Source organism: Cetobacterium sp. 2A, from assembly GCF_014250685.1.
GTDB lineage: Bacteria > Fusobacteriota > Fusobacteriia > Fusobacteriales > Fusobacteriaceae > Cetobacterium.
Genome location: NZ_JACFAJ010000006.1, coordinates 988,528 through 1,046,198, shown reverse-complemented (window position 1 = coordinate 1,046,198; position 57,671 = coordinate 988,528). Strand labels below are relative to the sequence as shown.

Sequence of the window (57,671 nt, the reverse complement as noted above, 5' to 3'; positions counted from 1 at the left end):
CATGAGTATATGGATGTTTTGGACGCTCAAAGATATCATAGATGCTTCCTGACTCTACTATTTCTCCTGCATACATAATAGCAACCTTATCGCAAACTTGTGCAACTACTCCCAAATCATGAGTTATTAAAATCATAGAAGTTTTAAATTTATTTTTTAAATCATTCATTAAATCTAATACCTGAGCTTGGATAGTAACATCCAGTGCTGTAGTTGGTTCATCTGCTATAAGAAGTTGTGGATTACAAGCCAGCGCTATTGCTATTACAACTCTTTGTTTCATTCCACCAGAAAACTGGTGAGGGAAATCATTTACTCTTCCACCTGGTATTCCAACAAGCTCTAGCATATCCTTAGCTTTTTCCATAGCTTGATCTTTAGAGAGCTTTTCATGTATCTCTAATACTTCAGCAATTTGATATCCAACGGTCAACACTGGATTTAGGGATGTCATAGGATCTTGGAATATCATTGATATCTTACTTCCTCTTATAGTTCTCATTTTATCTTCTGTTACCTTTAGAAGATCCTCTCCTTCGAATTCTATACTTCCTGAGATTATCTTTCCAGGAGGATTTGGAACAAGTCTCATAATTCCAAGTGCAGTTGTTGTTTTCCCTGCTCCTGTTTCTCCAACAAGTCCTAATGTTTCTCCTTCACTTAATTCTATATCTACTCCATTTACAGCATTTACAACTTCCTCGTCTGTAGAATAATTTATTGCTAATTCTTTTATACTAAGTAATTTTTTTTTCATTTGTTCCCCCTACCTCAATTATTGTTTTAATCTTGGGTCTAATGCATCACGAAGTCCATCTCCTAAAAGATTAAGAGATAAAATAGTAATCATTATAACTACTCCTGGGAAAGTAGTAACCCACCAAGCATATCTAAGGTACTGTCTTCCACCTGAAAGCATTGATCCCCATTCTGGAGCTGGTGGCTGAATTCCTAATCCTATAAAGCTCAATCCTGCTGTTGAAAGTATTGCTCCTGCAACTCCTAAAGTTCCTTGAACTATTACTGGGGCTAAAGCATTTGGAATAATATGTCTAAATATTATTCTTCCATCACTAGCTCCTATAGCTCTAGCTGCCTCTACAAACTCTTGGTCTCTAATTGATAACACTGATGCTCTAACTATCCTTGCATACCCTGGAATGGAAGATACGCTAATTGCCACCATCAAATTTAAAAGGTTTGGACCTAATGCTGAAACGATTGCTATAGCAAGTAAAATACTTGGAACCGCTAAAAATATGTCCATAATTCTCATTATTACATTATCTAATTTTCCACCGTAATATCCAGCGATTGCCCCTAAAGTTCCACCTATAACTATCGCGATTCCAACAGCTACAACTCCAACCTTTAGAGATACTCTAGCTCCGTGAATTATCCTTGCAAAAATATCCCTTCCAAATTCATCGGTCCCTAACCAATGCTGAGCACTTGGTGGTTTCAATCTCATTCTTAGATTTTGTTTAATAACTACATTATCATAGTTTGCTATTTGATCTGCAAAAATTGCCAATAATATTAAAACCGTTAATATAAAAAGACCTGTTAGTGCCATTTTATTTTTTTTCAAACTTCTCCATACTTCTGCCCATTGACTTCTTTTTTTCGTTGTTACAACAGTCTGCTCTGCCACTTTATGTCCCCCTTTTACTTATATTGAGATTTTATTCTCGGATCTACATAAGCGTATAATATATCTACTAGTAAATTAACTATACTAAATGTTACTGCTAAGAAAACAACTGCCGCTAAAACTGTTGGAGTATCTTTTTGTCTGATAGCATCTACCATCATTCTTCCAACTCCCGGCCATGAATAAACAGATTCTGTAAGTACTGCTCCACCTAAAAGTCCTCCAAATTGAAGACCAATAACAGTTATTACTGGAATAAGTGCATTTTTCAAAGCATGTTTTGTTATAACTACTCTTTCTAAAACTCCTTTTGCTCTAGCTGTTCTTATGTAGTCTTGTCTTATTACTTCAAGCATCGACGAACGAGTCATACGAGTAATTATAGCTGCCGATCCTACCCCTAGTGTGACCGCTGGTAAAATTATACTTTTCCATCCATCAAACCCTCCAGATGGCAACCATCCAAGTTTTACAGAAAAAGTTAATATAAGCATAAGTCCTAGCCAAAAGTTTGGCATAGAAACTCCTAGTAGTGCTGCAATCATACTAACACTATCAAGTAATGAATACTGCTTTGTAGCTGATATAATTCCCAGCGGAATTCCAATTACAATAGCTATAATTACTCCTAAAACTGCTAAGATTAAAGTATTTGGAAATCTAGAAAAGATTTCTCCAAAAACTTCTCTTCCAGTTGTATACGATCTACCAAAATCACCAACAATTGCATTTTTAACAAATTTAAAATATTGAATTAAAAACGGATCGTCTAATCCCATTTCAGTTCTAAGTTTTAATATCGCTTCTCTTGGAGCATTTTCACCAAGTATTAACTGTGCTGGATCTCCAGGTGTGAACGACATTATTGTAAACACTAAAAATGAAACACCCAGTAAAACTGGGATTAATAAAAGTAATCTTCTAAGTATGTATTTGTGCATCAATTCGCCTCCCATTCAATGTTTTTATATCTAGAGAACCCGCTTAAAAAAAGCGGGTTCTCTTTTTTTAATTATTCTACTGTCGCTCCGTAAACTCTATGATGTCCTGCCGGATGCATTTTAAAGTTTTTAACATTTTTTTGTTTACCAACATTGTCTGATGGATAAGCAATTGTAAATACCGGAACTTCTTCTTGTACTATTTCTTGAACTTTTATATAAGCTTCTTTTCTCTCTTCTGGATTTACACTATTTTTTCCTTTATCTAAAAGCTCATCAACTTGTGCATTGCTGTAGAATGATCTATTTCCTGCTCCACCATGAGTTGAAGAGTGGAATAATGGATACATTCCGTAATCTGCATCTCCTGTTACCGAAACCCATCCAAGAATGAACATATCATGGTCTCCTCTTGCTGTTCCATCTAAATATGCTCCCCACTCTAAAGTTTCAATAGTCACATCTATTCCAACTTGCTTCAATTGATCTTGCACGATTGTAGCTATATCTCTTCTTATTGGATTATCATTAGTCCAAAGTTTAATTTTTAAACCATCTTTATATCCTGCAGCAGCTAATAACTCTTTTGCTTTCTCAGGATTATACTCATAATTTTTTGCATTTGGGTTATGTCCAAAAACTTTTGGCCCTATTGGTGAGTTTGCCTTAACAGCTCCACCTTGATAAACTGCCTCTACTATTGAATCAACATCTATTGCATAAGCTATAGCTTGTCTTACTTGAACTTTATCTAGTGGAGCCTTCTTAGTGTTAAATCCTAGATATGTCATAGAAAGAGATGGCTCTTCTACAAAATCTAGCTTTTTATGATTTCTAACCATATCTTTATCTACTGGCTCTAAATCATATGCTATATCAACTTCTCCTGTTTCTAATCCTATTGTTCTATTTGTTCCTTCTGGAATATTTCTAAAAATAACTGTTTTAGTTGGAGCAACACCTTTATAGTAGTCTTCATTAGCTACTAGTACAATTCTGTCTCCAGCTTGCCAATTACTAAATTTATATGGTCCTGTTCCTACAGGTTTTTGACCGTATGCATCTCCGCTTTCTTTCACAGCTTTCTCATTTAAAATAGAAGCTGCTGTATGAGCTAGGTGACTAGTTAACGCTCCGAATGGTTTAGCTGTTTTTATTTTTACTGTTTTATCATCTACTACTTCTACCGATTCAATAGCACCTATAATATGTGATACTTGAGGTGATTTTTTCATTCTATCTAGTGAGAATTTTACATCTGAAGCTTTTAGAGGTTCTCCGTTATGAAATTTCACTCCTTCTCTTAAATGGAATACAGTTGTCACATCATCTATTTGTTCCCATTTTTCTGCAAGCCCTGGTATAACATTCATATCAGTATCTTGCTCTACTAATCTATCATAGATTTGCGCTGATACTCTTGAAGATGGTTGGTCATTAGTTGAATGTGGATCTAAACTTTTAGCATCCGCTCCTTGAGCTATAACTATTGTTTCTTTTGCTGCTAACAATTTAGAAGTATAACCGAAAAATACAACTACAGACATTAAGACAAACATTAAATTTTTAAACTTTTGTTTCATAAAATCCCCCTCATTTGCATTTTTTTTATTTTTTCTAAAAAATTCAGTATATTTCTACTAATGTATCTCCTTTTATGTAACAAGTCAAATTTATAAAATGTATAGGTGGATTCACTATATATATAAAAAATATTTTCCATTTATTTTCTTTATGTAAAATAAAATTTCATTGTTCTTTATACGCTATAAAAGCAAAAAAAAAGAACGGTTTTATTCACCGTCCTTTTTAGTCTGAAATATTCCACTGAAATATGATGTAACTGGAACTGCAATTAAAATACCAATACTTCCACATAAAGCTCTTAAAATATCGACAATTACAGATTCAAAATTTAATATTCTAATTATAGGATACTGATCTCTTTGCAAATATATGAATATTGAAGAAAGTATTCCACTCCCAATATACGCTAAAATTAAAGTGTTAACCATAGTTCCTATCACATCACTACCTATTCTCATTCCTGAATAAAATAACTCTTTTTTGCTTATACTGTTGTCTCTTTCTTTTAACTCTTCCAAAGCTGAAGAAATTGACATTGCCACATCCATAACCGCTCCCATACTTCCTAAAATAACTCCTGCTGATATAATTTCTTTTACATCAATACCTTTAAGTAAAGGAGCATAATTTAATGCTTCAACTGAAGTATATCCTGTCAGTCCCATTAAATTAGTAAATACAAACGATAATATTCCCGCCGCTAAAACTCCTAAAACTGAACCGAAAATAGCTACTATTCCTTTTTCTGTGAATCCAGTCATCAAATAAATAGTTATAAAAGAAGCAAATAATGCTGTTATTGTTGATAGTATAATTGGAGAATATCCAGCTATAATTCCTGGAAGAAAACCTTTATATATGAAAAATATTACAAGAGAAAGAGCAATTATAGCCTTTAGACCTTTCTTTTTGGCAAATAAAACGGTCAATGCAATAAAAATTCCTGTGAGTATAAAAATATAATTTCTTTTATCTATGTCCGCTATGTAAAAACTTGAGGTTCCATCCTCTAAATATTCTTCATATAAAACTACAGACATTCCTTCCTCAATATCTAAATTATAAGATTCTTCACTATAAACAGGAAACTCTAAATATATCTCTTTTCCTTTACTTTCACCTTCCAATATTTTAACATTAAATATTTTTATCTCTTTAATATCCTCTACATCATCTCCAGGAGATTCAATTTTTTCTAACTTTAAAACCTTCCCCTTAATATACTCTTCTTGAGAGTATGATACAAACGATATTAATAAAATAAAAAAACTTAATAAAACTTTTTTCATGCCATTCTCCCTAAAAAACTTTTTTGAATATATTTAACTTATTCTGTAATAATTTTCATTTCTTTTTCTAAAATTACTTTTCTTTTCTGATCTAGAATTTTAATATTTACTCTATCTGCCTTCTTTTGAGGAAGATTTATTAATGTTTCAAACTTTTCTGCTTTACTTCTTCCAGTTCTTCCAATTATACCTTCTTCATTTGAAATTAATTTCCCGTTAACATTATAGAATTTCACTTCATAGAAAGCTTTTACTGAACTATTTCCTTTCGGGACAATTTCAGTCTCTAACTGAATTTTATTTCCATCTTTTTTCAGATTTACTTTTTTTACTTCAGCAATAATATTCTGGTTTCCTTTTTCACCATATATACTAATTGCTATTTCTGTTAACATATTTATATTTATTTTCATATTTTCTTTTTTATTAATTTCATCAACTGGTTTTTTTGGAATTTCTTTAAAAACTAAGTATGATTTATACTCACCATGTGGTAAATCAGATGGGGTTCTTAATGCAAATCTTACTATTTGTTTCCCAAAAGGTTTAACGCTGACTACTTTTGGATAAATTCTCATCCACTTTCCTAAATAATGTTCTTCATTATAATTTTCCGGTTTTTCAGGGCTAACTTCAACTCTCATTTCTTCTGCCGTGTTATTTAAAATTGTCACTTCTTTAGTTTCTGGCTTGTCTAAAGATATTTCAAAGCTCGTTGGAGCTATTCCTATATTAAAAGCGATACCTTGTGTAAAAGTTAATAAAAATAAAATTACTCCGCAAATTTTTTTCATATTATCTCCATTCTCTTAATTTTTAGGTAATAAAAAACGAGGAAAAATCCTCGTTTTGAATTACTTTCTTATTCCAAGTTTAGCTATTAATGCTCTGTATCCTTCGATATCTTTCTTAGTTAAGTAGTTAAGAAGTCTTTTTCTTTTTCCAACCATTTTTAGTAATCCTAATCTTGAGTGGAAATCTTTCTTGTGAGTTCTTAAGTGAGTTGTTAAGTGATTGATTTGAGCTGTTAATATAGCGATTTGAACCTCTGTAGATCCAGTATCTTTAGTGTCCTTACCGTATACGCTGATTATTTCTTCTTTGTTTATCATAGCCATTTTTGAAGCCTCCTGATTATATAAATATTATCTATGCCAAGAATTGCAAGGCTAATCGCAAATCCTAGCTTAAATATAAAAATATTATATCACAGTTCCTTCATCCTGTAAAGTCTTATCCAATTCTACAGCAGACTCTACTTTTGCGGCTTGAGGAAGTGGTTTTAAAGGTTCTAATTCCTCTCCTCTTAACATAATATCTAACTCTTCACCTGTAATAGTTTCTCTTTCCAGAAGTTCTTTAGCTATTTTTTCAAATACTTCTCTATTATCTCTTAAAATATTTTTAGCTGTTATATAAGCGTTACTAACTAGACTTCTAATTTCATCATCTACTTCTTTTGCAGTAGTTTCTCCATAATACTTCTGTTGGAACATGTCTCCTTCATGAGTATTATCTAAAAGTATCGGCCCAAATTTTTCACTCATACCAAATTTTGTTACCATAGCATGAGCTATAGCAGTGGCTCTTTCAATATCATTACTTGCACCTGTTGTTATATCTCCAAATACAACCTCTTCAGCCGCTCTTCCACCTAGAAGAGTTACTAATTCAGAAAGATATTCATTTTTAGATTTTAGGTATCTATCTTCAGTTGGTAAAGTCATCGTATATCCAAGCGCTGCCATTCCTCTAGGAATGATTGTAACTTTATGTACAGGCTCCGTATTTGGTGATAACTTTTGAGTAACAGCATGTCCAACTTCGTGATAAGCAACAATCACTCTTTCTTTTTGTACAGTTACTCTTGATTTTCTCTCTGGACCTATAGTTACTTTTTCAGAAGCTTCCTCTAAGTCAGACATATTGATTTCGTCTCTTCCTGCTCTTGCAGCAAGTATTGCAGCCTCGTTTAATAAGTTAGCTATATCTGCCCCTACAAATCCTGGAGTTTTTCTAGCAACAACGTGGAAATTAACATCTTCAGCGAATTTTTTCCCTCTTGAGTGAACCTTTAAAATTTCTTCTCTACCTTTTATATCTGGTCTATCTACAACAACCTGTCTATCAAATCTTCCAGGTCTCATAAGAGCTTTATCTAAAATTTCAGGTCTATTTGTAGCCGCTAAAACAATTATAGTTTCATCAGTACCAAATCCATCCATTTCAACTAGTAATTGATTAAGAGTTTGTTCTCTCTCATCATTTCCTCCACCTTGTCCACTTCCTCTTTTTCTACCTACAGCATCAATTTCATCTATAAATATTATACAAGGTGCATTTTTTCTAGCTTTATTGAATAAGTCTCTTACTCTTGAAGCTCCAACTCCAACGAACATTTCAACGAATTCAGATCCAGACATACTAAAGAATGGAACTCCAGCCTCTCCAGCAACAGCTTTAGCAAGAAGTGTTTTTCCTGTTCCTGGTGCTCCTAATAAAAGAACTCCTTTAGGAATCTTGGCTCCTATTTTTTTAAACTTTTCAGGCTCTTTTAAGAATTGAACTACTTCTTCCAACTCCACTTTTGCCTCATCTATTCCAGCTACATCTTTAAATGTAACTTTTGAAATTTCTTCTCCGTTTTCTTTAGCTCTAGATTTCCCCATATTAAATATTTGAGGTCCTCCGCCTCCACCCTTATTCATTTTATTTAGCATAAATATCCATACCCCTATCAATAGAAGCATTGGGAACCAAGATACTAAAATATTTAATAAGAATGGTAATTCTTGAGGTGGAACTGATTGAACTTTAACTCCATTTGATTCTAAAACATTTACTAAATTAGGATCTCCTCCTAATCTATCAGTTATCATTCTTGTTTTATAACCAGTTTTATCAGTTTCAGAAGTATATCCAAAAACATAACCTTCTTTTTCATCCACAGATTTTATTGTTTTGTCCTCTGCCAGTTTTAAAAACTCAGTGTAACTTATATCCTTTAAATTAGATTTACTACTATCACTAAATAACGATGGTAAAGACATAAATAAAGTTATTACAAATAATAACATTATGAAACCTTTAAAATTAAATTTCCCACCTTTTTCTCTTTTTGGTCCATTTCCATTTGAATCGTCGTCGTCATCTTCATCATCTTCATCATCCGATGAACCTCTTCCTTTTCTAAGTCCATGTTTCAGCTTAGCTTTTAACTCTTTTTTTCTTTCACCCAATTCATCATAACCATCTTTTGAATCTTCTTTTTTTGGCTCTTCTTCTTTTGGATTCTCTTCCTTTTTTTCCTCGTTGTTATCAACTAATTTAATTAGATCCTCATCTTTTCCATATAGACTTATCACTAACTCTGCCTCCTTGTACTTAACTTTAGTCTTATCCCATTTTTTGAAGCTTTGTAATTTTCGTTTCCTCTTACACCCGCAATCCAAATAACCTCATCATTAAAAACGACAATTGGAATATCATCTCTCATATCTTTTGGAATTTTTTCATTGATTAGAATATCTTTGACTTTTTTACTATTTTTCATGCCAGTTGGAATAATCTTATCTCCGTTTTCTCTTTTTCTAACTGTAAGTATATCTCCGACATTTAAATTAGTTAAGAACTCATTTTTTAATTTTGAATCTTTTTCAGCTTCAAAAGCTTCTAATAAATAATTTCCAAATTCAATCTTCCCAGGAACTTTTAACTCCTTAAATTCTTGACTAATTGAAACTTCTACACTATTGTCTTTTACAAATATTTTATCATATTCTTTTTTCAAGACAAGATTTTTACTCAATTTAAATTCTTTACTTCCACAACTACTTAAAAATTTTAATATTCCTAATATTTTATCTCTTGAAACTTTTATGGAATAATTATTTAAATAACTATTGATTATCTTACTTTGAATGTAATTACTTTCCTTTTCCATTTTTTTTACAGATAGGAATCCTTCATCAAAATAATCTTCATAATCTATTTTTAATAGGTTATTTACATCTCTTATTTCTTTTATTGTAGTAAAAATTTTATCCTTAAAATTTGGATTATATCTATTTTCAATAAAAGGAATTAAATCCAATCTGATACTATTTCTTGTAAATTCATTTTCAAAATTTGTAGAATCTATTCTGTACTCTAGTTCTCTATTATTTAAATACTCCATAATCTCACTTTTGTAAAGTTCATTTATTGGTCTTATATATTTTCCTTTACTATTTATCCCTTCTAATCCTTCTAGCGATGTTCCTCTCATTAATCTAAAAAGAAACGTTTCTATTTGATCATCAAGATTATGTGCTAAAGCCACTTTATTCCCATCTATTTCTTTAAGAACTTCATCAAAAAAGTTATATCTTGCTTCTCTTCCTGCTTCTTCTAAACCAAGACCTTTTTCTTTTCCTTCTTTTGTTATATCAACTCTTTTTATATAGACTTCAATTCCATATTTTTTTCCAATTCTTCTAACAAAATCCTCATCTCCATCAGAATCTTTCCCACGTAATAAATGATTTATATGAGCAAGTACTATTTCGAAGTTTAAAGTTTTCTTTAACTCTAGTAACATTTCAAGTAAAAATGCTGAATCAGGTCCTCCTGAAAAAGCAAGAACTATTTTATCTCCCTCTTGAAGAAGAAATTCTCTATTTATTTTTTCTAAAACTCTTTTAAATATTTTCATCAATTCCCTCTATTAAACAGTTTGATAGAATTATAACATATCCAGTTTTTTTTTAAAACCTTTTTTAACAAACAGTAGTTTTAGTCATTTTTTTTCTATATTCAAAGAATATATCTACATTTTCTTTAGTATTATCTAAAACATTATATTTAAAAGTTTCTATCTCTGTATTTTTATAAGCTTCTCTACTACTTTTAAAATCTAATTTTTCTAACATCAAGTTATGCTTATCTTTATCTTTACTAGATATAAACCATTCTGGATACATTCCTGGTTTTCCTAAACATAAGAAATCATATTTAAGGTATTCAATAAATATATCGTAATTATCAAATTTTTTAAACTTATAAAACTCTACTAGGATATTAAAAAGACTCGTTTCCTTATGACCAATTGATATATACCCTTTAACCTTATAAAAACTGGCTATATCTTCAAAAAAATCAAATGGCGCTCCATATAAATTTTTTATTATATAGTCAGCAGACTTTGAAAACTTTTCAGAGTTATAATAAAAGTCCAACATCTTTTCAAAATCTTTAAGTTTTACAATCTGTTCATAACTTATAAATTCATTGGATAAAATCTCATATGGTGGAAACTCTATATATTTATACTGATATTGTTCTATTTCTTTTGAGATTTTTGTTCCTTTTAAAATCTTTAAAAATCCTAACTGAACCATTTCTGGCTTCAAATCATAAACATAATTAAATGATGATTTGAAAGTTTCATACGTATCATGAGGTAATCCAGCTATCAAATCTAAATGAAGATGTATATTTTTTGTGATTGCTCTTACGTTATTAGATAATCTTTCTAATAAATTTCTTCTATTTATACTATCCATTGTATTTTTATTTATACTTTGAACTCCTATTTCAAATTGGAAATAATCTTTAGGAACTGTTTTTAAAAATTCAATTATCTCTTCATCAAAAATATTTGCATTTATTTCAAAATGGAAAGTTACTCCCTCTTTATAGTTCTCTAGTAAAAATTTCCAAATTCCTAAATATCTATCTTTTCTTAAATTAAAAGTTCTATCTACAAATTTAATTAAATTTATGTCAGTATCTAAAAACTTTTTTAAATCTTCCTTCGTTCTTTCTAAAGAAAAATATCTAACCCCTTTGTCTATAGACGATAAGCAATAAGAACAACTAAAAGGACAACCTCTCGAAGATTCATAATATACTATTTTTTTCTCATATTTCAACTCTTCTTCAGTATATGGAAAGGGAATTTCGTCCAAATTTTCAATTGGATTTTCATCTCCATTATATTCTATTTTTCCATTATTTCTATAATATACTCCCTTAACATCTGAGATTTCTTTTGTTAAAAAATTAAGAAAAACTCTCTCTCCCTCTCCAACTAATAAATAATCCAGTTCTGATCTTTCCTCCAGCAACTTTTCACAGTCGTAAGTTACTTCTGGACCTCCTAAAGATATCTCAACTTTTGGTAATATTTTTTTTATCTCTTTTATTATTTTGAATACATATTCCTTATTCCAAATATAAGTAGAAAATATTAACTTATCCGGTGACAACTCACATATTTCTCTTATTATAGTTAAAATTTGACTATTTATATTACTCTCATATAACTCAATCTTTAAATCACTATATTTTTCAACGTATGATTTTAAATATCTAATAGCTAAATTCGTATGGATATACTGACTATTTATTCCAACTAAAATTATTTTCTTCAATTTTATCTCCTTATTTTTTACTATTCTTTTTTTGTATTTCTAGATGCTCTCTATAAGTTTTACTAAAGTAGTGACTCCCATCTCCTATAGCCACAAAGAATAGATAATCTGTTGTAGCTGGATTATAGGCTGCCATTACAGATTCGTAGTCTGGATTGGCAATAGGAGCTGGTGGTAAACCTTTATATTTATAAGTATTATAAGGTGAATCTATTTCCAAATCCTTGTAATACATTCTTTTCTTCTTATAATTGTATAAAAAATTCACTGTTGCATCCGATGAAAGAGTCATTCCTCTTTTCATTCTATTATAAAATACAGATGCCATCACTATCTTCTCAGATTTAACCTGAGCTTCTCTTTCAAGTATTGAAGCCATAATGAGCTTTTGATAAAAATCTTCTTTATCTGGATATTTTTCAACTGGAAATTTTCTAAGAAATTCTTTTAACATTTTATTCACAATATCTTTTTCAGTTGAGTTCTCAGCTAAAAAATATGTTTCTGGATATAAATATCCTTCAAAATTTTTATTAGGAGTAGGATATGGAAAATCTTCAATTTGACTTAGTGCTAATTTAAAGTTTTCCTTACTTCCTCTTCCATCTCTTTCTAGTACTTCTATTATATTCTCTATTGAATATCCTTCTGGAACTGTAAATTTAAATACCTTTTGTTTGCCAGATTCTAAAATTTCTATTAGTTCAGCGTAAGAATATTCTCCTTTTATTTCATAATATCCAGCCTTTATATCTTTTCCGTTATTTCTACTCTTTATATAAATTTTTAAAGGAATATTATTTTCAATCTCCAAACACTCTAAAGACTTTTTTAAAGGTTCTCCTCTTTTTATCTCTAAGATTTTATTAAAACTTCTTTTCTTTCCCACTTCATTAGTATAATATAAGTATCCACTTAACAAAACTCCAATAGTTATCGAAATCATAAATAATATTCTTTTCATTTTTATCTCCTATTATGTCAGAAAAGGCTGCCCAGTAAATCAGGACAGCCTCTCTATTAATTTATTAATTTCTTTCTTTTGCTTTTTCTACTAAAGGCTTTCTACCTTTTCTTTCTTTTTTGAACGTCTCAACTATTGTTTCAGCTTCAACGAATGGTACTGACATGAATGAGAAGTTTTCATAAACTTCTACTCCTTTAATTTTAGCTGGATTTATTTGAGTTTTCTTAACTACTAAATCAACTATTTTCTTTGGAGTCATAGCATCTTTCTTACCTAAAGCAATGAATAATCTTGTTTTTCCAGCTTTATCTACATTTGAATTTACAGATTCTATTTCAGAGTAGTTTCCTTCTTCTAAAATATCCTCATAACAATCTTTTAATATAGCTGCTAGGATTTCAACTGGATTTGCATCATTTGCAAGAAGTTCTCTAGCCATTTCGCTAAATCCTTCATTATCTCCATCTGCCATTATTTTATTTACATTATCAAAGATTCTGTTCTTTCTAGCTAAGATTACATCTTTAACTCCAGGAACTTTCTCTTTTCTAATTTCTGTTTTAACTATTTTTTGAATTTGAAGAAGTTTTCTATACTCAGAAGGTGTTATAAATGTTATAGCAGTTCCTTCTTTTCCAGCTCTTCCAGTTCTTCCAATTCTATGTACATAACTTTCTGGCTCTTGAGGTATTGCATAGTTGATAACGTGTGTTAAATCGTTAACGTCAATTCCTCTTGCAGCAACGTCAGTAGCTATTAATATGTTTATGTTTTTCTTTTTGAATCTTCTTAAAGTTACTTCTCTATGATTTTGAGTGATATCTCCATGAAGACCATCAGCATCATAACCTCTATCATGTAACTTTCCTACTAATTCATTAACATCATTTTTAGTTCTACAGAAAACAATTCCATAGAAATCTGCTTCGATGTCAATTATTCTACAAAGAGCTTCAAACTTATCTCTTTCTTTAACTTCGAAATAAATTTGATCTGTTAAATCTGTTGTAAGTTCAGTAGATTTAACTGCTAAAATTTCATGAGCTTTCATGTGAGCTTTAGCTATTTTTAAAATTTCTTGTGGCATTGTTGCAGAGAAGAATAACATTCTTTTATCTGCGTTTGTAGATCTTAAAATCTGCTCAATATCTTCAACGAATCCCATATTTAACATTTCGTCTGCTTCATCTAATATGAAGTAGTCTATTTTGTCTAATATTAAGTTTTGTCTATTGATAAGATCAATTACTCTTCCAGGTGTTCCAACAACGATATCTACACCTTTAGCTAATTGTTTCTTTTGAAGCTCTAATGACTGTCCTCCATAAACTGGAATTATTTTTAATTTTCTTCCAGCAGAAAGAGAGTTCATCTCTTCAGCAACCTGTACAGCAAGTTCTCTAGTAGGTACTAGAATTATAGCTTGTACATTTCCTGTTATTTTTTCTATTTTCTCAAGTATTGGAAGAGAGAAAGCAGCTGTCTTTCCTGTTCCTGTTTGAGCTTGACCTATTATATCTTTATCTCCTGTAAGTAGAGCTGGTATTGTTAATGCCTGAATTGGACTTGGTTTTTCAAATCCCTTTTTTAGTAATGGTTTTAATGTTTTTTCAGTCAACCCAAGATCTCTAAATTCTTTTAATTTTTCCATAGTCACTTCCTTAATCTTTTTATATTCAATCATATCATTATACCACACTTTTTTAAAAAATGTGTATTTTTTTTAAATTCTTTAACATAAGTAAAAGTGGGAGTAGAACACCCCCACTTTATCAATGTATTATTCTCTTACCATTAGCTTTTTCGTGTCCGTGCTCTTTTGATATATGTACGATTCTATTAGTTGTTATTTCCGCAAACTTGTCAAAACATGATATTAAATCTGATTCCTCTATCATTTTTACAAACTCTGGTTCACCTAATAGCTTATCTGATATTTTATAATGTTTTGGATAGTTCTCGTCATTTTCTAATCTGTTTTTCACATCATCAGACTTGTCTGTCATTCCGTCTACAACTTCACTTGATACATAAACTATATCATTTTGATTAATGTTCAAATTCGGGTTTATTTCTAATAACATTTTTACAACTGTTTGTGTAAATATATCTTTTACATTCTGAATACTCTCAGCTTGAGAAGCTGATTGACTCTCTGAAACTTTTTGTCTATAAGTATCCCAATATTTATTAAAAACTCCAGAATATGATTTTTGGTATCCCATAGTAATTCCTCCCATTAATTTTATGACTTCATGAGATATTTACTACAGATTCTCTTCTAATCCTCTTTTTTTAACAAACCAATTCCATCACCAAAAGGAAGCAATACAAAGTTATGATTTTCGTACAGATATTCTATAAAACTATCTAATCTCTTTACTATAGTTTTAAATCTTTTTGGATATTCTTTATATAAATAACCTCTAAACATTATATTATCTATAAAAATTATCCCACCAGGTGCTAAAAGCTTATATGAATCTTTGAAAAACTCCATATATTGACCTTTTGAAGCATCTATAAATACGAAATCATATACATCATCCAATTTTTTTATTTCTTCTGTAGCATCTCCTAAAATAGATGTTATATTTTTTAAATTTGATTTTTCAAAATTTTCTTTAGCTTGGTTAAATCTTGTTTCGTCTATTTCTATTGTAAGAAGTTTTCCATCATATTTTTCAATCACTTGTGCCATTAATATTCCAGAATAACCAATAGCCGTTCCAATCTCTAAAACATTTTTACTCTTACACATATCTAGAGTAAACTTTAAATATTCAGCTACTTCTTTTGTTACTATCGGAACATTATTTTCTTTGGCAAACTGTTCCATTTCTAAAACTAATTTATCTTTTTCTTTTATCTTACTAACTACATACTCATTAGCTTGTACTAATTCATCCAACATTCTTATTTATCCTTTCTCATTTTCACGATATAAAAGTTATCTAAAATTTCTTCTTTATAATTTATAAAGAATCCTCCAAGTTCATCAAATTCTCCAGAAATATTTTCTGGAATTTCTATTTTCATAACAGAAAAATTCTGATTTTCTTCTAAGAATTTCTTTATATTATCAGTATTTTCTTCTCTAAATATAGTACATGTACTATATACCATCTCTCCTCCAACTTTCAATGCTGAAGCTGATGATTCAAGTATCTCATACTGAAGTTCTGATAATTCTTTCACATTTTCTAAACCTTTATTGTAAAGTGCTTCTGGTTTTTTTCTTAGTACTCCATATCCACTACAAGGTGCATCAACTAATATTTTGTCAAACTTCTTTCCTTGCTCTTTAAGATTACGAGCATCCATTTTTACTGTTCTTGCAATTGTTATTCCTAATTTTTTTAAATTTTCTTCTATCAATTTAATTTTATGAGCGTGAATATCAAGAGCTAATATTTCTCCCTTATTTTTCATAATTTCTGCTAAAACTGCAGTTTTACTTCCAGGAGCACTACAAACATCGATAACACTTTCTCCAGATTTTGGATTAAGTATTGCAGCGGCTAAATACGATGAAGCATCCTGAGCTATAATTTTTCCATCTTTAAACTCTTCTGTATATAAAACTATTCCAGAATCGATATAATAAACTGTATCAACTTTTTTTATAATTTTTATATCTAACTTTTTAGCTAATTCTTCAAACTCAGATTCAGTATATTTTAATTTATTTACCCTTACACTCATATACGGAACTTTTTTTAGAGAGATTAAGAACTGCTCTGTCGAATCTCCATACTCTGCCTTTATTCTTTCATAAAACCACTTTGGATAAGAGTATAGTATATCTAATTTATCATTTGATTTTAATTCAGCTATATCCTTTTCTTTATCTCTTAGATATGATCTAACTACTCCGTTTACAAATTTACCAACTGGAACTCCGTATTTCTTTTTAGCAAGCTCAGTAGCTTCCCATGCAACACCTTTGTCGTCACTATTCATAAAAGTGGCTTGGTATATTGAAATTCTTAATAAATTTTTTATCCAATCTTTTTTTATGCTTTTAGTTCTTTTTTCAATTTCATAATCTAAGAATACCTTGTTTCTTATTACTCCATAAAAAAGTTCCGTAATAAATCCTCTTTCTCCGCTCGTTAATTTATTTTCTTTAAAATATTCATTTAAAGCAATATTTGAATACTTCCCTTTTTCAACACTTCCAATTAAAGATATTACTCTTTGTTTTATATTCAACACAACACCTCTTTCAATTTATTTATACTACTTTATAGAGTTCATCACTTTCAGGCTCTAATATCTCATACTCTATTTTATTTTTTGATAGAATTTTTTCTTTTGTTTTTGTTAAAAAACCAATATCAAAAGCATCTATTCCCTCTTTTTTTAACACTGTTATAAGCTCTTCAACTTTTTCTTCCGATACTATCATCAACATAGTCCCGCTCGAAATAAGTTTTAAAGGATCTATTTTAAAATATTCACATATTTTTTTTGTTGAAATTGGAATTAAAATATTTTCATAACATATTTTAGTCCCCAACTTATAGAATTCTGTAATTTCCCAAATTGCTCCTAAAAGTCCACCCTCAGTTACATCGTGCATACCCTTTACATGCTTTGCTGCTAGTAACCCATCTTTAACTACACTAGTTTTATCTAAAAGGTCTTTAGCTTCTCTTAGCAAGCTTTCTCCAATTACATCTTGAAGTTCGCTTTCTTTTTCATAAGCTATTATTCCAGTTCCTTCAATTCCTATCCCTTTTGTTATTATGATTCTATCTCCACATATAACTTTTTCTTTATCCTTACAGCTTTTCTTTTCTCCTATACCTATAGCTGTTGCAGATATCACAACTCTATTTACTGCTGTTGTTACTTCTGTATGACCTCCCATTATGGTCACATTTAATTTTTTACATTCTTCTTCCGCTTCTCTCATTATTTCTGTCACTTCATTCTTTGTAGTTCCAGGAGGAAGTAATATTGTTAACATCACTCCTACAGGTTCAACTCCACCTGTAGCTATATCATTACAATTTATATTAATTGCAAGCTTTCCGATTCCTTTACTTGTACCTGTTATGGGATCTGTTGAAAGATAAGCTACTTTATCTCCGAAATCAATAATAGCACAATCTCCACCTATTTCTGGAGATGATATTACTTCTTTTCTACTGCTTTTTAAATTCTTAAAAACTAGTTCTTCTAAATCTAAAACTGTTAATTTTCCAACTTTCATAACTTCCCCCTAAACTAGACACTTGAAATCTTATTATGTACAGAGTATTATACTATATTCCTCAATAAAAATAAAGATGGTATCACTTTTAAAGTGATACCATCATGAATTCTATTATTCCCATTGAATCTCTACATCTTCACCTTCAGGTTCAATATTAGCTTTTTGAATATTATCAAAATAATAATCTAAATTTGCTACAAATACTGACATGACAACAGCTTCCTCTATTCCTAATCTAAAAAATTTTAATTTTTTTAACATGGATTCAACTTGAAAATCTTTTACAATCAAATAAAACAAACAATCCACACCAGGCCAAATCTGATTATTTTTATGTCTTATTCCTTTGCCCCAAATACCTTCAAGTTTTGTCTGAATAGAGTATGTGTGAAAATCAATTCTTTCAAAAAACTCTTCTAAACTTCTTTTTTGAGATTCGTTAATATAAATACTTATAACTTTATAGTTTTTCGAGTCTTTCATAGAGCAACCCCCCATTTTCAATATGAGTCTTACCTATGTCTATACCTTAATTTTTATTTTTTCTTTTTAAATTTAAATATTTTTTTAAACGCTTTTCCAGCCTTTTCTCCCATTTCTTCAGTAATCATGTATAGAACTGGAATTACAACAAGAGTTAGTAGTGTTGAGAATGAAAGTCCGAATATAACAGCTATTGACATTCCAGAATAAAGTTCTGCTCCTTCTCCTAATCCTAACGCAAGAGGAATCATTCCAAATACTGTTGTCATAGTAGTCATTATAATTGGTCTAAGTCTCGTCTTACAAGATTCCTGAACTGCTTCGTCAACACTCATTCCTCTTTCTCTTAGTATCGTTATAAAGTCTATCAATACTATGGCATTATTAACAACTGTTCCAGCAAGCATGATTATCCCTATCATAACCATTAAGTCAAATGGTTGTCCTGTTAAAATCAGACCTGTATAAACTCCAATCATAGCTAAAGGTACTGAACCAATTATTATGAAAGGTAGAACAAAGTTTTCAAATTGTGCTGCAAGTATTGCATAAATTAAGAAGATTGAAATTAGTAATGCTGCTCCCATCTGTATGATTGCATCACTAAACATTTGTGAATTTCCACCCCATGTATAAGAAACTCCTTTTGGAATATCTAATTCCTCAAAAGCATCTGTCATAGCTTTTTGAACTCCACTAAGTCCTAATCCACCGTCATTTGCTCCAATTGAAATAGAATAAATTTTATCAACTTTATTTATTTCAGAAGCTCCTTCAGCCATAGTTATATCAGCTACGTCAGAAACTTTAATAAATTTTCCATCTGCTGTTCTTACATTTAATTGCTCAAGACTTGACATTTTCTTTCTATCTTTATCTGATAATCTAACTAAAACATCTATCTCTTCTGTTCCAGTTTTAACTGTTACAGTTTCACCTTTACCTCTATTTCCACCAAGGAATGAGTAACTTATTGTTCTTCCTAAATCTGCTGGGTTCATTCCATAAGAACGTAGCTTATCTCTATGAAGAACTACTCTTGCCTCTGTATTTCCAGGATCCAGTGTAGACTTAATATCTATAATCTTTGGATTTGTTGATATTTTATCTTGAATTTTTCTTGCAATTTCTCTAGCAGTCTCCAAGTTTTCCGCAGTAATTCTCATCTCAACATCTCTTTCAGGAGCTTTACTTTGGAAGTTTGGTTTTATATTCAGTTTTGTATCTCTAATATTTCCAACCGTAGGTCTTAAATCTTCCATTATCTTAAACATTGATACGTCTCTTTCAGATTTTTCACCGATATCAACGTTTAGTATTATAATATTTTTCTCAGTAAGAGTTGTATATGCTACAGTATTAGGATTAGCTTTAACAATATCTTCAGCTTTTTTAGCAATTGCTTCTGAAGTTTCTAAACTCAATCCTTTTGGTAACTCTAAAATAATTCCAAACTTACCGAAATCTTGATCTGGTAAGAATTTTGTTTTAGTGGCTTTTGAACCAACAATCATCATAACTATAAATAATCCAAATGCTACTCCAACTGTTTTAATCTTATTTTTTACAGCCCAACCAATTAATTTTATATAATTAGTCTTAACTAATGAGAATATTTTCCCCTCTTTTGTTATATCAACGTTACTTTTTAAGAATCTACTCGCAACCATTGGCATAAGAGTTAATGATACTATAAGTGCTGCAACGTTTGAGAATATAATTGCAAAAGACATATCTCTAAATATCTCTCTAGCAATTCCTGGTATAAATAACACTGGTATAAATACAACCATTGTTGTAAGTGCAGATGCGATAATAGCTATTGTAACCTCTGTTGCTCCATCTTCTGCAGCTTCTATTACTGGTTTTTTTAGTTCAGTTATATGTCTATATATATTATCTATAACAACAACCGAGTTATCCGTTAGCATTCCTACTCCGATTGATAATCCCATAAGTGAGATAACATTTATTGTAACACCTTGAGAAGCAAGGAATACAAACGTAAACATTATCGCAATTGGAAGTGCTAAAGATATAAGTAGTGTAGCTCTAAAGTTTTTAAGAAAGACCATTAAGATTATACTTGCAAGTACAAGTCCCGTTACAGCATTTCCTTTAACTCCTGAAATAGCTGAATTGATATCAGTAGAATAATCCATTATTATATCAATATTAACTCCAGGAGGTAGATATGCTTTCATTTCATTTATAGATTTTTTTGCAGCATCTGCGATATCTATAGTATTTCCATCGGCTGATTTTTCAATACTTATACTTACAGCTTGTTTTCCATTCATTTTAGTTGAATTTTCTGGATCTTCAGTTGTTAAAACTATGGTTGCTACATCTTTAAGTCTCAAAGTTTGACCATTACTTCTTATGATCATATTTTTATACTCATCTAAGTAGTTTATTTCTCCCATAAATCTAGCAACTATCTCTTTCCCGCCTGTATTTATTACACCAAGAGGAACGTTTAAACTAGACCCTTTAATCAGGTCATATAGTTCAATTGGAGTCATATTATAAGCAGAAAGTTTATCAGAATCTATTTGAATTTGAACTTGTTTATCGGCAGAACCAGTTACATCAACAGTTCCTACTCCTTTTATTCTTTCAAATCTAGGTTTCATAAATTCATTTACAAATGTATTTACTTCAAGCAAATTAGGTCCCGAAACATTTACCATCATTGTTAGGTTTCCAGCTCCAGCTTGTATTTTTTTTACAGAAGGGTCATCAGCACTGGCTGGTAAATCTCCCTTTATTGCATCTACTTCCTTTTGTACATCCCCTTTTTTTGTATTTATGTCTACTCCATAGTCAAACTCTATAAGTACTTGGGAATTTGCAAAAGATGATGTAGACCTGATTTGTTTTATTCCATCTACATTTGAAAGTGTATCTTCTATTTTCTTTGTTACTTGTGTTTCTATATCTTGTGGCACTGCTCCTTGCCATGTTGTACTTACCATTACGATAGGAATATTCATATTTGGTAATAATTCTGATTTCATTGACATCATAGATACTATCCCTATAAATACCATTGAAACCATTAACATAGTTGTAGCTACTGGCCTACGTATGGCTATTCCAGCTAATGACATTATTCTTCACCTCATCCAGTCTATTTTTTCTCTATATTTATTAAATCTCCATCTTCAAGACCAAATAGTCCTTCGACAATAACTTCATTTCCAGGCTTTAAATTATCTGTAGTGATTTCAATCATTGGCTCTTCTATTGCACCAGTTTTTACTTCTACCCTTTTTGCTTTAGAATCTTCAACTATGAACACATAACTTAATAAGTCTCTTACAAATACTGCTTCTTGAGGAACAACTAAAGTTTCTCTTTTTCCAGCTGGAATATTTACTTTTCCATACATTCCATCTTTCATATTTCCACTTAAATTTGGAATTCTAATTGTCACTGGAAACTTTCTTGTTTCTGGAGTTGCAACTGGATTAATTTCCTTAATATATCCTTTTAATTCTTTTTTTCCTAAATCTGAAATTTCTACATAGGCTGGAGAACCAATAGTAACTCTATTGAACCATTTTCCAGGAAAATCTACTATAACTTCCATTTCTTGTTCATTTACAACAGTAAATAAGTTTTCTTTTTCTTTGACCTCATTTCCAGGTTTTAAGTAAAGATTTCCTACTACACCTGATGTTTCAGCTTTTCTTGTTAATTTTTCATATTTATCTTTAGCATTTTCAAACTCAGCTTTTTTAGCTTCATGATTTCCTTCTGCATCTATAAATCTATTTTTGTAATCTAAAAATTCTAATTCTGAAACCATTTCTTTTTCATAAAGACTCTTATGTTTTTTATAGTTATTTGTAGCTATTGCTAAATTTGATTTTGCAGAAGCTAAATTTGCCTTTGCTCTTGAGTAATCAGATTCTGTCTTTGAATCAGTCATAACTACTACAACTTCTCCCTTATCAACAGCTTCTCCGTTCTTTTTATAAACTTTTTTAACAGTTCCAATTCCATCTAAACTATGGTTTACTTTATCTGCAGGAACTATTGTTGCATCACTTTTATAAATATCTGAAATATCATTTAATTTAACCGATTCTACTACTACATTTTTAGGTATAATCTCTACCTTTTCATCTGTATTGCTTTTCTTCCCACAAGCAGTAAAAGCCATTCCTGCGACAAGCACTAAATATAAATATTTTTTCATTATGTCCTCCTAAAATTTAAATCAAGCTTGATCTATATGTTTCAAATGCAACTAAATAATCTATATTCGCTTGGTTATAAATAACCGCTGCTTGTCTCATCTGTGTTTCTGAAATCAAATAATCCACAGTTGAAATAAGTCCAGCATTGTATCTTTCTGTATCAATTTTAAAGTTCTCTTGAGCTGCTTCTAAAGCTTTCTTTGTTGAAACTCTAAGTGATTCAAATCTAACAACTTCTAAATAATTAGATGTAACGTTTATTTCAATATTATCCACCGTCGTCTGTTCACTTAACTGTTGAATTTTAACATTATTTTTTGAAATATTATAATCGTCAATTCCTTTTCCAAATTCAAACATATTCCATGATACACTTACTCCACCAATCCAGTCAGCATCTTCATAAGAAGAATTAAACTTTTTTGTTTCAACTCCACCATATTTTGCAAAAGCTTCTACCTGAGGATAGAAATCTGCTGCTGCTGCAATTTTTTGTGCTTTTGATACTTCAACCTGACTTTTGGCTATTCTTGCTGATAAGCTATTTGACATAGCATTTGTTAAATCTATCTCAAAGTTTACTCCTTGTAAAAGATTATTTGGAACTTCAAAATCTTTTACTATAAGCTTTTCATTTTCTGGTATCATTAAATTTACTTTTAAATTTGTTTTTTCAATAGCAATTTGATTTTTAGCAGCTGTAATACTTGAATCTAAATCTAATATACTATATTCTGTTTTTAAAAGATCAGCTTTTGTTATAAGTCTCATATCTAGCTGCGCTTTTTGTTTATTATAATTTACTTCCAACTCTTTTTTTGAACTTTCTAAAACAGTTAAGTCTTTCTGAAGTTTAACTATTTTTGAAAACGTTTGAATCGTCTCCAATCTAATGTCTCTAACTTGTGAAAGATACTGATAATTTGCAATATTCTTTCCAGCTTTAGCGCCCATTATTCCGGCCATGATTGTCCCACCTTGGAATAAGGGTTGATATATACCAATTGTCTGCTGATAACCTGACCTTAGATTCTCTTGACCATCAATCTTTCTTCCGTATTCAGATTTTTGATATGTCCCATTGTAAACTACACTTGGTAGAGCAGTTTTAAATGCTGACTTAATTTGTAAACTTGAGTTCTCCTTTGATAATTCTGAAGATTTAATAGCTTTGCTGTTAATTAAGGCTAAATCGATAGCTTCTTGTAGTGTTAGCTCTCTAGCAAATACAGATGCTGATAGTAATAATAGAGCGCCCAGTAACTTTTTCATATTCTTCCTCCCTTAAGTACTCTTATAATGTTTAAAGATATAATTTCTATCTCTTTTTCAAAATCTATTTTGTCTATTCTAGACTGTGCTTCCTCTATGTCTTTAACAAAGAAATCTGCACTTTTACTATAGAATATTCTTTCTCTTTTGAAAGACCTTATTCCACCATTTATAAAAATTACAATTCTATCTGAGTCCTCTTCTTCTAAATCACCAACTTCAGATGAAAACTTTTTAAGAATTTTTTTTAATATTTTTTTGTCTACTTTTTCAAATTCCATAAGACGTTGTTTTAATTCTTGAGGAATAGCATCAATATTTCTAGCAAGATTTAGTAGGATAATTATATTTTCTAATCTCTTAGCTTCAATACAAAATAATTGTCTTAAATATCCATTTATTGCATCTTCCAATGTTTCCGATTTATCTATCATCTTTTGGAACCGTTCTTCACGGTTTCCTATTGTCTCTTCAATAATCTCTGCAAGCAACTCATCTTTCGAGCTATAATAGGTATAAAAACTTCCTTTCGCTATTCCTATACTTTCAGTTATTTCTGAAATACTCGCTTTACAATACCCTTTTTGTAAAATATGTTTTTTTGCTGCCCGCAATATTTTATTTTTTTTATCCGTATCTTTCATGTCAACTCTCCCTAAAAAAAAATGACTAACAAGTCATTATGTATTTTATTACACTTTGACTCATTAGTCAACGACTATTTTCCCAGCCTACCAAACATTGTGAGCTGCAGCACCATAGCCAGATGATGTAGAATAATACTTTGCATCTATAGGTTTATTTTTGTATGTCATAACCTCACCTTTAGTCATACTTATCGCTTGTCTCGATTTAGGATTTTCATCTAAATTATTATAAACTTGACTTTGTGTACTATCAGTTATATGAAAGCCATCTTTTAAATATCTTCCTTTTTGATAATCACTTAGTGCATATGTTCTAGCTGCAACAGCTTGAACTTTCAATGCCTCTAATCCAAAACTTTCAGGCATCTCACTTGGAAGAACTTGAAGAAGATATTGCTCTATATCAACTTCATTTATCAATCTTAGTTTATTCTCATTTTTTGATAATCTTACTTCAAAACTTCCTCTATACGAAGGTGAACTAATTTTCTTTATATTTCTTTTTATTGAATTTACAGATATCATTGCTTTAGAACTAGTTATTTCAATTTTCTCTTTTGTTATAGCTTTTTGTTTCCCAGCTATAAATATTTTTATCTGTCCATTTTTATTTATAAATTCAACTTTTTCTCTAGGTTTAGCTTCTAAACTTATTTTACTATTTTTTATTTTAATTGAACTACCAGAGCTCAATACTACTTTGTCATGATCTAAGCTTTTAAAACTTGTCGTCATTATTCCAACACGAATCGTTTTCCCAACTCCTGGAAGATTATACATATTTTCTAATTTAACAGATTTATAATATCTATGCAAAACAGCTTTATAGCTATATCCATAATTTTTAGTTAAATCGGCAACTCCCCATTGAGACATCCCAACTCCGTGTCCATATCCGCCACCATAGAAATTATAAGTTGATGCTTTTTTTTCAAAGGCAAAGTATCCAGATGGAAGTAAATTTGGATTTCTAGATATCGGTTTTTGTGAGTACTCTTTTGCCGCACCATTTGCTCCATAAATATTTACTTCTCTTCCTACTGTATTTTTATTTAAACTTATTAAGCCTCTAATATTGTGCTCTCTGGCTATCAAATAAGTTCCTCTACTTCCCTTTATCAGTAATTTTATTATTATTCCAGATTTACCTCTTTCCATAACTTTTATTTCACTTAAGTTTCCAATTGGATTTAGAGGTACTTCTTGAATTTGCCATTTATTATCAACTAATGTTAGAATATCTTTCGATCTATTTTTAGCAACTATTGGCAAATTTTTATTTAAAATTGAGTTTAATTCTTTGTGAGTAAGTGAAAAATTCCATCTCCAATATCCAGAATTATCACCATAACCTCTTATATCTAAATTTTTGTAAAATTTTAAAAATTCTTTTTCATCGTCTGATTGAAAATATTTTTTCTTAGCACTATTATCATTATTAGCCGATAAGTACTCATTTCTTGTTGCTATATAAAATTTTCCTTCTGGATAATTATATTTTTCGAAAAATGAAATTCTATCCAACCCTTTATTTTTATCTGAACTTGAATTAGATAAATTGTTTTTGGCATACATATCATCATAGGTATTTTTATTTCGTTCTGTACTACTACATCCCATTATTAGGCATACTATACCTATTATACATAATTTCTTTCCCATTTTTCTCCTTTATTTTTTATTTATATAGTAATCTTTTCTAACTTTATAATTTCTCTAACCCTTTCTAACTCTTCGGCTGTATCTACTCCAACAACTTTATAGGGAGTTTCTAAAACTTTTATTTTATAACCATTTTCTATAACTCTAAGTTGTTCTAGCGATTCAGATTTCTCAAGTGGAGTTGCTTCCATTTTTGAATATTCTATTACAAACTCTCTTTTATATGCATATATCCCAACATGTTTATAATAATTATCCATATTTAATTCTCTCGGATAAGGTATTATACTTCTTGAAAAATAAATTGCATAATCTTTTTTATCTGTTACAACTTTTACTACATTTGGATTTTTAATCTCTTCCATTTCATCTATCTTATGTTTTAAAGTTGCCATTTTTAAATCAGGTTCTTTATTAAAAACTTCTATTAAGGAGTTTATCATTTCTCCTTCTATTAAAGGCTCATCTCCTTGTATATTTATTACAACATCAAAATCAGATATATTTCCACATACTTCGGCTATCCTACTCGTTCCATTTTGGTGACTTTTATCAGTCAAAACTACCTCTCCACCAAACCTTTTCACTTCTTCATAGACTCTTTGATCATCTGTCGCAACAATAACTCTATCTAAATTCGAGTTTAAAGCTCTTTTATAAACCCACTCTATCATTGTGTGTCCACAAATATCTTTTAATGGTTTACCTTCTAATCTAGTTGATGCGTATCTTGCTGGAATAATTCCTAAAAATTTCATTTTACAACCTCCTCATAAAGATGTACAATACATACTAAGAATAATTATACAAAAATATGAAAATAAAAAAAAGATATTTTACATAATTCAAAGGGGGAATTTGTAATGGACACGATATTAAAATCCGAGGAACTTGTCTTTTTTAACCTACTTAAAGGGCTTTTAGTTCCTAATTTAAAAAATGAATCAGCAGATATTTCTTTCTCTTTGCAAGATTTACAGGAAAAAATTGAAATTGATAAGCAGTTAATCTCTGGTATTATTAATAAATTAAAAGATGATAAGATTGTTTCTTTAGTTAATTACACGGATCAATCTGATAAAATAACAATGCATTTTGAAAAAACTCACGATAAACTATTTGAATTTTTACCACATACTGATTTAGATATCATATTATTAGACATAAATACATTTATATTTGAAAATATTCAACTTTTTGATTTTAATAACTCTTATAAAATAACTTCAGACTACGCTAAAGAAATAAAAAGTAGATTAGATAAAGATCCCAATGCTGATATAAACGATATTTTAAGAAAAGGAATCAATGATTTATTTTCTAGAGAAGAATCTATCATTAAAATATTCAAACTTTTATTTAAAATGTCAAAAAATTCAACTCCAGAAAATCAAGATTTAGTGGAAAAAATTCTTTATTGCTTCTTCAATCTTCCAATAGATGAAAATCCATTTTTAACTACACTTTTCCTTACTAAAATGAGTTTTGAAATGGAAAATTTAAAATTACAAAAAGGAGAATAATCTAAAGATGTTAAAAATATACTTTGTTAGGCATGGTGAAACCGAATGGAATACTCAAGGGATTTTTCAAGGAAGAAATAATTCAAATCTTACTTCCGAAGGAAAAGAACAAACTTTGAAACTAGCCTCAAAATTAAAAGATAAAGAATTTAAAGCCTTTTATTCATCTCCTCTTGGAAGAGCTATGGATACTGCTCAAATTATCAAAGGAGATCGAAATATCCCAATTATTCCCATAGATGAATTTCAAGAAATCGGAATGGGAGACGTCGAGGGTATTCCTAGAATAAAATTTGAATTAACATATCCAGAAGAATACTTTAACTTTTGGAACGATGCAATAAATTATAATCCTAAAGCTTTTGGTGGAGAGTCTTATGCACAAGTCCTTGAAAGAGCTGAATTAGGTCTTAAAAAGCTTATAGCTAATCATAAAGATGGAAACATCTTAGTAGTAACTCATGGTGTCATGTTAAAAGCTATTTGCAATTTAGTTTCAAATCACGATATTAGCAATTTTTCAAAACAACAAGTTCCTGAAAATACGAGTGTTACTATAATTGACTATATTGATTCTAATTTTGAAATTTCTTTATTTTCAAATACTGATCACTTAAAATAGAATTATTAAAACAGAGGATGTAATATTACATCCTCTGTTTTAATAATAACTTTTCTATATCTTTAGGAACAAAATCAGAAATACTTTCTCCATCCCTTATTTTTCTTCTAATCTCAGTAGACGAATAATTAAAATATGGGCTTTCTAGATTTAATATCTTTTTTCCAGAAAGAAAACTTTTATATCCTTTTCTCTTTAGTACAACAACCGTTGAAAGTTGCAATATTTTTTTGTATTCTTTCCATTTAGTAAAGTATTCTGCAGAATCTTCGCCTATTATCTCATAAAAATCTCCATCTTTGTATTTTTCCATCAATTTTATAAGAGTGTCATATGTATAACTCTTCTGATTAGATAAAATCTCTATATCTGAAACCTCTATTTTATCATTTTCTTCAAACGCTCTTTTACACATTTCAAATCTTAACTGCCCATCTAAAAGATTATTATCTCTATGAGATGGATTTCCAACAGGAACAATTATAAGTTTATCTAGTTTTAACTTTTCTATTACAAATTGAGAAACAGCTATGTGTCCATTATGTATAGGATTAAAACTACCTCCATATATTCCAATTCTCATTACTTCAACTCCGCAATGGCCTCCAATAACTCTTCTGTATTGGAACACTCTAATATTCTTTCTCTATATTGGTTATTTCTAAATATTCTAGCTAAAGTCGAAAGAAGTCCTAAATATTCTTTACTTTGTTCTTTGGGAGCTCCAACCATAACAACCAATTTAACTGCAACTCCATCTAGTGAATTAAAGTTAACTGGATTTTTAAGCAATGCAACAGCTACCACAATTTTACTAATACTTTCAGACCTTGCATGAGGAATGGCTATTCCCATACCTATTCCTGTACTTCCTATTGATTCTCTTTCAATTATTTGGTTATAAAAAATTTCCTGATTATCCAAAGCATCACTATTATTTTTTATAAGGTCAACTAAATTTTTTAAAATTTCATTTTTATCTTTATTCTCATTATCCATATAATTAATTAATTTGCTATTAAAATAGGAAATCATGTTTTTTATTCCTCCTTAAGAAATAAACTCTGAAATATTTTTTCTTCAATCTCTGATAGTTGTTTTAATTTTTTCATTGATTTAATTTTTTCTAATTTATCTTTTGCAAGGAATATAAATTTATTTTCATTTTTATAGTTATATTTTTGTAATACTAAAACGTATGATAATAGAGCTAATCCCTCTTTATTCTCCAGATATTTTTTTGATTCTAAAACTTCTTTCATTAAACTTTCTTTAGAAACATCTAATGTATCTGCACTTTCAAATCCTGAAAAATCAAATCTTTGTTTAGTAAAATACGATATTACTAAATACCATATATTATCATTCCATTCATTTGTTTTTAATATTTCTTCCAGTGAAAGGGCCATTAAAGGTTTTAAAAATTCTATATTTTCCATAAGAGATATCTCATAAAGAAGTTTCAAAAAACTTTCTTTATCTCTTAGAGCCAATTCTTTTCCATATCTTTTAGAAAAATCTAAATCTCCATTAGCCATTATTTTTATAAAATTATCTTTTAATTTGCTTAGTTCTAAACTACTCATTCTATCGATAGATTTTAATTTAACTCTTTCTTTCGGATCTACTAAACTTTCTAAAATTTCTTCAAAAAGTTGTTCATCCTTTATAAATGCTAAAGATGGAATTGCCATATTCATTTCTTTTCTTTTTATTCCATTTTGATCTATTGTAAAATAAGCTCTTTTGTCTAGAAGTTCTACTTCTTCAAGTAGATTCTCTAATCTATTCATTTAATCCTCCATATTTTCTAAACTGTTATCTTCCAACATAGTAAATTCTATTTTCAAAACATAAAGATTTTCTATATCTAAATTCTTTGGTAACTTCACCAAATCTTTTTCAGTTGTTATTATGAATGTAGCATGCATATTTTCAGCACGTTTTTTTATAAGCTCCATATCCTTTGGTTTAAAACTATGATGATCCATAAAATCAACTCTTTCAATATAACTTGGTTTCAAAGATATCACCGTTTTTTCAAAATTCAAAGGATTAGCCAATCCTGAAAATAAAAGAACTCTTTTACCTTCTAACCAAAACAAAGGTTTAGGATTTCCCTCCATATCACATAAAGATGTTACACCATGTTTTGCAATAGATACTGGTTTTCCAAATCTAGTTTTAAAAAATCTCTTTAATTTTTCCAAATCTCTGTCTTCTATTAAATCAGATTTAGTTATTATAAATTCGCTAGCCCTTTTACATCCACCTTCAAAATCTTCTCTCAAGGTTCCTTTAGGCAAGAGTGCTCTCCAACCAAATGGATTCGTAGCATCTATTAAAACTATATCTCTATCTCTTTTTAACCTTCTATGCTGAAATCCATCATCTAATATAATTGTATCCACATTAAATTTTTCTTTCGCGAACAAACAAGCTTTGTATCTATTTTTTCCAACTATTATTGGAACTTTTAAATTTAAAGCATGTAAATAGGGTTCATCTCCACTTTCAATTGGAGTTGCATATCTTGTTTTTCCATCACTCACCAAAAGCGGTTCGTGTTTTCTTTTCCCTTTATAACCTCTTGAAACTATTGCTACATTTTTCCCCATATCTTGGAGTTTTTTAGCAAAAAATTGAACTGCCGGTGTCTTTCCAGTTCCGCCTACTGTTATATTTCCAATACAAATTATCTCCACATCTTCAACTTTAAATACTTTTAAAATATTTTTATCATAGAGCCAATTTCTAAAGGAAGTTATAAAAAAATATATATACGATAAAATTTTCATATGTCCCTCTTCTTACTAAAGTTTTACAGGAACCAATTTTGATATACCTATTTTTTTATTCATTGTTACTCCAAATAAAGAATCCGATGCTCTCATAGTTTCTTTATTGTGAGTAATTAAAATAAACTGGGATCTATCCGTAAATTCCTTTAGTTTACCAATTAATTTCCTTGTATTTTTTTCATCTAAAGCAGCTTCAATCTCATCTAAAAACGTAAATGGACTTGGTTTATACATAAATATTGCCATAATAAATGCTATTGCTACCATAGACTTTTCTCCACCAGATAGTAATGATAAAGATTGTTTCTTTTTGTTTTTGAACTTAACAAATATCTCTATCCCACAGTTTGAAAACTCTTCTGCATTTAGCAGAGATAATTTCCCTTCTGAGTTATCAAGAGTTTCCATACACATCTCATTAAAATTCTTATCTATTTCATTATATGCCTGTAAGAATCTTTCTTCAATAGTTTTTTCAATCTCTTTTATAAGTTTTGATAAAGTTCTCTCCCCATTTACTAAATCTTCTCTTTGGGCGTTCATAAATTCGTATTTTTTATTTAACTCCTCAAATTCCTCTACAGCTAGTAAATTTACAGTTTGGAACCCTTTAACTTTCATATCAAGATTAACTACAAGCATTCTTAAATCATTTAGTTTAGATATATCTATCTCTTTAGAGAATATTCCTTCCAAAGTTTCTAATTTTGATTCTATTTTAGAAATTTCACCACTTAATCTCTCAACTTTTTCTATCTCTTTGTTTAATAGCTCTCTTTCCTTAAAAGATTTAGACTCTAAATCTTTCCCTCTTTTTATAAGATCTTTTTCCACTTCTTCTAAAATTTCGCTATTTTTTTTCAATTCTGAAAGTTCTCTATTTTCAAACTCAAATTTTGTTTCCATTTTTTTTATTTCTTCTGTTATATTATCCGCTCTTTCTGATATATTTTCAAGCTCTTTTTTTATTTCTAACATTCTAAGCCCATTTTTTTCAATTTCAGATTCTATTTGTCTCTTCTCTGCTTTTTCTTTTAACATCTCTTTTTCTATTTGAATATATCTATCTTGACTATTTAGATATAAAATTCTGACATCTGATGATTCATCTTTTAACTTCGCAATAACAACAGAGCTATCTTTAATCTCTACTTGTTCTTTTTCTAAAGTTTTTCTAATTTCTTCAATCATTCTTTCAATACTTTCTTTTTCGGTCTCTGATAGATTTATTCTTTTTTCATATTCTCTACTATAATTTTCTTCTTCTTGAAGTTCCAGTTGTATAATTCTTAATTCTTTAATTATTCTGCTGTTTTTATCTTTTAAATCATTAAATGTCTCTTCAGCAATTCTAACTTGTTTTTTTGCATTATCTTCTAATGCATCAATCTCACTTATTTCTTTTTCAAAAATTTCTAAATTTTTATTTAAATTCTCAAGTTTTTTATTTTCTTCTTCAACTTGTTTTTTTAACTTTCCTGTAAGTTCTTCTAAAACTTTTATCTCTTTTTTTCTTTCAAAAATTGCAGAAACTGCTGAATTTGTTATTTCACCACCAGTTATTCTTCCTCTTCCACTTAATAATTCTCCGCTTAGAGTTACTATATTTCCACCAAATTTATTATTCTTTAAAAGTTCTAAAGCTATATCAATATTTTCCACTATTAAAATATTTCCTAGTAACATATCTACAACTTTTTTATATTTTTGGTCAAAGCTAATAAGTTCTGAAGCTCTACCTACAACTCCTGTATCTTTTGGAATATCTCTTAACGTTCCAACTTTAATCGTATCTAAAGCTAAGAAAGAAGCTCTTCCCATTTTTTTCTCTTTAAGTATACTTATACATTGTTTTGCAACTTGGCTAGTTGTTACAACTATATCCTGTAGATTCCCAGAAATTGAAGCTTCCATGGCTTTTTCAAATTTTTCAGAAACGTTTATTAAACTTATAAAAGCTCCTTCAACTCCAGCTATTTTAGCATTCAATATTTCTTTAACACCCTTATAAAAACCTTCGTTACTCTCTTCTATTCTAAGAAGAGTATGTAACTTAGCAGATGATCTTTTCTCTTCAAACTCACAGCTTCTTAAAGATTCTGACAGTCTGTTTATTTCTTGGCTATATTCTGTAATATTTTTTTCTAATTCAATTTGTTTATTTTCAATTTCTTTTAATCTCTCATCTCTATCTTTTTTATTCTTTATAGCTCCTGAAAGTTCTATTTCATTTTTACTTAATTTTTCATTTGATGTAGCTTCCTCTTCTTTTAGAGCATTTACTTTTGAGTTACTACCTTTCATCCTTCTAGATGAATTTTCTATTTCGTTTAGTAGCTTTAACTTCTCAACTTCTAAATCCATTATTTTTCTTTTCTTTAATTCAATAGATATCTCTTTTTCCTTCTTTACAGACTCTAAAGATTTTATCTTTGTCTCGAAGGATCTATTTTTCTCTTCAATATCTGCAATTCTTTTCTCTACTTCTATTTTTTCTTCAGAAAGATTCTTTAAAAAATTATTTTTAGTCTCTAACTTTAATTTTGTTATATTTTCAGTTTCATTTTTTTGAGAAAATTCTCTTGAGAACGATTCTTCTCTTTCCTTTAATCTAACTCTTTCTCTTTCAAATTCCTCTATAGAAGTTTTAAGATTTATATTTTCATTTGAATATTCCTCAATTTTTTTTCTAATCTCTTTTCTTTCATTATCAACTTTTTCTAAATTGGACTCTGAGTCTAAAAATTCATTTTCCAATAATTCTATATTTTCAGTTAATCTAAGTTTTTCTTTATTACTATTATAAAAAATAGCAGTCTTTTCATTTAAATCATACTCTAAAATAGCCTTTTCCAAAGTTTCTTTGTCACTTTTAAGAGTTATATACTCCATAGCTTTTTCAGCTTGTTTTTCTACCTTTTTTTTATTATCCCCAACTTCATTTAAAATTAAAGAAATTTTTTCTAACTCATTTTGAACTCCATCTAATTTTTTACTAGCTTCCATTCCTCTTATTTGGAATTTTTTTACTCCTGCAGCTTCTTCAATTATTCCTTTTATTTCTTTATTAGAAGAAGATATTATTCTCTCTACTTTTCCTTGACCAATAACTGAATAAGCACTTTTACCAACACCAGTATCTAAAAATAAATCACTAATATCCTTTAATCTTGCTTTCTTATCATTTATTAAATAATCATTTTCTCCAGTACTATGCATTTTTCTAGTAATTTTTATATTTTGTTGCTCAATTGGAAAAAAATTATCTTTATTATCTATAAATAATGATACTTCGGCATAATTAGCACCTTTTGTTTTCTCTCCTCCAGAGAAGATAACATCTCCACTATCTTTTGCTCTAATATTTTTATAAGACTGCTCTCCTAGAACCCAAAGTATTGCGTCTAGTATATTTGACTTTCCACTTCCATTTGGTCCAACTATTGATGTTATTCCACTGTTAAACTCTATATAAATCCTTTCACCAAAAGATTTAAATCCACAAATCTCTACACCCTTTAAATACATTTCTTCTCCCATACTACATTATATAATTATCTAAATTTTCCTCTTCATACTCCATTTTAAAAATTTTATCAATAAGCTTCTTATCTATTTTTATCTTTGTTAACTTCTCGTAAGGAGCTTCAAACATTATATCTTTAAGTATCCCTTCTACAACACCAGCAAGTCTTCTAGCTCCTATATTTTCAATATTTTCATTTAATTCAATAGCAACTTCAGCTATTCTTTCTATAGAAATTTTTGAAAAACTTAACTCGACATTATCTGTTTTTAGAAGTTCTTTATACTGCTCTAAAATATTATACTCTATTCCTGTCAAAATTTTTATAAAATCTTCTTTTTCAAGACTTTTTAGTTTAACTCTAATAGGAAATCTTCCTTGAAGTTCTGGCATTAAATCTGAAGGTGATGAAAGAGTAAACGCTCCAGCAGCTATAAATAAAATATGATCTGTTCTAACTGCTCCATATTTTGTCATCACGGTAGTTCCTTCAACAATCGGAAGAATATCTCTTTGAACTCCTTGTCTAGAAACCTCTCCTCTTGTTGAACCTTCTCTTTCTGCTATCTTATCTATCTCATCTATAAATATTATTCCATCTTGTTCAACTCTCAATATTGCTTCTGGTATTAGTTCTTCCATATCTATTCTACTTTCAATTTCTTGATCTAGAATTACTTTTATAGCATCTTTAACCTTCATTTTTATTTTTCTAGAATTTTTACCACCAAGACTTGAAACTATATTTTCAATAGCCTCATTCATCTCTTCAGCTCCAGGAGAAATAACCTCTATCATATGTGTATCTCCATATAATTTAGAGTTTGTTTTTTTATCGATTTCTACTTCTGAATCATCAAGATCTCCAGATTTTATTTTTTCTAAAAGATTTTTTTTAATATCTTCATTTAATATATCCAATGGTTTAAGATAACGAGCAATTTTTTCAATAGCTAAATCATAAAATGTTGATCTCATTTTTTCTATTTTTTCATCTTTTAAACTTCTAATTGCCATGGCTAGTAAATCTTTAATCATACTTTCAACATCTTTTCCAACGTATCCAACTTCAGTATATTTTGTAGCTTCAACTTTTAAAAATGGTGCGTTTGCTATTTTTGCTAATCTTCTAGCTATTTCAGTTTTTCCAACCCCTGTTGGTCCCATAAGAATTATATTTTTAGGTGTTATTTCTCTTCTCATTATTTCATCTTCTACATTTTTTCTTCTATATCTATTTCTTAAAGATATTGCTACATTCTTTTTAGCATCTTCTTGTGCAACTATATATCTATCTAATTCTTCTACGATTTTTTTAGGCGTTAAGTTTTCTTTCATACTTTTCCTCCTGATTTTTTAGTTTTCTAAAAAAGCTAACCCGTATAGGTTAGCAGTTTTTTAAGATATTTTCTATTCCTAACTTCAGCTTTTCTAAAGCTCTAGCTCTGTGACTAACCTTAACTTTTATCTCTGGCATTTCTGCAAAAGTTTTTCCATACTCTTTTACATAAAAGTATGGGTCATATCCAAACCCTACTCCACCTCTAGGAGTATCTATTATCTCACCTTCGTATTCACCTCTAAATGAGTAAACTTCTCCATTTGGCTTAGCTAAACTTATTACACATACAAATTTTGCTGCTCTATTTTCTATTCCTGACAAGTTTTTAATTAATAATTCATTATTTTTTTCATCTGTTGCATCTTCTCCAGAATATCTAGCAGAATAAATCCCAGGAGCACCATTTAGTGCATCTACACAAAGTCCAGAATCATCCGCTATTGTAACCATTCCAGTAAATTTCGCTATTTCTAATGCTTTCTTTTGAGAATTAGCTTCAAAAGTGTCTCCATCTTCAACTACCTCTGGAATTTCAATTCCATCATTAATTGATAATATTTCATACTTATTTCCGTCTAAATTCCCATCTAAATTTTTTGTTATTTCATTTATTTTCTTTTTATTCCCAGTAGCTAAAAAGATTTTCATTATATTGAATACTCCTCTCTAAGCTGTTGTCTTTGAACTTCTACTAATTCTTGTATTCCTTTTTCAGCAAGTTCTAACATATCATTTAACTCTTTTCTAGTATAAGTTGATTCTTCTCCAGTTCCTTGGATTTCAACGAATTCTCCCTTACAGTTCATGATTACGTTCATATCTACTTCTGCTGCTGAATCTTCAGTATATTTTAAATCTAGCATTGCCACACCTTTAACTATTCCAACACTGATAGCAGCTATATTTGAAACTAATGGATTTTCTTTTAAAGTTCCATTTCTAAGTAATTTTTCCATTGCAAGAGATAGAGCAATATATCCACCAGTTATTGATGCTGTTCTTGTTCCACCATCTGCTTGAATTACATCACAATCTATTGTTATTGTTCTTTCTCCTAATTTCTCTAAATCAATACAAGCTCTAAGAGATCTTCCAATCAATCTTTGAATCTCCATAGTTCTTCCACCAAGTTTTCCTTTAACAGATTCTCTTTGGTTTCTCTCGTCAGTTGCTCTTGGTAACATTGAGTATTCAGCTGTTATCCAACCTTTCCCTTGATTTCTCATAAATGGAGGTACTTTTTCACTAACTGTTGCAGTACATATTACCTTAGTGTTTCCAACTTCAATAAGTATTGACCCTTCTGCATATATAGTGTAGTTTCTAGTTATTTTAACCTCTCTTTTCTCATTGATTACTCTTCCGTCTTCTCTTGTTATATGTGTCATTTTTATTTCATCCTCTCTATTATACGTAGTCTATTTCTATTTCTTCTGTTTCTATTACTTGTTTTTGTTCTCCAAATTGAATTTCATATAAACTTCTATAAGGTCCATTATATCTCATAAGTTCTTCATGAGTTCCAACTTCTTTTATTTCACCGTGTTTCATCACCACAATTTTATCAGCATTTACTATCGTTGAAAGTCTATGTGCTATAACAAAAGTTGTTCTTCCAACCATTAATTTATCTAATGCCTCTTGTACCAATCTTTCTGATTCAGTATCTAAAGCCGATGTAGCTTCATCTAGTATCATTATATCGGGATTTTGAATAAGAGCTCTAGCTATTGCGATTCTTTGCTTTTGTCCACCAGAAAGAAGAACCCCTCTTTCTCCAACTTCTGTCTCAAATCCATCTGGCAACTCTTCTATAAATTTATAAGCATTTGCCATTTTAGCTGCTTCTATTATCTTATCTCTACTCACACCTTTTTTACCAAACCCTATATTATCTGCAATAGTTCCACTAAATAGGAAAGTTTCTTGCGGAACTATTCCAATATGATTCCTATACTCTTTTAAAGAAAACTCTCTTATATCTATATCATCTATTTTTATATTCCCTGATGTCACATCATAGAACCTTGGAATTAAATTTACTAGAGTTGTTTTCCCGCTTCCACTCTGTCCAACTAAAGCAACTACTTCGCCCGCTTTAACTGTTAAATTGAAGTCTTTTAATACTAACTTTTTACCATCATCATATGTAAAGTCAACATTCTCAAAAGATATACTTTTTATAGGATTCTTCATCGATTTTATTTCTTCAGTAATACAATCATTTTCTTTTTCTTCATCCAATATTTCAATTACTCTATCTGCAGAAGGAAGAGCCTCTTGAAGTTCTCCGTTTCTTCTTACCAATCTCTTTAAAGGTTGTTGCATAAGTCCAACAGCTGTAACAAATGAAACTAAATCTCCAGCAGTCATATTCCCTTTAACAATTATCTGATATCCTCCGTAACCTGCTACTATAAGTATCATCATTGTTGCAAGAAGTTCGTTAATTGGAGAAATTTTAGCTTTTATTTTATTAGCTTTTATAATTTTATTGAACTCATCTTGAGTTATATCTTTATATTTTTCTATTATAACTTCTGAATTATTAAATGCTTTAATAACTCCAACTCCAGATAGAGATTCCTGCATAAATGCCGTAACTCCACCCATTGTATCTTGTCTAATTCTTCCAGATTTCCTTATTTTTTTAGTGTATTTTTTTACAACAGAAAAAATGGCTGGAAGTACTGTTAAAGATACCAGAGCTAATACAAAATCAACCTGAAACATTCTGAAAAGAAGGGCTAAAACAGTTAAAAACTCTTTTAACATATCAAATAGCATAAATCCTATTCTTCCAAGAGTTGAAGAGTCTCCTGAAAGTCTTGCCATTATGTCTCCTAATTTATTTTTTTTATAATAAGCTATAGGTAAATTCTGTAAATGGCTAAAAACATCAACTTTTATATCTCTTCTAATTTTCTCAGTTACAAAACTTGAGGAAATTTCAGCATAATAATCTGTAACAACTTTAATTAAAGTTGAAATAAATATCCCTGCTAATACTAATATCATAGCTTTGGCATTTTTAGAAACCAACACATCATCTATCAGGTATTTGCTTAACCATGCTGGTACAGCACTAGCTAAAGATGTAATTGTCGACAGTATAATTACTCCAACCATCCACCCTTTATATCTTAAACTATATTTTAAAAAACTATTCAAAGATTTGTTATGAAATAGTTTTAATAATTTTGCATCAAATCTATTTTCCATTATTTTTTTCCTTTCAATAAAAATTTGGCAAAATTTTCTGTTATATTTTCTCCTGAAAGTTTTTGCCTAACTACTCTTAATTTATTTTCTACTTCTATTTTATTTTCTAAAATATTTTTTACAGCTATGTCAATTTTCTCTGCTTCGCAATCATTTTGCAACAACTCTGGAAATACCTCATCATTTATAGTTAAATTTGGTAATGAAACGTATCCAACTTTCAGTATATATTTAGCTATGAAATAGTTTATAGCTCCTGTTTTATAAATTACAACTGTAGGAAGACCCATAAGTGCGAGTTCAAGAGTAACTGTTCCTGAAGCTGCAATTGCAACTTTAGATTTTTTAACAGCTTCTAATAAATCAATATTACAATCTATCTCTAAATTGGTATAATTTTCTAAGTTATCGTTTATCCACTCTAAATGCTTCTCTGAAGAAAGCTTTAGTAAATATTTTTCAGTCGGATTTTTTTTTACAACTTCTAACATTATAGGTAGTAAAGATTTTATCTCCTGCTTTCTACTTCCAGGAAGCAACAATATTTTATCTTCAATTCTATCTATCAAAGAATATTTTTCAGAAAATGGATTCCCAAAATAAATAGCATCTATATTATGTTTTTTATAAAATTCAACTTCCCAAGGAAAAATAACCATAATATGATCTGCAAGTCTTAATTTTTCAATTCTTTTTTCTCCCCAAATCCATAATTTAGGAGGGATGTAAAAAAATACCTCTACTTCAGGCAACTCTTTTTTTAATAACTCTAAAAATTTTAAATTAAATCCACCATAATCAACTAAAATAACTTTTTCAATTTTTTCATCTTTTATAAATTTCAAATATTCTTCTGATTTTTTCTTTAAAAATTTATATTTTTTTAAAGCCTCTGTAAAACCCATAATAGCTAGCTCTTTTATATCTTGAGTTATGTAAACTCCAGCTCTTTTACTATGCTCTCCAGCTACTCCATAAAATTTAACACTACTATCTATCTTTGAAATATTTTTTACTAAATAAGATAAATGTAGGTCTCCAGAAACTTCCCCTGACGAAACAAATATTTTCATATTTTCACTCCAGTTATAAATATATTGTTTTTATTTGCAAGTTCTATAGCATCTTTTGAATCTAAAAATAGCATTTTATTAGATTCTGCCACTATCCCCTTTGCTCTTATCTCTATTGCTTTTTTTACAGTTTCTATTCCGACTGCCGGAATATCAACCCTCATATCTTGTTGCGGTCTAGACATTTTTACAATTATACAGTCTTCTCCTGCTAATTCTCCCGCTCTTTTTATAGTCTTGTCTGTTCCTTCTATTCCTTCTAGAGCAACCACTGACGAATCTTTACATACAACAGTTTGACCTGCATCAACTTTGCTAAGAGCTTTTGCTGCCTCTATACCTATTTTTATAGTTTTTTCATCATCTAAACTTGGTTTTCTATTAGTATAAGATTTTTCCTCGAACATAAAATTCTTTAGAAGGTGATTTTGAGGTAAAACTTTTATTTTATTCAATCTTAAAAATGAGATAACACCAAAAAGGAGAGTCTCATCCTTCCTATCAGGAAGTCTTTTCAACAGTTCCTCTCCATAAAAATCTAAATTCATTTTCTTGAAAAGAGTATTTTTTTCAATCTTTCCAAGCATTACAACTTCTTTTATATCATTTAAAATAAGATATTTTACAATACTTCCTATCTCACCAATATTAAATTTTTTATAATTTTTATGAGTCTTTATTTTTTCATCTACATCATCCACAAGTCCTAGAGGATAGGCCTCTATCTCTCTTGATTCAGCTTCCTCTAAGAAATACAGGGGCAACTTACCGCTGCCCACTATTATTCCAATTTTACTCATTATCTAGTTATCCCCCTGCTACTATTTTTTATAAAGTCTACAAGATAACATATATTTTTATCATTTGGATAATCTTTTTCTAATTCAGCCAAAGCCTCTTTTAAAGGTAATCCCTTTCTAAAGATTGCTCTATAAGCCTTTTTAAGATTTGAAAGTTCTTCTTCTGAAAATCCTCTTCTTCTAAGTCCTAAGTTATTTAAACCTCTAACTTCTGCTTTATTTCCTTCTGCCATTACAAATGGACAGATATCTTGATTTACAGCACTTCCGCCTCCAATCATTGCAAAAGATCCTATTCTACAGAACTGATGAACTGGAGTTAATCCACCTATTATTGCATGACTATCTACTGTTACATGTCCTGCTAATGTTACTCCGTTTGCTAATATACAATTATCTGCAACTATAACATCATGAGCTACATGAACATATGCCATAAGTAAATTGTTGTCTCCGATTCTAGTTTCCCATCTATCATCTGTTCCTCTATGAACAGTTACAAATTCTCTAATACTATTATTATTACCTATAATAGTTTTTGTAGCCTCACCTTTATATTTTAAATCTTGAGAAGCTTTTCCAATAGAAACGAAAGAGTAAATAGTATTGTTTTCACCAATTTCTGTAATCCCTTCAACAACTATATGGGATTGTAAAATTGTATTTTTCCCTATTTTAACATCTTTACCAATTATACAATAGGGTCCTACCTTCACTCCCTCCTCAATCACTGCCCCATCTTCGATTATAGCTGTGCTATGAATCTCTATCACTTTATTCCTCCTATTATTTATCCATAATAGTAAAAGTAAATGCTACCTCTGTTACAACTTTCCCATCTACTTTGGCTACTCCACTTGCTTTTACTATATTTCTTCTTATTTTATCTACCTTTACCTCATATATTAACTGATCTCCTGGTCTTACTGGTGCTTTAAATTTAACATTTTCAATAGCTGCAAAATATGGAACTTTTCCTTCTGAATCATCCATAACTAAAACTCCTAAACACTGAGCTATTCCCTCTACTATTAAAACTCCAGGCATTATTGGATGCCCTGGGAAATGTCCGTTAAAAAAGTTTTCATTAACAGTAACATTTTTTAGTCCAACAATTGTGTTTTCTTCCTTATTCATATCTAATATTCTATCCACTAATAAGAATGGATATCTGTGCGGAATTCTCTTCATTATTTCTAATACATCTAAAGTCATATTGTTTTGCCTCCCAAAATTAAATATTCGATAACAACTTTGCAAATTCTATATCTAAAGCATGTCCTGCTTTTATAGCAATTATATGTCCCTTAATAGGTCTATTTAAAACTTTTAAATCTCCTATTAAATCTAACATCTTATGTCTTACAAACTCATCTTCAAATCTAAGTCCGTCTGGATTTAAAACTCCATCTTTTTTTACAACGATTGCATTCTCAAGTGTTCCACCAAGAGCTAGATTATTTTTCTTAAGATAATCTATTTCATAGTCAAATCCGAATGTTCTAGCTGGAGCAACCTCTTTTTTGTAAGTTGATTCATCTATTAAAAATTCAATCATTTGAGATTTTAAAAATGTGTGCTCAAATTTAATTGAATATGTAATCTTGTATCCGTCAAAAGGAAGTCCAATTACGTGTTTATCTCCAAGTGTAATTGAAATAGGTTCCTTTATAACTATTGGATTTAAAATAGATCCTTCGATTTCTTTAGTTCCAACTTTTTCTAAAATTTCTATGAAAACTTTTGCACTTCCATCACATATAGGGAGCTCGTTTCCATCTAATTCTATAATTAAATCTGTAATTCCCATTATATATAGAGCTGATAAGAAATGTTCTATTGTGTAGACCTCTGCACCATACTGATTTTTCAGATTTGTTCCTCTTGTCAAATCAAAGGTATTATCTATTGAAAGTTCTATTTCATTTTTTCCAGACTCTAAATCGACTCTTTTAAAAACTATTCCAGAATTTTCATTTGGAATAAGTTTCATTTTTATATTTTCACCTTTATGAAGACCGATTCCTTCATAAATAACTTCACTATTTAGTGTGCTTCTTTTCAAAGTTTCCTCCTCTAGCTTTCTTTTGTTAAGAATTTATCTGCCAAAGCCATTGCTATTTCTCTTTTACCATCTACAAACTGAACTTCAATTTTTTTATCATTAACTCCAACTACTCTTCCTAATCCAAATTTTTTATGGGTTACTTTTTCTCCAACCGAATATGGATAATTTCCATTAGATGTCTTATCTAAATCTGAAGACTTAATCATTTTTTTAAATTTAAATTCGGGTTCCTTAGTTTGATTCACATTCTCTAAAAGATTTGAAGGAACCTCATCTATAAATCTAGATTTAGTTCTAAAGCTCATATCTCCGTAAAGATATCTACTATTTGCATATGTTATATAAAGCTTTTCTTCAGCTCTTGTTATTGCTACATAACAAAGTCTTCTTTCTTCTTCTAGCTCTTCCTTGTTAAATAAAACCTTTGTTGTTCCAGGAAAAACCTCATCTTCAGCTCCAACTAAAAATACTACAGGGAATTCTAACCCTTTAGAGTTATGAATTGTCATCAACTTAACATATTCTCTTCCCTCTTCTAATTCATCTGTTGCACTAACTAAAGATATATTTTCTAAATATTCTCTTAAGGAAAGAAATTCCACAACTTTTTCTAATTCTACTATCGAGTTTTTAAGTTCTTCTACATTTTCTATTCTTCCCTCTGCTTCAGCTCCATAGTTCGAATTTAAATATGTAAAATACCCAACCGATGATATTAGTTTATCAAATAACTCTGATACACTAACTTCATGACTCAGTTCAATTAACTCCGATAGCATTGTTGAAAATTCACTTAAAGTTACTCTAACTCCAGCTGTTATTCCTGGAACCTCATCGGCTCTACTAATTGTTTCAAATAATGACAACTGATTCTCATTTGCAAAAATTAGTAATTTCTCAACTGTTTTATCCCCTATCTTTCTCTTTGGAACATTTAGTATTCTATTTAAATTTATGTTATCTCTACTATTATTAATAACCGTCAAATAAGCTATTATATCTTTGATTTCTGCTCTTTGATAGAATTGCATTCCGCCAAATATTTTATAAGGAATATTATACTTTAATAATCCCTCCTCAAAAACTCTAGACTGTGCATTCGTTCTATAAAGAATAGTAAACTCTTTAAATGACTTACCTTGACTCTTTCTTTTTGCTATTTCTTCTATTACAAAATTTACCTCATCTCTTCCATCAGAACAATTCTTGATAGTAATTAACTCTCCTTGAGGTTTTTGTGTCCAAAGATTTTTATCTCTACTAGTTTTATTATTTTTAATAACAGAATTAGCTGCATCTAGTATAGCTGAAGTGGAACGATAGTTCTCCTCAAGTTTTACTATCATTGCATTTGGATAATCTTTTTCAAAATCTAAAATATTTTTTATATTTGCTCCTCTAAATCCATAAATACTTTGATTTTCATCTCCAACTACACATAGATTTTTATACTTAGAAGCTATTTTATTTATAATTTTATACTGAATATTATTTGTATCTTGATATTCATCAACCATGATATAATGAAACTTATCTTGAATTTTTTCCAAAACTTCTGGTATTTCAAGAATCTTATAAGTATTCACTAGTATATCGGCAAAGTCCATTCCATTATTTTGTTTTAACATTGAATTGTATCTTTTAAAAACTTCATATACAATTTCATGATTTGAGTCAAATTTATTTGTTCTTTCATACTCTTCTGGAGAAATTCCTTCCTCTTTCAATTTTGAAATTTTTGAAACTAATACTGATTCAGTTAAATTCTTATCTTTTATAACTAATTCTTTCATTATATTTTTTACAGCTCTTTTTTGATCATCACTATCATAAATAGTAAAGTTTACAAAGTATCCAAGTTGAGTTCCATAAACTCTAAGAAGTCTCACTCCAAATGAGTGAAATGTAGATATCATAGTTTTTTTAGCATCTTCCCCAACTAAAAGCTCAACTCTTTCTCTCATCTCTTTCGCAGCTTTATTTGTAAATGTCACTGCTAATATTTTGTATGGTGAGATTCCAAGTTCTTGAATCATATGTGCAATTCTAAAAGTTATAGTTCTTGTTTTTCCAGATCCAGCTCCTGCCAATATAAGTAAGGCACCCTCTATTTTACTAGCTGCTGACTGCTGTTTTGGATTCAATTTTTTTAATATACTCATTTTTTACTCCTTAATAATTATATCATAGATAACCATAGTTAATCAAATTAAAATACCCGATCCTTCTTACCATTTTTAGGAAAGTAACATCGGGTATTTTATATATATTTTAATGTTTTTTACTACTCTGCTTTATGAGAAAAAACTTTTACTAAATTTGCAACTATATAGTAACAAGTAAGTATAAATAAACTATATTTTAAAGTAGCTATTACAAATATTACAAATGGTATTGTCATTGATTTTGGAATAAATTTAAACGCTTTATCCGGTGTTTGGAATGGAATTGTACTAACCATTAAGATAGCCGCTATTATTGTTATTCCAATAAATAATTCCGTTGAGAAAAGATTTATTCCATAACTTTGATTTAAATAATAATTAAACATATAGTAAGAACATACTATTGAAGCTCCTGTTGGAATTGGCATTCCACTAAAATCATCTTTTTCATTTGAAGCTGTTGTTACTATATTAAACTTTACTAATCTCATAACTCCACATAATGCATATATAAATGAAACCGGTATTGTAAAAGCACTAAGTTCTGGAAATTTATTTAAAACCGAGTATACAAATATCGCTGGTGCTAGTCCGAAAGATATCGCATCACAAAACGAGTCAAATTCTTTTCCAAATTCACTAAATGCATCTAGTTTTCTTGCAGTTTTCCCATCAAGTCCGTCGCATATCATAGCTAATATAATGAACCAGATTGCTTTCGTAAAATCTCCCTTTATTGATGCAGTTATACTCAGATACCCTAGGAACATATTCGCTGCTGTAATTGCATTGGGTGCAATATATTTCTTTTCAACCATACTTTTTTCTCATCTCCCCTTTTGTATAAATCTATATAATTCTATCATACCTGCACTATAAAATCAATATGACAAAAAATCATACTCTTTCTACTTATATTTATGGTAAAATTTAAAAAAAATACAGAGGAGAGTTATTTTATATGGATAAAAAATCATTTTTTAATATTTTTAAAGAATGTGATGAATACCTTTTAGCAACACTTTTTGAAGATATTATGCTCTGCGAACAAATCGATTATCCTATTTATACAGATACCTTCTATCCCCCACAAATTTGGAGTAAATTAGAAAATAACAATTTTTTTTCAAATTTAAATTTTTCTACTTTTGGTTTAAATTCTAACTCAGAAAAAAAACTGATTGCTATATATCCCAAACATTTTAACAAAGAAGATTTAAGCCCTCCAATCACTTTCTTTAAAATAGATGGGACAAACAAATTTAAAATACTAGAACATAAGGATTTTTTAGGTACTCTTATGAGTTTTAGAATTAAAAGAGAGATGTTGGGAGATATAGTTGTTCTTAATAACATCGCTTATTGTGTAGTTTTCCAAGATCTCTATGATTTTATAAATTCCAACTTAACATCTATTGGAAAAATCCCAATCTCTATGTCAGAAATAGAGTGCAGTGAAATTCCCGAATCTAGATTTGAAAATTTAACTATTACAGTATCCTCAAATAGGCTAGATAACATCATTTCATCCATTGGAGATCTATCAAGAGGTGACTCAACATCCATCATTGAAAAGGGAGAAGTTTTAATAAATTATATTTCTGAAAAAAATAAAAGTAAAATATTAAAGGTTGGAGATATCATAACAGTAAGAAAAAATGGAAAGTTTATTTTCATAAATGAACTAGGTGAAAACAAAAAGGGAAAACTTAAAATAGCTCTAAGAAAATTTATTTAAAACACCCAATTACTATATTGACTATAATATTCTTTTATGTTAAGATAATAAATGTCATGAATAGTCAATAGGCAAGATTTTTACGGCGTATTCTTATCGAACCATGTCAGATCCGGAAGGAAGCAGCATTAAGGTATTGAATATGGGTGTAATTTTTTCTTCCTAGAGGCTATTCATGGCTCTTTTTTTTAATTTACTATTTCTCAATTGGGCGGGTATTTAATGGAAAAAAAAATTAGTAGTGAAGACAATATCAATTTTTTAAACAAAGAAAGTTCTTCTTTATACTTCCTTTGTCTTTTAATAGGTGTTTTAACTGGTTTTATCGTTTCTTTTTACAGGTACTGCTTAAAATTCGCAAGCATTTTAAGGGCAAAATACTTAACTCTTAATCAACTTAATGATCCACAATTTTTAATTAAAATCTGGATTTTATTTATATTGATAGGTTTTATTGTAGATTTTATATATAGAAAATTGCCGACTACTTCTGGAAGTGGTGTTCCACAGGTAAAGGCTATTATTTTAAGAAAACTAACTTATAAAAAATGGTTTTCTGAATTATTAGGAAAATTTATAGGTGGATTTTTAGGGATAGGTGCTGGTCTTTCATTGGGAAGAGAGGGTCCTTCTGTACAATTAGGTTCTTATGTTGCTTTTGGACTTTCAAAAATTTTCAAAAAAAATATAATGGAAACTAATTATTTAGTTACAAGTGGAGCAAGTGCGGGTCTTTCAGGAGCTTTTGGTGCTCCTCTAGCCGGAGTTATGTTTAGTTTAGAAGAATTACATAAATATTTTTCTACCAAACTTTTAATTTGCACTTTATTAGCTAGTATCGCTTCAGATTTTGTTGGAAGAAGGATATTCGGTATTTCTCCAGCTTTTGTTTTTCATGTAAATTATCCTCTTAGTATAAATCCATATTTCCAATTTTTACTATTTATATTATTTGGAATTATAGTAGCTATTTTTGGAAAGTTATTTACTACTGTGCTTATAAAAACACAAGATACATTTACTCGTATCCCACTACCTAGATGGTTAAAAATTTCATCTGTTATGACACTATCATTTGTTCTTTGCTTTATTTTACCAGAGGTCAGTGGTGGTGGACATGATTTAGTTGAAACTTTAGTTCACAGTCAATCAACTTTAAAGTTTTTAATTATTCTATTCTTCATAAAGTTGTTTTTTACTGCAATTTCATATTCAACTAGTTTTCCAGGTGGAATATTTCTACCTATGCTTGTTCTAGGAGCTGTTTTAGGTAAAATTTATGCTCTATTTTTAATTAATGTTTTAAACGTTGGTTATGACTTCATTCCTCATTATATGGTTCTTGGAATGGCTGCATATTTTGTTGCTGTCGTTCGTGCTCCAATTACTGGGATTATTTTAATTCTAGAAATGACAGGAAGTTTTGAACATCTTTTAGCACTTACTACAGTTTCCTTGGTTGCTTATTATGTTACTGAAATTATGAAATTAGAACCAATATACGAAATTCTTTATAAAAGAATGAAAAAAGATGAACCTGAAGATGATGAAAATCCAAATAAAACTGTTATAACCATTCCAATAATTGCAGAATCATATCTGGATGGTAAAATAATTTCAGAAGTCGTTTGGCCTGAGGAAATTTTAATTGTTGCAATAGAAGAAAACGGAGTCGAGAGAATCCCTTCTGGATCTACTAGAATTTCATCTGGAAGTAAACTTTTCATTTTAATGTCTGAGAAAAAAGCTAGAATAATCACTGAGCTTCTTTATCATATGGGTACAGAAAAATAATAAGTCCCTATAAACATTTTTTGTTTATAGGGCTTTTTTTATTTTAACAAATGAAGGAAAAATCTGAAAATAATTGAAAAATCAAAAGGAGGTGATTAAAATAAAATATTCAAATAAAACTGAAGAACTTAAAAAATATAGTCAAATGAACTGCGATCAAATTTTTAAGGAGTTTGAAAGTTCTAAAAGTGGTATAACTTCCGAAGAAGCTACCAAACGATTGAAAAAATTTGGGAAAAATGAAATTCTTTATCATAAATCTAAACCTTGGTATACGCAACTTTTCAAAGCTTTCATAAATCCATTCAATTTAATTATATTAATACTTGCCATAGTCTCTGTAATCACCGATGTTATTATGGCTGAAGGTGAAGCAAGTTGGAGAACTATTATTGTACTAACAATAATGGTTTTACTTGGAGGTTTACTTAAATTTTTTCAAGAATACAAATCAAATATAGCTTCTGAAAACTTAAAGCTTTTGATAAAAACAACTTCAGCTGTAGAAAGAAATGGTAATAATATTCAAGAAGAAAATATAAAAGAACTTGTTCCAGGTGATATCATACATCTTTCTGCAGGTGATATGATTCCAGCTGATATTAGACTTCTAGCTACCAAGGATTTATTTTTAAGCCAGTCCGCCCTTACCGGCGAATCTGAACCAGTTGAAAAAATATCCGAATGTAAAAAAATTATTACTGATAAAATAACACCCTCTGAACTTGAAAATATTGGACTTTTAGGAACAAGTGTTGTAAGTGGAAGTGCCATAGCTATTATAATATCTACTGGTGAGAATACATACCTTGGATCCATGAAAGAAATGTTTATGACAACCAGAGTAAAAACAAGCTTTGAAAAAGGAATAGATGACGTATCAAAGCTTTTAATAAAGTTTATGTGTATTATGGTTCCAATTGTGTTCATTATAAATATTTTATTCAAAGGAAATATTTTAGAATCATTTCTTTTTAGTATATCTATAGCAGTTGGACTAACTCCAGAAATGCTTCCAATGATAGTGACAACGAACTTGGCTAAAGGTGCTCTTAGTCTTTCAAAAAAAAGAACCATTGTTAAAAAGCTTGAAGCTATTCAAAATTTTGGAGCTATGGACATTTTATGCACCGATAAAACAGGAACATTAACTCTAGATAGAATTGTTGTTCAAAAACACTTAAATATTGATGGTGAAGAAGATCTAGGGGTTTTAAAATACGGTTATCTAAATAGCTATTTCCAAACGGGATTAAAAAATCTCATGGATAAGGCAATTTTAGAGCGTGGAAATATAGAAGGTTTAATTAATCTTCAAAATAAGTATGTAAAAGTAGATGAAATTCCTTTTGATTTCACTCGAAAAAGAATGTCTGTAATTTTGGACTCTACAGATGAAAATGGTAATAAGAATTTGGAAGTTATTACAAAGGGAGCTGTAGAGGAAATTTTATCAGTCTCTAAGTTTGCCGAAACAAACAAAACAGTCGTACAACTAAATGCAGAGATTATAAGTAAAATTATGGATATGGTAGATTATCTTTCAAGTCAAGGTATGAGGATTATAGCAATTTCGAAAAAAAAATTAAGAGAAGAACATGTTGGAAATTTCAAAATAGAGGATGAAAATGAAATGATACTCATTGGATATATTGGATTTTTAGATCCTCCTAAAGACGATGCAAAAGAAGCAATTCAAGCACTGGAACAATATGGTTTGAAAATAAAAATCTTGACTGGAGATAATGATGTTGTTACAAAAAAAATCTGTAAGGATGTTGGATTAGAAGTTCAAAATATTTTACTCGGAAATGAAATGGATAAAATGAGTGATCAAGAACTTCAAATAGCTGTTGAAAAAACTACTGTTTTTGCTAAATTATCTCCTGTTCAAAAATCAAAAATTGTCAAAGCACTCCAAATTTTAGGTCATACAGTTGGATATATGGGGGATGGAATAAATGATAGTGCTGCTTTAAAACAAGCAGATGTAGGAATATCTGTAGATACAGCTGTGGATATAGCGAAAGAATCAGCAGACATAATTTTATTAGAAAAGAATTTAATGGTTTTAGAAGAAGGTGTTATAGAAGGTAGAAAAATTTTTGGAAATATTAATAAATATATTAAAATGACAGCTAGTTCAAACTTTGGAAATATGTTTAGCGTTTTGATTGCTAGTGCATTTTTACCATTTTTACCAATGCTTCCAATACAACTATTAATACAGAATCTTTTATATGATTTTTCACAAACTTCTATTCCTTGGGATCACATGGACAAAGAATATTTGGTCAAACCCAGAAAATGGGAATCCAATGATTTGAAAAAATTTATGCTGTGCATTGGTCCTTTAAGTTCTGTATTTGATATAGCTACTTTTATTTTGATGTGGTATATATTTAAGGCTAATAATTTAGGAATGCAGTCGCTGTTTCAATCAGGATGGTTTGTCGAAGGACTTTTAACTCAAGTCTTAATCGTCCACATGATAAGAACGGAAAAAATTCCTTTTATTCAGTCTACAGCGTCTGCCCCTGTTTTAATTTTAACATTTTTAATTATAACAATTGGAGTGGTTATTCCCTTTTCATATTTTGGAAAAATAATTGGGTTTGTGGAACTCCCAGGAATATATTTTCTATGGCTATTTATAATTTTAATCGGATACTTCACTTTAACTTTAATAGTTAAATATTTTTATATTAAAAAATTCAAAACATGGCTATAAGCTTACAACAGTCCTAAATACCCAGTATTTTTAATCCACCTTGTATACATTCTATTTCCACTGGGTATTTTGGCCCTGGTTCTCCATCTATGTCTGTATTTATATCATCCAAGACTGTAAACTTAACTCTATTTGTTTTAAAATGAACTACCCCTTCTGGATAATCCAAATGTTCTTCTCTTAAAAATCTAAAAACTGAACTAAAAGTTGCTGCTAATCCATCATTTTTAAAAATTATTACATCTAACATTCCATCGTCAGCCTTTGATTTATAGGCAATTTTTAAACTCCCAGCACTTTTTCCATTAAAAACAAAAAAAACTAAGGCTGAAGTAGAAAACGTTATCGAATCTGTTTCAACCTTAATATTAATTTTTTTAAAATGTGGGATTTCTTTTATTCCATTCAAATAATAAGCCAATTTTCCAAAAGTATTTTTTAAGACTGAGGGAGTCTTTTGAGAAACTTCTGTAAATAATCCACAACTAAAAACATTTACAAAATATTTCTCATTTGCCTTTCCCAAATCTATTCTTTTAAACTCACCAGTTAGGATTTTCTCCACTGCCTTTTCTATATCTGAGTCTATTTCCAAAAGTGTTGCAAAATCATTTGCAGTTCCTGTCGGCAAAATTGCTATTGGTAAATCTAGCCCCTTATTTTTCATGGAATTTATAACTTGATTTATTGTTCCATCTCCACCAGAAATTAGAATATGATGATACGTGTCATCCATCTCACTTATGGTTTCATTTATATCAAATTCAAAAGATATTCTAAATGGTTCTAAAATAAATCCCTTTTTTTGATACATATATATAATTTTATCTATATATTCTAAGATGACTTTTTCTCCGGCATGAGGATTGTAAATAAATTTTACCTTTTTCATAAAATCACTCCTTAACTATCCAATGAATAGATTCTACCAAAGTCATCGTTAAAATTCAAGATTTAGATTTATTGACTTCTATTTGTGACATTTATCTTTGAACGAACATTTATTTTTATCTGACCCACAACTACATCCTGATTCACCTTTAAACATTTTTATTACGCTTTTAAGAGAAAAGTATGCTATTACAGCCACTATTGTTATTAAAAAAATTGTTTTCATTTAAAACCTCCTAATAAAATAGCCTTCCTACTTGGAAAATAAGTGTAGAAGCTATATATGGAACTACTAACATAATCATTACTATAAATCCTGTAAACTTAGTTCCAAACTCATGCTTTATAGCAGCCAAAGTTACAACACAAGGAACTACTAACAGTATAAATATCATAAATGAATATGCTCTTAGTGATGCTAGAGGATCTCCTGCCCAAAGCATTTTTGTTGCAGAAACAACTCCAAGACCTTCCGCCTCAACCTCATCCGCATCTGGCGTTGCAAATAAACCACCTACATCAAAACTTACTATTCCAATTGCCGAATCTTTAATCGCGATTGCTAGACCTTTAAACTGCTCTAACGTATCCTGAGCAAAAGTTGTATCAGTTTTTTCATCCTCAGATTCTAGTGTAGAATCAGCTGTTAAAACCTGAGCCATAAACCCAACAACAACCTCTTTCGCTGCAAAACTTGGCGGAATAGCAGCTACTGCTTCCCATCTATTTCCGAACCCTGTTGGCGACATAATTGGAGTAAATGTTTTTCCAAATTTAGCTATATAAGAATTAGATGCATCCCCATCATTTGGAAAATATGTTAACGCCCAAAGTACTATTAAAATTCCCATTATTACAGTTGTTGCTTTTTTAAAGTATTCCCCTGTTCTTCTAAGTGTTGATTTAATAATAATTTTAAAGCTTGGTAATCTATACGGTGGAAGTTCAATCAGTAATGATTTATCTTCAGCTTGGAACATTTTAAAGTTCTTTAATACTAGACCAACTAAGATAGCTACAACTATTCCAATGACATAAAGAGACATTACAACCATTCCAGCTTTTGCACCAAAGAACGCAGCTGTAAATAAACCATATACAGGTAGTCTTGCTCCACATGACATAAATGGCGCCATAGCTGCTGTAAGTTTTCTAGAAGGTTCATCTTCTAAAGTTCTTGTTGCATATATAGCTGGAACTGTACATCCAAATCCAAGAACCATTGGAACGAAAGCTCTTCCATTCAGTCCTAATTTCCTCATAATTTTATCCATTATAAATGCAACTCTTGACATATATCCACTTTCTTCCAAAATAGCTAAGAAGAAATATAAATAAAGCATTAAAGGAATAAATACAACAACTCCTCCAACTCCTCCTAGTATTCCATCAACAATTAATGAATGAAGCCAATCAGGAATCCCATTTCCTATAAACATTTCAACATATTTTCCAATATAATCATTTATAAATCCGTCTATCCAATCTATAAGTGGAGCACTTCCATTAAAAACTGTTCCCATAAGTCCTGCAATTATTACAAAGAATATTGGCAACCCTAAAAATCTATTTAATAAAATTTTATCCACTTTATCAGTAAAATCAAGCCTTGATTTCATAGAAGTTGTAAATGTTTGAGCAAGAATACCCTTTACTATTCCATATCTTGATTCTGCAAATATAGTCTCTATATCCTCATCATATCTCTCTTCTAACTCTTTCGTTACTTTTCCAAAATAATCTGGATATTTAAATCCATATTCTTTTTCAATATGACCTATAAAATTAGCGTCATTTTCTAAAAGTTTTATAGCAGTAAAATCAATTCCATACTTCGCTATAATTTCCTTCAATGACTCATCTTGATTCATATTACATTTGATATATGTCAACTCTTCTTGTAAATAAGATTCAAAGTTCAAATTATAATCAACTAATTTTTTCCCTTCTTTTGCCCTTACTATAACTTTGTCTAAAAGTTCTTTTAATCCATTCCCTTTTAGAGCTGATGTTAAAACAACCTCCATTCCAATATGCTCTTGGAATTTTTTCAAATCCAACTTATAATTTAACTTTTCAAATTCATCATAGAAATTAAGAGCCATTATCATTGGTTTTCCAAGTTCTTTTAATAACATCGTTAAATATAAATTTCTCTCAAGATTTGTTGAATCTACAACATTTATAACTACATCTGGATTTTCTTGCAGTATAAAATCTCTAGTTATAATCTCTTCTAAAGTATAAGGACTTAAACTATATACTCCTGGTAAATCAATAAATTGTATTCTTTGACCATTGTAAGTAAATTCTGCTTCCTTTTTTTCTACAGTTACACCTGGCCAGTTTCCTACTTTCAAATTAGAACCTGCTATTGCATTTATTAAAGCTGACTTTCCAACATTTGGATTTCCAGCAAAAGCTATCTTAATCATGTATTCTCCCTTCGTAACTAATTTTTTATTTTTTCTACTTCAATATGAGCTGCATCTTCTTTTCTAATTGCAATTCCAGTCGATCTAACTATAAACTCTTGAGGATCACCAAGTGGGGCATTTCTCTCAAGTTTTATAATTTCTCCATTTGTAACTCCCATATCTACCAATCTTTTTTTTAGCTCTCCTATTTTACCTATCTTTACAATTTTTGCTGTTTCTCCTCTATTTAAATCACTAAGTTTCATTAATCTCCTCCAATTTCAAATTAAGTATTAAATACATTTCGTAAATCAAAATATATTTTCAAAAATAATTCACAGCTTTACGCTGTGAACATTTAACAATTTTCTAATAATATTTTATTTGCCAAACCAAAATTTATTACATATTTGCTATCATTTATTTTAACTATGAAATTATTGTTATCATCTTTTAACAAACAGATCTTATTTCCAATACAAAAACCTTTTTCAATAAGTCTATTCTTCTCTTTGGGGTTAGTTCTTATATCTTTTATAATAAAATTAGTATTTTGTTCTACAAAAGGTAAAGGTATCAGCATATAATTCCCCCATATTTCAAATTTTATTCTATACCAATAGTATATTATATAGCAATATATTTGTCAACAATAAAACTTTGATTATAAAAGTATTTATTATAAAACTAATTTAATCCAAAAGATCTTTTATACTATTTAACATAACACTTCTTATGTCTTCATTTTCTTTCGCTAAATCTTTTATTAAGTTCTTAACTCTTAATCTTTTTGAATTTTCACTTTTTTCATACGGACATTCGTTGTGAAGTATCGGTAAGTTTAATTTTTTTGCATACTTAATAGTATCCTTTTCCTCTACAAATGAAAGAGGTCTTATTACAGTTACCCCGTACTCTTCAGAATAATATGCTGGTTTCATAACATTTATATTTCCTTGATAGAAAACATTCATAAGAAAAGTTTCTATGATATCATCCTTATGATGCCCTAAAGCTAACTTATTAATATTTTGTTCCCTCATAACCCTATATAAAAGTCCCCTTCTAATTCTAGCACATAAAAAACATGGATTTTTAATCTCTTCATTTTCAAAAATATCTTTGCTTAAAGAAGTTTCAAAAACTTGTAAATCTAACCCCATTTTTTTACAATATTCAACTATTTCTCCATATTTCGAACCTTCTTCCACTGGATGAATATGAATCGGAATTATTTCAAAATTAATCCCTGATATTTTTTTTATTCTTATAAGAGCATTAAGAACAGTCAAACTATCCTTTCCACCAGAAACCCCAACAGCAACTCTATCCCCATCTTGGACCATATTATATTTATGCATTGCTCTTCCAATCGGACTCCATAAAGTTTTTGTAAATCCTTTTGACTCAATAAAAGGTAATATCTCTCTTTCAGAAAGAGAATTTAATTCTAGCTTTAAATTTGTGAATCTATTTATACTATCCAATAATTTTAAAATTTTATTTTCGTTATACTTTATTTCTATAACACTATTTTCTTTATTATTTTCAATAATAACCTTATCTTCTTTTACTATAAAATTAAAATTTTCAAATTTCAATCCATCTATATCTATTATATTATTCAACTTTATCATTAATTTTCTCCGTTCTTTTTATTTCCCCTAGTATAACCCAAAACATAATCTAGATTTATATTCTTCATAGAATTAAATATACTTTGTTTAATTTGAGAATTATTTTTTTCTAATTCAGCTAGAAGATTTTTTATTTCTTTTCTTTTAGAATCAACTTTTCCAGATTCTATAGGACATCCACAAGCCATTGCTTGAATTTCATTTTTTTTAGTATAAGAAATTATATCCTTTTCTTGAATATAAATAAGTGGTCTTATTAGTTCTAATTTTCCACTTGTAGATTTAACTTTAGGAATCATTGTTTTTACTGTACCTGCATAAAACATGTTTATAATAGCGGTCTCTACCATGTCATCAAAATGATGTCCTAGTGCTAATTTATTAAACCCTAACTCTTCAACTTTTTTATATAAAACACCTCTACGCATTTTAGCACATAAGAAGCAAGGACTTTCCGGGGATTGCTCAAATGCTATTTCCCAAACATTTGCATTAAAAATTTCACAAGAGATATCTAGATCTTTTAGATTTTTTTCAAATTGTTCTAAATCCATCGAACCAAAACCAGGATTCATAGAAATAAAAGCTATTTCAAATTTCTTACTTCTATCTTTTTTTAACTCTTGAAATAACTTAGCAAGTAAAAGACTATCTTTTCCACCTGAAATTCCAATAGCTATTTTATCGCCATCTTGGATTAAATCAAAATCCTTTACAGCTTTCACAAATTTTGACCATATTTTCTTTTTATATGTAGTTCTTATGCTCGCAAGAGCAAGTTCACCCATTGATATTTTTTCATTTTCCAACTTCTTTTTCCTCCAAAAAACTATAGTATTTTAGTAAAATTATATCATAATTTTTTAAAAAAGTACTAATCAAAATTGATATTATGTTATACTATATGATATAGATTTAAATATAAAGAGGTGAATACAATGGATATAGTTTCAATAAAAGTTCTGAAATTTCTA

General features: G+C 29.5%; 52 protein-coding genes and 1 other RNA gene (2 of these 53 only partly in view). 7 read left to right on the top strand and 46 right to left on the bottom strand.

All coding sequences use genetic code 11. The annotated features are described in order from the left end of the window. The 23 genes from H3N56_RS08915 to kdsB form a co-directional block, all read right to left on the bottom strand. Window positions 1–757 carry the 5' portion of an ABC transporter ATP-binding protein gene (locus H3N56_RS08915; RefSeq protein WP_185880839.1) on the bottom strand. 251 nt of this gene lie to the left of the window's left edge, so only the first 757 of its 1,008 coding nucleotides appear in the window; it begins with the start codon at window positions 755–757; its stop codon lies off the left edge, out of view. An 18-nt stretch (window positions 758–775) separates the two neighbouring features. Then, a complete protein-coding gene (gene nikC, locus H3N56_RS08910) occupies window positions 776–1,654 on the bottom strand; it encodes a nickel transporter permease (protein WP_185880838.1) in 879 nt (292 codons plus the stop codon). Between the two features lie 14 nt (window positions 1,655–1,668). Continuing rightward, window positions 1,669–2,595: a nickel ABC transporter permease gene (nikB, locus tag H3N56_RS08905; protein WP_185880837.1), complete on the bottom strand. Its 927-nt coding sequence runs from the start codon at window positions 2,593–2,595 to the stop codon at window positions 1,669–1,671. A 71-nt stretch (window positions 2,596–2,666) separates the two neighbouring features. Beyond that, window positions 2,667–4,178, bottom strand: a complete 1,512-nt coding sequence (locus tag H3N56_RS08900) for a glutathione ABC transporter substrate-binding protein (protein ID WP_185880836.1) — start codon at window positions 4,176–4,178, stop codon at window positions 2,667–2,669. A gap of 210 nt (window positions 4,179–4,388) precedes the next feature. After that, entirely contained in the window at window positions 4,389–5,471 is a 1,083-nt protein-coding gene (locus tag H3N56_RS08895; RefSeq protein ID WP_185880835.1) for a YibE/F family protein, read from the bottom strand. Between the two features lie 38 nt (window positions 5,472–5,509). Continuing rightward, window positions 5,510–6,265, bottom strand: coding sequence for a molecular chaperone (locus H3N56_RS08890; protein ID WP_185880834.1), 756 nt, complete (start codon window positions 6,263–6,265; stop codon window positions 5,510–5,512). A 60-nt stretch (window positions 6,266–6,325) separates the two neighbouring features. Beyond that, window positions 6,326–6,583 carry a 30S ribosomal protein S15 gene (rpsO, locus tag H3N56_RS08885; RefSeq protein WP_304488689.1) on the bottom strand — a complete coding sequence of 86 codons (258 nt, stop codon included), beginning with the start codon at window positions 6,581–6,583 and terminating at the stop codon, window positions 6,326–6,328. 90 nt (window positions 6,584–6,673) lie between these two features. Next, complete coding sequence (ftsH, locus tag H3N56_RS08880; protein WP_332647564.1) at window positions 6,674–8,836, bottom strand: ATP-dependent zinc metalloprotease FtsH; 2,163 nt, start codon at window positions 8,834–8,836, stop codon at window positions 6,674–6,676. Next, entirely contained in the window at window positions 8,836–10,164 is a 1,329-nt protein-coding gene (tilS, locus tag H3N56_RS08875) for a tRNA lysidine(34) synthetase TilS (RefSeq protein ID WP_185880832.1), read from the bottom strand. Before tilS ends, ftsH begins: the two co-directional genes overlap by 1 nt. A 64-nt stretch (window positions 10,165–10,228) precedes the next feature. Beyond that, entirely contained in the window at window positions 10,229–11,884 is a 1,656-nt protein-coding gene (locus tag H3N56_RS08870) for a B12-binding domain-containing radical SAM protein (protein WP_185880831.1), read from the bottom strand. Between the two features lie 10 nt (window positions 11,885–11,894). Further along, window positions 11,895–12,848, bottom strand: a complete 954-nt coding sequence (mltG, locus tag H3N56_RS08865) for an endolytic transglycosylase MltG (protein WP_185880830.1) — start codon at window positions 12,846–12,848, stop codon at window positions 11,895–11,897. A 64-nt stretch (window positions 12,849–12,912) separates the two neighbouring features. Beyond that, complete coding sequence (locus H3N56_RS08860) at window positions 12,913–14,502, bottom strand: DEAD/DEAH box helicase (protein WP_185880829.1); 1,590 nt, start codon at window positions 14,500–14,502, stop codon at window positions 12,913–12,915. A gap of 121 nt (window positions 14,503–14,623) precedes the next feature. After that, window positions 14,624–15,076, bottom strand: coding sequence for a hypothetical protein (locus H3N56_RS08855; protein ID WP_185880828.1), 453 nt, complete (start codon window positions 15,074–15,076; stop codon window positions 14,624–14,626). Between the two features lie 56 nt (window positions 15,077–15,132). Further along, window positions 15,133–15,765, bottom strand: a complete 633-nt coding sequence (locus H3N56_RS08850; protein ID WP_185880827.1) for an O-methyltransferase — start codon at window positions 15,763–15,765, stop codon at window positions 15,133–15,135. 2 nt (window positions 15,766–15,767) lie between these two features. Then, on the bottom strand, window positions 15,768–17,066 hold the full coding sequence (gene rsmB, locus H3N56_RS08845; RefSeq protein WP_185881109.1) for a 16S rRNA (cytosine(967)-C(5))-methyltransferase RsmB: 1,299 nt from the start codon (window positions 17,064–17,066) through the stop codon (window positions 15,768–15,770). Between the two features lie 22 nt (window positions 17,067–17,088). Beyond that, window positions 17,089–18,072 carry an AIR synthase family protein gene (locus tag H3N56_RS08840; RefSeq protein WP_185880826.1) on the bottom strand — a complete coding sequence of 328 codons (984 nt, stop codon included), beginning with the start codon at window positions 18,070–18,072 and terminating at the stop codon, window positions 17,089–17,091. Window positions 18,073–18,186: 114 nt separating this feature from the next. Next, window positions 18,187–18,558: a PG0541 family transporter-associated protein gene (locus H3N56_RS08835; RefSeq protein ID WP_185880825.1), complete on the bottom strand. Its 372-nt coding sequence runs from the start codon at window positions 18,556–18,558 to the stop codon at window positions 18,187–18,189. A gap of 53 nt (window positions 18,559–18,611) precedes the next feature. Further along, window positions 18,612–21,671 (bottom strand): efflux RND transporter permease subunit, encoded by a 3,060-nt coding sequence (locus H3N56_RS08830; protein ID WP_185880824.1) that lies wholly within the window; start codon window positions 21,669–21,671, stop codon window positions 18,612–18,614. Window positions 21,672–21,691: 20 nt separating this feature from the next. Continuing rightward, complete coding sequence (locus H3N56_RS08825) at window positions 21,692–22,765, bottom strand: efflux RND transporter periplasmic adaptor subunit (RefSeq protein ID WP_185880823.1); 1,074 nt, start codon at window positions 22,763–22,765, stop codon at window positions 21,692–21,694. Between the two features lie 16 nt (window positions 22,766–22,781). Then, the gene (locus tag H3N56_RS08820; protein WP_185880822.1) at window positions 22,782–24,038 is read right to left on the bottom strand and encodes a TolC family protein; all 1,257 of its coding nucleotides are present in this window, start codon (window positions 24,036–24,038) and stop codon (window positions 22,782–22,784) included. Continuing rightward, window positions 24,035–24,682, bottom strand: coding sequence for a TetR/AcrR family transcriptional regulator (locus H3N56_RS08815; protein WP_185880821.1), 648 nt, complete (start codon window positions 24,680–24,682; stop codon window positions 24,035–24,037). The genes H3N56_RS08820 and H3N56_RS08815 overlap by 4 nt, the downstream gene beginning before the upstream one ends. 87 nt (window positions 24,683–24,769) lie before the next feature. Further along, window positions 24,770–26,347: a SpoIID/LytB domain-containing protein gene (locus H3N56_RS08810; RefSeq protein ID WP_185880820.1), complete on the bottom strand. Its 1,578-nt coding sequence runs from the start codon at window positions 26,345–26,347 to the stop codon at window positions 24,770–24,772. 20 nt (window positions 26,348–26,367) lie between these two features. Beyond that, entirely contained in the window at window positions 26,368–27,105 is a 738-nt protein-coding gene (gene kdsB / locus H3N56_RS08805) for a 3-deoxy-manno-octulosonate cytidylyltransferase (RefSeq protein WP_185880819.1), read from the bottom strand. 105 nt (window positions 27,106–27,210) lie between these two features. Here kdsB and H3N56_RS08800 point away from each other — a divergent pair, with 105 nt between their 5' ends. Both H3N56_RS08800 and H3N56_RS08795 read left to right on the top strand, forming a co-directional pair. Then, window positions 27,211–27,870 (top strand): hypothetical protein, encoded by a 660-nt coding sequence (locus H3N56_RS08800; protein WP_185880818.1) that lies wholly within the window; start codon window positions 27,211–27,213, stop codon window positions 27,868–27,870. 7 nt (window positions 27,871–27,877) lie between these two features. Continuing rightward, window positions 27,878–28,492 (top strand): histidine phosphatase family protein, encoded by a 615-nt coding sequence (locus H3N56_RS08795; RefSeq protein WP_185880817.1) that lies wholly within the window; start codon window positions 27,878–27,880, stop codon window positions 28,490–28,492. 25 nt (window positions 28,493–28,517) lie between these two features. Here the strand turns inward: H3N56_RS08795 and nadD are convergent, their stop codons facing one another. The 16 genes from nadD to pssA all read right to left on the bottom strand — a co-directional run bounded on the left by nadD (window position 28,518) and on the right by pssA (window position 46,307). Continuing rightward, window positions 28,518–29,075: a nicotinate-nucleotide adenylyltransferase gene (nadD, locus tag H3N56_RS08790; RefSeq protein ID WP_185880816.1), complete on the bottom strand. Its 558-nt coding sequence runs from the start codon at window positions 29,073–29,075 to the stop codon at window positions 28,518–28,520. Then, window positions 29,075–29,527 carry a PTS sugar transporter subunit IIA gene (locus H3N56_RS08785; protein WP_185880815.1) on the bottom strand — a complete coding sequence of 151 codons (453 nt, stop codon included), beginning with the start codon at window positions 29,525–29,527 and terminating at the stop codon, window positions 29,075–29,077. The genes nadD and H3N56_RS08785 overlap by 1 nt, the downstream gene beginning before the upstream one ends. A 5-nt stretch (window positions 29,528–29,532) precedes the next feature. Next, window positions 29,533–30,285: a hypothetical protein gene (locus H3N56_RS08780; protein WP_185880814.1), complete on the bottom strand. Its 753-nt coding sequence runs from the start codon at window positions 30,283–30,285 to the stop codon at window positions 29,533–29,535. Further along, window positions 30,286–31,290 carry a tetraacyldisaccharide 4'-kinase gene (lpxK, locus tag H3N56_RS08775; protein ID WP_185880813.1) on the bottom strand — a complete coding sequence of 335 codons (1,005 nt, stop codon included), beginning with the start codon at window positions 31,288–31,290 and terminating at the stop codon, window positions 30,286–30,288. A gap of 15 nt (window positions 31,291–31,305) precedes the next feature. Next, window positions 31,306–34,821 carry a chromosome segregation protein SMC gene (gene smc / locus H3N56_RS08770; RefSeq protein ID WP_185880812.1) on the bottom strand — a complete coding sequence of 1,172 codons (3,516 nt, stop codon included), beginning with the start codon at window positions 34,819–34,821 and terminating at the stop codon, window positions 31,306–31,308. 13 nt (window positions 34,822–34,834) lie between these two features. Then, window positions 34,835–36,157 carry an ATP-dependent protease ATPase subunit HslU gene (gene hslU, locus H3N56_RS08765; RefSeq protein ID WP_185880811.1) on the bottom strand — a complete coding sequence of 441 codons (1,323 nt, stop codon included), beginning with the start codon at window positions 36,155–36,157 and terminating at the stop codon, window positions 34,835–34,837. 49 nt (window positions 36,158–36,206) lie between these two features. Then, a complete protein-coding gene (locus tag H3N56_RS08760) occupies window positions 36,207–36,809 on the bottom strand; it encodes an XTP/dITP diphosphatase (protein WP_185880810.1) in 603 nt (200 codons plus the stop codon). Then, on the bottom strand, window positions 36,809–37,549 hold the full coding sequence (gene rph, locus H3N56_RS08755; protein WP_185880809.1) for a ribonuclease PH: 741 nt from the start codon (window positions 37,547–37,549) through the stop codon (window positions 36,809–36,811). Before rph ends, H3N56_RS08760 begins: the two co-directional genes overlap by 1 nt. 19 nt (window positions 37,550–37,568) lie before the next feature. Then, window positions 37,569–39,383, bottom strand: coding sequence for an ABC transporter ATP-binding protein (locus H3N56_RS08750; RefSeq protein WP_185880808.1), 1,815 nt, complete (start codon window positions 39,381–39,383; stop codon window positions 37,569–37,571). Beyond that, window positions 39,383–40,456, bottom strand: a complete 1,074-nt coding sequence (gene lpxB, locus H3N56_RS08745; protein ID WP_185880807.1) for a lipid-A-disaccharide synthase — start codon at window positions 40,454–40,456, stop codon at window positions 39,383–39,385. Before lpxB ends, H3N56_RS08750 begins: the two co-directional genes overlap by 1 nt. Next, complete coding sequence (locus tag H3N56_RS08740) at window positions 40,453–41,256, bottom strand: LpxI family protein (RefSeq protein ID WP_185880806.1); 804 nt, start codon at window positions 41,254–41,256, stop codon at window positions 40,453–40,455. Before H3N56_RS08740 ends, lpxB begins: the two co-directional genes overlap by 4 nt. Beyond that, window positions 41,256–42,029 (bottom strand): acyl-ACP--UDP-N-acetylglucosamine O-acyltransferase, encoded by a 774-nt coding sequence (gene lpxA / locus H3N56_RS08735; protein WP_185880805.1) that lies wholly within the window; start codon window positions 42,027–42,029, stop codon window positions 41,256–41,258. Before lpxA ends, H3N56_RS08740 begins: the two co-directional genes overlap by 1 nt. A gap of 13 nt (window positions 42,030–42,042) precedes the next feature. Continuing rightward, complete coding sequence (gene fabZ / locus H3N56_RS08730) at window positions 42,043–42,471, bottom strand: 3-hydroxyacyl-ACP dehydratase FabZ (protein ID WP_185880804.1); 429 nt, start codon at window positions 42,469–42,471, stop codon at window positions 42,043–42,045. A 19-nt stretch (window positions 42,472–42,490) separates the two neighbouring features. Then, window positions 42,491–43,321, bottom strand: a complete 831-nt coding sequence (gene lpxC, locus H3N56_RS08725; RefSeq protein WP_185880803.1) for a UDP-3-O-acyl-N-acetylglucosamine deacetylase — start codon at window positions 43,319–43,321, stop codon at window positions 42,491–42,493. 11 nt (window positions 43,322–43,332) lie between these two features. After that, window positions 43,333–45,486: an ATP-dependent helicase gene (locus H3N56_RS08720; RefSeq protein ID WP_185880802.1), complete on the bottom strand. Its 2,154-nt coding sequence runs from the start codon at window positions 45,484–45,486 to the stop codon at window positions 43,333–43,335. 122 nt (window positions 45,487–45,608) lie between these two features. Further along, a complete protein-coding gene (gene pssA, locus H3N56_RS08715; protein WP_185880801.1) occupies window positions 45,609–46,307 on the bottom strand; it encodes a CDP-diacylglycerol--serine O-phosphatidyltransferase in 699 nt (232 codons plus the stop codon). Between the two features lie 143 nt (window positions 46,308–46,450). Between pssA and H3N56_RS08710 the strand changes: the two genes are divergently transcribed. From H3N56_RS08710 to mgtA, 4 genes are all read left to right on the top strand, one after another. Then, a complete protein-coding gene (locus H3N56_RS08710) occupies window positions 46,451–47,227 on the top strand; it encodes a YlmH/Sll1252 family protein (RefSeq protein ID WP_185880800.1) in 777 nt (258 codons plus the stop codon). A gap of 69 nt (window positions 47,228–47,296) precedes the next feature. After that, window positions 47,297–47,395: signal recognition particle sRNA small type (ffs, locus tag H3N56_RS08705), an RNA gene on the top strand. 54 nt (window positions 47,396–47,449) lie between these two features. Then, window positions 47,450–49,021, top strand: coding sequence for a ClC family H(+)/Cl(-) exchange transporter (locus H3N56_RS08700; protein WP_185880799.1), 1,572 nt, complete (start codon window positions 47,450–47,452; stop codon window positions 49,019–49,021). A 73-nt stretch (window positions 49,022–49,094) separates the two neighbouring features. After that, a complete protein-coding gene (gene mgtA / locus H3N56_RS08695; protein WP_185880798.1) occupies window positions 49,095–51,752 on the top strand; it encodes a magnesium-translocating P-type ATPase in 2,658 nt (885 codons plus the stop codon). A 13-nt stretch (window positions 51,753–51,765) separates the two neighbouring features. Here the strand turns inward: mgtA and H3N56_RS08690 are convergent, their stop codons facing one another. The 7 genes from H3N56_RS08690 to H3N56_RS08660 form a co-directional block, all read right to left on the bottom strand. Next, window positions 51,766–52,644, bottom strand: coding sequence for a YegS/Rv2252/BmrU family lipid kinase (locus tag H3N56_RS08690; RefSeq protein WP_185880797.1), 879 nt, complete (start codon window positions 52,642–52,644; stop codon window positions 51,766–51,768). Between the two features lie 78 nt (window positions 52,645–52,722). Continuing rightward, complete coding sequence (locus tag H3N56_RS08685) at window positions 52,723–52,869, bottom strand: FeoB-associated Cys-rich membrane protein (protein WP_185880796.1); 147 nt, start codon at window positions 52,867–52,869, stop codon at window positions 52,723–52,725. Window positions 52,870–52,879: 10 nt separating this feature from the next. Further along, complete coding sequence (feoB, locus tag H3N56_RS08680) at window positions 52,880–55,078, bottom strand: ferrous iron transport protein B (RefSeq protein ID WP_185880795.1); 2,199 nt, start codon at window positions 55,076–55,078, stop codon at window positions 52,880–52,882. 17 nt (window positions 55,079–55,095) lie between these two features. After that, window positions 55,096–55,326 carry a FeoA family protein gene (locus tag H3N56_RS08675; RefSeq protein WP_185880794.1) on the bottom strand — a complete coding sequence of 77 codons (231 nt, stop codon included), beginning with the start codon at window positions 55,324–55,326 and terminating at the stop codon, window positions 55,096–55,098. 92 nt (window positions 55,327–55,418) lie between these two features. Next, complete coding sequence (locus tag H3N56_RS08670; RefSeq protein WP_255492166.1) at window positions 55,419–55,643, bottom strand: FeoA family protein; 225 nt, start codon at window positions 55,641–55,643, stop codon at window positions 55,419–55,421. A gap of 109 nt (window positions 55,644–55,752) precedes the next feature. After that, entirely contained in the window at window positions 55,753–56,697 is a 945-nt protein-coding gene (locus H3N56_RS08665; protein ID WP_185880793.1) for an ATP-binding protein, read from the bottom strand. After that, on the bottom strand, window positions 56,697–57,485 hold the full coding sequence (locus tag H3N56_RS08660; RefSeq protein WP_185881107.1) for an ATP-binding protein: 789 nt from the start codon (window positions 57,483–57,485) through the stop codon (window positions 56,697–56,699). Before H3N56_RS08660 ends, H3N56_RS08665 begins: the two co-directional genes overlap by 1 nt. A 150-nt stretch (window positions 57,486–57,635) precedes the next feature. On the opposite strand from H3N56_RS08660, the gene H3N56_RS08655 reads away from it, so the two are divergent. Further along, window positions 57,636–57,671 carry the 5' portion of a hypothetical protein gene (locus tag H3N56_RS08655; protein WP_185880792.1) on the top strand. 294 nt of this gene lie beyond the right edge of the window, so only the first 36 of its 330 coding nucleotides appear in the window; its start codon is at window positions 57,636–57,638; the stop codon falls past the right edge of the window.

Coding starts and splice junctions, on each gene's coding strand:
- H3N56_RS08685 (WP_185880796.1), bottom strand. CDS start 52,869: ATGAAAACAATTTTTTTAATAACAATAGTGGCTGTAATAGCATACTTT.
- nadD (WP_185880816.1), bottom strand. CDS start 29,075: ATGAGAATTGGAATATATGGAGGTAGTTTTAATCCTATACATAATGGA.
- H3N56_RS08760 (WP_185880810.1), bottom strand. CDS start 36,809: ATGAAAATCTTTTTAGCTACTGGGAATAAAAAGAAAATAAATGAAATA.
- smc (WP_185880812.1), bottom strand. CDS start 34,821: ATGTATTTAAAGGGTGTAGAGATTTGTGGATTTAAATCTTTTGGTGAA.
- H3N56_RS08835 (WP_185880825.1), bottom strand. CDS start 18,558: ATGAAAGACTCGAAAAACTATAAAGTTATAAGTATTTATATTAACGAA.
- nikB (WP_185880837.1), bottom strand. CDS start 2,595: ATGCACAAATACATACTTAGAAGATTACTTTTATTAATCCCAGTTTTA.
- H3N56_RS08860 (WP_185880829.1), bottom strand. CDS start 14,502: ATGGAAAAATTAAAAGAATTTAGAGATCTTGGGTTGACTGAAAAAACA.
- tilS (WP_185880832.1), bottom strand. CDS start 10,164: ATGAAAATATTTAAAAGAGTTTTAGAAAAAATAAATAGAGAATTTCTT.
- H3N56_RS08895 (WP_185880835.1), bottom strand. CDS start 5,471: ATGAAAAAAGTTTTATTAAGTTTTTTTATTTTATTAATATCGTTTGTA.
- H3N56_RS08720 (WP_185880802.1), bottom strand. CDS start 45,486: ATGAGTATATTAAAAAAATTGAATCCAAAACAGCAGTCAGCAGCTAGT.
- H3N56_RS08750 (WP_185880808.1), bottom strand. CDS start 39,383: ATGGAAAATAGATTTGATGCAAAATTATTAAAACTATTTCATAACAAA.
- H3N56_RS08665 (WP_185880793.1), bottom strand. CDS start 56,697: ATGATAAAGTTGAATAATATAATAGATATAGATGGATTGAAATTTGAA.
- feoB (WP_185880795.1), bottom strand. CDS start 55,078: ATGATTAAGATAGCTTTTGCTGGAAATCCAAATGTTGGAAAGTCAGCT.
- rpsO (WP_304488689.1), bottom strand. CDS start 6,583: ATGATAAACAAAGAAGAAATAATCAGCGTATACGGTAAGGACACTAAA.
- H3N56_RS08850 (WP_185880827.1), bottom strand. CDS start 15,765: ATGTTGGATGAATTAGTACAAGCTAATGAGTATGTAGTTAGTAAGATA.
- H3N56_RS08800 (WP_185880818.1), top strand. CDS start 27,211: ATGGACACGATATTAAAATCCGAGGAACTTGTCTTTTTTAACCTACTT.
- pssA (WP_185880801.1), bottom strand. CDS start 46,307: ATGGTTGAAAAGAAATATATTGCACCCAATGCAATTACAGCAGCGAAT.
- fabZ (WP_185880804.1), bottom strand. CDS start 42,471: ATGACTTTAGATGTATTAGAAATAATGAAGAGAATTCCGCACAGATAT.
- lpxB (WP_185880807.1), bottom strand. CDS start 40,456: ATGAAAATATTTGTTTCGTCAGGGGAAGTTTCTGGAGACCTACATTTA.
- H3N56_RS08675 (WP_185880794.1), bottom strand. CDS start 55,326: ATGAAACTTAGTGATTTAAATAGAGGAGAAACAGCAAAAATTGTAAAG.
- H3N56_RS08740 (WP_185880806.1), bottom strand. CDS start 41,256: ATGAGTAAAATTGGAATAATAGTGGGCAGCGGTAAGTTGCCCCTGTAT.
- H3N56_RS08840 (WP_185880826.1), bottom strand. CDS start 18,072: ATGAAAGTTGGAAAATTAACAGTTTTAGATTTAGAAGAACTAGTTTTT.
- H3N56_RS08690 (WP_185880797.1), bottom strand. CDS start 52,644: ATGAAAAAGGTAAAATTTATTTACAATCCTCATGCCGGAGAAAAAGTC.
- rph (WP_185880809.1), bottom strand. CDS start 37,549: ATGACACATATAACAAGAGAAGACGGAAGAGTAATCAATGAGAAAAGA.
- H3N56_RS08780 (WP_185880814.1), bottom strand. CDS start 30,285: ATGAATAGATTAGAGAATCTACTTGAAGAAGTAGAACTTCTAGACAAA.
- lpxK (WP_185880813.1), bottom strand. CDS start 31,290: ATGAAAATTTTATCGTATATATATTTTTTTATAACTTCCTTTAGAAAT.
- H3N56_RS08815 (WP_185880821.1), bottom strand. CDS start 24,682: ATGAAAGATACGGATAAAAAAAATAAAATATTGCGGGCAGCAAAAAAA.
- H3N56_RS08710 (WP_185880800.1), top strand. CDS start 46,451: ATGGATAAAAAATCATTTTTTAATATTTTTAAAGAATGTGATGAATAC.
- H3N56_RS08785 (WP_185880815.1), bottom strand. CDS start 29,527: ATGATTTCCTATTTTAATAGCAAATTAATTAATTATATGGATAATGAG.
- H3N56_RS08700 (WP_185880799.1), top strand. CDS start 47,450: ATGGAAAAAAAAATTAGTAGTGAAGACAATATCAATTTTTTAAACAAA.
- H3N56_RS08820 (WP_185880822.1), bottom strand. CDS start 24,038: ATGAAAAAGTTACTGGGCGCTCTATTATTACTATCAGCATCTGTATTT.
- H3N56_RS08900 (WP_185880836.1), bottom strand. CDS start 4,178: ATGAAACAAAAGTTTAAAAATTTAATGTTTGTCTTAATGTCTGTAGTT.
- H3N56_RS08660 (WP_185881107.1), bottom strand. CDS start 57,485: ATGGGTGAACTTGCTCTTGCGAGCATAAGAACTACATATAAAAAGAAA.
- H3N56_RS08810 (WP_185880820.1), bottom strand. CDS start 26,347: ATGGGAAAGAAATTATGTATAATAGGTATAGTATGCCTAATAATGGGA.
- H3N56_RS08670 (WP_255492166.1), bottom strand. CDS start 55,643: ATGCTGATACCTTTACCTTTTGTAGAACAAAATACTAATTTTATTATA.
- H3N56_RS08830 (WP_185880824.1), bottom strand. CDS start 21,671: ATGTCATTAGCTGGAATAGCCATACGTAGGCCAGTAGCTACAACTATG.
- mltG (WP_185880830.1), bottom strand. CDS start 12,848: ATGAAAAGAATATTATTTATGATTTCGATAACTATTGGAGTTTTGTTA.
- H3N56_RS08890 (WP_185880834.1), bottom strand. CDS start 6,265: ATGAAAAAAATTTGCGGAGTAATTTTATTTTTATTAACTTTTACACAA.
- H3N56_RS08795 (WP_185880817.1), top strand. CDS start 27,878: ATGTTAAAAATATACTTTGTTAGGCATGGTGAAACCGAATGGAATACT.
- kdsB (WP_185880819.1), bottom strand. CDS start 27,105: ATGAAATTTTTAGGAATTATTCCAGCAAGATACGCATCAACTAGATTA.
- hslU (WP_185880811.1), bottom strand. CDS start 36,157: ATGAAAGAAAACTTAACGCCTAAAAAAATCGTAGAAGAATTAGATAGA.
- H3N56_RS08825 (WP_185880823.1), bottom strand. CDS start 22,765: ATGAAAAAATATTTATATTTAGTGCTTGTCGCAGGAATGGCTTTTACT.
- H3N56_RS08855 (WP_185880828.1), bottom strand. CDS start 15,076: ATGGGATACCAAAAATCATATTCTGGAGTTTTTAATAAATATTGGGAT.